Source organism: Brachybacterium sp. SW0106-09 (assembly GCF_001293905.1).
GTDB classification, from domain to species: domain Bacteria; phylum Actinomycetota; class Actinomycetes; order Actinomycetales; family Dermabacteraceae; genus Brachybacterium; species Brachybacterium conglomeratum.
This window is the reverse complement of sequence record NZ_BCAK01000005.1, coordinates 114,165-162,909: the sequence shown is the minus strand read 5'-3', so window position 1 is coordinate 162,909 and position 48,745 is coordinate 114,165. Positions and strand designations below refer to the sequence as shown.

General features: G+C 73.4%; 36 protein-coding genes (1 of these 36 running past the window's edge). 13 read left to right on the top strand and 23 right to left on the bottom strand.

What is annotated here, in order from left to right; all coding sequences use genetic code 11:
• Positions 1-282: 282 nt before the first annotated feature.
• On the bottom strand, positions 283-558 hold the full coding sequence (locus Y09_RS04160; protein ID WP_234695623.1) for a GNAT family N-acetyltransferase: 276 nt from the start codon (positions 556-558) through the stop codon (positions 283-285).
• Positions 559-742: 184 nt separating this feature from the next.
• Here Y09_RS04160 and Y09_RS04155 point away from each other — a divergent pair, with 184 nt between their 5' ends.
• The gene (locus Y09_RS04155) at positions 743-2,236 is read left to right on the top strand and encodes an aminotransferase class V-fold PLP-dependent enzyme (protein WP_082358625.1); all 1,494 of its coding nucleotides are present in this window, start codon (positions 743-745) and stop codon (positions 2,234-2,236) included.
• Positions 2,237-2,240: 4 nt separating this feature from the next.
• Here Y09_RS04155 and Y09_RS04150 read toward each other — a convergent pair whose 3' ends face one another.
• Positions 2,241-4,115 (bottom strand): hypothetical protein, encoded by a 1,875-nt coding sequence (locus Y09_RS04150; RefSeq protein WP_053916376.1) that lies wholly within the window; start codon positions 4,113-4,115, stop codon positions 2,241-2,243.
• 296 nt (positions 4,116-4,411) lie between these two features.
• On the opposite strand from Y09_RS04150, the gene Y09_RS04145 reads away from it, so the two are divergent.
• From Y09_RS04145 to Y09_RS04130, 4 genes are all read left to right on the top strand, one after another.
• A complete protein-coding gene (locus Y09_RS04145; protein WP_234695622.1) occupies positions 4,412-5,272 on the top strand; it encodes a hypothetical protein in 861 nt (286 codons plus the stop codon).
• A gap of 1 nt (position 5,273) precedes the next feature.
• Positions 5,274-6,062 (top strand): ferritin-like domain-containing protein, encoded by a 789-nt coding sequence (locus Y09_RS04140; RefSeq protein WP_053916374.1) that lies wholly within the window; start codon positions 5,274-5,276, stop codon positions 6,060-6,062.
• A gap of 132 nt (positions 6,063-6,194) precedes the next feature.
• On the top strand, positions 6,195-7,352 hold the full coding sequence (locus Y09_RS04135; RefSeq protein ID WP_053916373.1) for a malic enzyme protein: 1,158 nt from the start codon (positions 6,195-6,197) through the stop codon (positions 7,350-7,352).
• Positions 7,342-9,069 carry an ABC transporter ATP-binding protein gene (locus tag Y09_RS04130; RefSeq protein ID WP_053916372.1) on the top strand — a complete coding sequence of 576 codons (1,728 nt, stop codon included), beginning with the start codon at positions 7,342-7,344 and terminating at the stop codon, positions 9,067-9,069. The genes Y09_RS04135 and Y09_RS04130 overlap by 11 nt, the downstream gene beginning before the upstream one ends.
• A gap of 134 nt (positions 9,070-9,203) precedes the next feature.
• On the opposite strand, the gene Y09_RS04125 is transcribed toward Y09_RS04130, so the two are convergent.
• The 4 genes from Y09_RS04125 to Y09_RS04110 form a co-directional block, all read right to left on the bottom strand.
• Positions 9,204-9,830: a hypothetical protein gene (locus Y09_RS04125; protein ID WP_053916371.1), complete on the bottom strand. Its 627-nt coding sequence runs from the start codon at positions 9,828-9,830 to the stop codon at positions 9,204-9,206.
• A gap of 251 nt (positions 9,831-10,081) precedes the next feature.
• A complete protein-coding gene (locus Y09_RS04120; RefSeq protein WP_053916370.1) occupies positions 10,082-10,771 on the bottom strand; it encodes a response regulator transcription factor in 690 nt (229 codons plus the stop codon).
• Positions 10,768-12,546: a cell wall metabolism sensor histidine kinase WalK gene (locus tag Y09_RS04115; protein ID WP_053916369.1), complete on the bottom strand. Its 1,779-nt coding sequence runs from the start codon at positions 12,544-12,546 to the stop codon at positions 10,768-10,770. Before Y09_RS04115 ends, Y09_RS04120 begins: the two co-directional genes overlap by 4 nt.
• Before the next feature lie 292 nt (positions 12,547-12,838).
• Positions 12,839-16,483, bottom strand: a complete 3,645-nt coding sequence (locus Y09_RS04110) for an efflux RND transporter permease subunit (protein ID WP_053916368.1) — start codon at positions 16,481-16,483, stop codon at positions 12,839-12,841.
• Between the two features lie 169 nt (positions 16,484-16,652).
• Here Y09_RS04110 and Y09_RS04105 point away from each other — a divergent pair, with 169 nt between their 5' ends.
• Positions 16,653-18,128 (top strand): MATE family efflux transporter, encoded by a 1,476-nt coding sequence (locus Y09_RS04105; RefSeq protein WP_234695621.1) that lies wholly within the window; start codon positions 16,653-16,655, stop codon positions 18,126-18,128.
• A 167-nt stretch (positions 18,129-18,295) separates the two neighbouring features.
• On the opposite strand, the gene Y09_RS04100 is transcribed toward Y09_RS04105, so the two are convergent.
• The 4 genes from Y09_RS04100 to Y09_RS04085 form a co-directional block, all read right to left on the bottom strand.
• The gene (locus Y09_RS04100) at positions 18,296-19,513 is read right to left on the bottom strand and encodes a glycine C-acetyltransferase (RefSeq protein WP_053916367.1); all 1,218 of its coding nucleotides are present in this window, start codon (positions 19,511-19,513) and stop codon (positions 18,296-18,298) included.
• A 198-nt stretch (positions 19,514-19,711) separates the two neighbouring features.
• Complete coding sequence (gene tdh / locus Y09_RS04095) at positions 19,712-20,779, bottom strand: L-threonine 3-dehydrogenase (protein WP_053916366.1); 1,068 nt, start codon at positions 20,777-20,779, stop codon at positions 19,712-19,714.
• A gap of 253 nt (positions 20,780-21,032) precedes the next feature.
• Entirely contained in the window at positions 21,033-21,998 is a 966-nt protein-coding gene (locus Y09_RS04090) for a PHP domain-containing protein (protein WP_053916365.1), read from the bottom strand.
• A gap of 31 nt (positions 21,999-22,029) precedes the next feature.
• Positions 22,030-23,154, bottom strand: coding sequence for an O-antigen ligase (locus Y09_RS04085; RefSeq protein ID WP_053916364.1), 1,125 nt, complete (start codon positions 23,152-23,154; stop codon positions 22,030-22,032).
• Between the two features lie 195 nt (positions 23,155-23,349).
• On the opposite strand from Y09_RS04085, the gene Y09_RS04080 reads away from it, so the two are divergent.
• The 6 genes from Y09_RS04080 to Y09_RS04055 all read left to right on the top strand — a co-directional run bounded on the left by Y09_RS04080 (position 23,350) and on the right by Y09_RS04055 (position 30,529).
• Positions 23,350-24,837, top strand: a complete 1,488-nt coding sequence (locus Y09_RS04080) for a polysaccharide biosynthesis tyrosine autokinase (protein ID WP_053916363.1) — start codon at positions 23,350-23,352, stop codon at positions 24,835-24,837.
• Positions 24,834-25,901 (top strand): polysaccharide pyruvyl transferase family protein, encoded by a 1,068-nt coding sequence (locus Y09_RS04075; protein WP_053916362.1) that lies wholly within the window; start codon positions 24,834-24,836, stop codon positions 25,899-25,901. Before Y09_RS04080 ends, Y09_RS04075 begins: the two co-directional genes overlap by 4 nt.
• Positions 25,894-27,168: a lipopolysaccharide biosynthesis protein gene (locus tag Y09_RS04070; protein ID WP_053916361.1), complete on the top strand. Its 1,275-nt coding sequence runs from the start codon at positions 25,894-25,896 to the stop codon at positions 27,166-27,168. The genes Y09_RS04075 and Y09_RS04070 overlap by 8 nt, the downstream gene beginning before the upstream one ends.
• Entirely contained in the window at positions 27,155-28,045 is an 891-nt protein-coding gene (locus Y09_RS04065) for a glycosyltransferase family 2 protein (RefSeq protein ID WP_053916360.1), read from the top strand. The genes Y09_RS04070 and Y09_RS04065 overlap by 14 nt, the downstream gene beginning before the upstream one ends.
• 151 nt (positions 28,046-28,196) lie before the next feature.
• Positions 28,197-29,957, top strand: coding sequence for a polysaccharide biosynthesis tyrosine autokinase (locus Y09_RS04060; RefSeq protein ID WP_053916359.1), 1,761 nt, complete (start codon positions 28,197-28,199; stop codon positions 29,955-29,957).
• Positions 29,954-30,529, top strand: a complete 576-nt coding sequence (locus Y09_RS04055; RefSeq protein ID WP_053916358.1) for a hypothetical protein — start codon at positions 29,954-29,956, stop codon at positions 30,527-30,529. The genes Y09_RS04060 and Y09_RS04055 overlap by 4 nt, the downstream gene beginning before the upstream one ends.
• 213 nt (positions 30,530-30,742) lie before the next feature.
• On the opposite strand, the gene Y09_RS04050 is transcribed toward Y09_RS04055, so the two are convergent.
• From Y09_RS04050 to Y09_RS18155, 10 genes are all read right to left on the bottom strand, one after another.
• A complete protein-coding gene (locus Y09_RS04050; RefSeq protein ID WP_053916357.1) occupies positions 30,743-32,035 on the bottom strand; it encodes an EpsG family protein in 1,293 nt (430 codons plus the stop codon).
• 55 nt (positions 32,036-32,090) lie between these two features.
• A complete protein-coding gene (locus tag Y09_RS04045; protein WP_053916356.1) occupies positions 32,091-33,209 on the bottom strand; it encodes a glycosyltransferase in 1,119 nt (372 codons plus the stop codon).
• A 133-nt stretch (positions 33,210-33,342) separates the two neighbouring features.
• A complete protein-coding gene (locus Y09_RS04040) occupies positions 33,343-34,599 on the bottom strand; it encodes a peptidoglycan bridge formation glycyltransferase FemA/FemB family protein (protein ID WP_053916355.1) in 1,257 nt (418 codons plus the stop codon).
• Positions 34,596-35,807 carry a peptidoglycan bridge formation glycyltransferase FemA/FemB family protein gene (locus Y09_RS04035; RefSeq protein WP_053916354.1) on the bottom strand — a complete coding sequence of 404 codons (1,212 nt, stop codon included), beginning with the start codon at positions 35,805-35,807 and terminating at the stop codon, positions 34,596-34,598. Before Y09_RS04035 ends, Y09_RS04040 begins: the two co-directional genes overlap by 4 nt.
• Positions 35,804-37,030 (bottom strand): GNAT family N-acetyltransferase, encoded by a 1,227-nt coding sequence (locus tag Y09_RS04030; protein ID WP_053916353.1) that lies wholly within the window; start codon positions 37,028-37,030, stop codon positions 35,804-35,806. Before Y09_RS04030 ends, Y09_RS04035 begins: the two co-directional genes overlap by 4 nt.
• Complete coding sequence (locus tag Y09_RS17630; protein WP_200716753.1) at positions 37,027-38,172, bottom strand: sugar transferase; 1,146 nt, start codon at positions 38,170-38,172, stop codon at positions 37,027-37,029. Before Y09_RS17630 ends, Y09_RS04030 begins: the two co-directional genes overlap by 4 nt.
• On the bottom strand, positions 38,169-39,332 hold the full coding sequence (locus Y09_RS04020; protein ID WP_053916352.1) for a DegT/DnrJ/EryC1/StrS aminotransferase family protein: 1,164 nt from the start codon (positions 39,330-39,332) through the stop codon (positions 38,169-38,171). The genes Y09_RS17630 and Y09_RS04020 overlap by 4 nt, the downstream gene beginning before the upstream one ends.
• Positions 39,333-39,335: 3 nt before the next feature.
• Entirely contained in the window at positions 39,336-41,306 is a 1,971-nt protein-coding gene (locus tag Y09_RS04015; protein ID WP_053916351.1) for a nucleoside-diphosphate sugar epimerase/dehydratase, read from the bottom strand.
• 246 nt (positions 41,307-41,552) lie between these two features.
• On the bottom strand, positions 41,553-42,650 hold the full coding sequence (locus tag Y09_RS04010) for a GNAT family N-acetyltransferase (RefSeq protein ID WP_053916350.1): 1,098 nt from the start codon (positions 42,648-42,650) through the stop codon (positions 41,553-41,555).
• A 316-nt stretch (positions 42,651-42,966) separates the two neighbouring features.
• A complete protein-coding gene (locus Y09_RS18155; protein WP_053916388.1) occupies positions 42,967-43,725 on the bottom strand; it encodes a transglycosylase family protein in 759 nt (252 codons plus the stop codon).
• Between the two features lie 366 nt (positions 43,726-44,091).
• Between Y09_RS18155 and Y09_RS04000 the strand changes: the two genes are divergently transcribed.
• On the top strand, positions 44,092-45,606 hold the full coding sequence (locus Y09_RS04000) for an MDR family MFS transporter (RefSeq protein ID WP_053916349.1): 1,515 nt from the start codon (positions 44,092-44,094) through the stop codon (positions 45,604-45,606).
• Between the two features lie 41 nt (positions 45,607-45,647).
• Here the strand turns inward: Y09_RS04000 and Y09_RS03995 are convergent, their stop codons facing one another.
• The 3 genes from Y09_RS03995 to Y09_RS03985 all read right to left on the bottom strand — a co-directional run.
• Entirely contained in the window at positions 45,648-46,697 is a 1,050-nt protein-coding gene (locus Y09_RS03995; RefSeq protein ID WP_053916348.1) for a hypothetical protein, read from the bottom strand.
• 211 nt (positions 46,698-46,908) lie between these two features.
• Positions 46,909-48,072: a hypothetical protein gene (locus Y09_RS03990; protein ID WP_053916347.1), complete on the bottom strand. Its 1,164-nt coding sequence runs from the start codon at positions 48,070-48,072 to the stop codon at positions 46,909-46,911.
• 99 nt (positions 48,073-48,171) lie between these two features.
• Positions 48,172-48,745 carry the 3' portion of an MFS transporter gene (locus Y09_RS03985; protein ID WP_053916346.1) on the bottom strand. It continues 857 nt past the right edge of the window, so only the last 574 of its 1,431 coding nucleotides appear in the window; its start codon lies off the right edge, out of view — the gene reads right to left on this strand; the stop codon is at positions 48,172-48,174.

Here is a 48,745-nt window from a genome sequence, read left to right as displayed (position 1 = left end):
TCACCACCGATGCAGTGATCATCTGAAACCGCCATATCGGCATACAGGTACGCCATACGCCACTACTTGACCAGGGGCCCCGCGGCGGGGCGAGAGCAGGGCCGGGAGGGGCGGGGTCAGGCGAGAGCCGCGCTGGGCCGGGCGAGCAGGGGCGGGGCCAGGCGAGAGCCGACGGAACAGGTCCTTGCGAAGGCGAGCGGGACAGGTCCGAGCGGGAGCCGAGCGGGCGCAGGAGCCGGGCCGGGAAGGCGCGGCGCAGGTGGGGCGCGGCCCGTGCGGCGTTCAGTCCTCGGCGATGACGCCGACGGCCTGATCGGGGTGGCGCTGCAGCCAGCTCTCGAGGAAGGGGCAGATCACCAGCACAGGGAGGGCGGCGGCCCGCGCCTCGGCGAGCACGGTGCGCACGAGCACGGAGGCGACGCCCTCGCCGCGGTGCTCGGGGTCGGTGACGGTGTGGATCAGCTCGACCCGGCGCCGTGTGCGCTCGTAGATCATGATCCCGACGACCTCACCGCCCCGGACCGCCTCATAGCGTCCGGCCCGGGCGTTGTCCCTCACGGCGATCGTCTCCCCGGGCCCATGCGCGTGCGCCTCGGGGAGGCCGTCGGCTCCGATCGTCGTGGCGGGCCCCCTTTCGGCCGGTGCCTCCACGCTACGCCAGGCGGACGTCCCTGTCAGGACGCGCAGGCGGGTCGCCCCGCCCGGCCCTCCCGTCGGCCGCGCGCGTGCGACGATGCTGGACGTGATCCCGGACCCCGCGCAGCCCCTCACCCCCTCCCCTGCTCCCGACGCACCGGCACCGCAGAGCACGGCCCCGACCGCGGAGGACTCCGCCTTCTCCCGCGCCGCGGACGCGCTGCAGCGCCATCGCGAGCCCTCGGAGGTCTGGGGCGACGAGCGGGAGGCCGTGAGCCTCGCCCTGCGCTGGGCCGCCTCGCACACCACCGTCGCCACAGACCCCAAGACCACCGCCCGCAGCGCCGAGGAGCTGCAGGCCGAGGTGGGCGCGACCATCACCGAGGACGGCATCGGCGCCGCCCGCGCGATGGAGCTGTTCGACGAGGTGCTGCTGCCGGCGACCCGCTCGAGCGAGGACCCGATGAACCTCGCCTACATCCCCGCCGCGCCGACGCGGGCCGCGGTCGCCTTCGACACCGTCGTCTCCGCCGCGAACGTGTTCGGCGGGATCTGGGAGAACGGCGCCGGCGCGATCTTCGCCGAGAACCAGGTGCTGCGCTGGCTCGCGGACCTGCTGGGCTGGCCGGCGGACGCCGCCGGGGTGTTCGTCTCCGGCGGCACCCAGGGGAACCTCTCGGCGCTCGCGACCGCGCGCGACCACGCGCTGCGCGAGCGGGGCCGACGCCCAGGCGGCGGCTGGGCGCTGGCCTGCGCCTCGACCGCCCACTCCTCGGTCGCCTCCGCCGCGCGACTGCTGGACATGGACGTGGTCACGGTCCCGGTCGACGACCGCGGACATCTCACCGGCGCCGCGCTCGAACCGCTGCTGGCGGAGGATCCGCGGATCTGCGCGGTGGTCGCCTCGGGCGGCACCACGAACGCCGGGATCGTCGACGACCTCGCCTCGGTGGTCGAGGTCGCGCACCGCCACGGCGCCTGGGTGCACGTGGACGGCGCCTACGGCGGCGCGGCGCTGGCCTCGCCGAGCGCGCGGGAGCGCTTCGCGGGCATCGAGCAGGCCGACTCCTTCATCGTCGATCCGCACAAGTGGCTGTTCGCGCCCTACGACTGCTGCGCCCTGCTGTACCGGGATGCGCGCCCGGCGGCGGCCGCGCACTCCCAGCACGCCGCCTATCTCGACTCGATCGACCGCGGCGAGTCCAACCCCTCGGACCTCGCCGCCCATCTCTCCCGCCGCACCCGCGGCCTGCCGCTGTGGTACTCGCTGGCCACCCACGGCACCGCCGCCTATGCCGCGGCGGTGGACCGCTGCCTGGACTCCGCCCGCACCGTCGCGGAGGCGATCCGTGCGAGCGAGCACCTCGAGCTGCTCATGGAGCCGGAGCTGTCCGTGGTGGTGTTCCGTCGGCCGGGATGGACGCCTGCCGCCTATCGCCGCTGGTCGCAGCGCCTGTCGAAGGACGGGACGATGCTGTGCGTGCCCACCGCGTTCCGGGGCGAGATCGCGCTGCGGCTCGCCTTCGTGAACCCGGCGACGGATCCGCGGGCCGTGATCGCGGTGCTCGAGGAGACGATGCGGGAGGCCGACGGGAGCTGAGCGCTCAGGCGCTCCCCGCCCGCTCGTCGCCGTCGCCCTCGGAGTCGCGCCCGGCCCGCGCGTCGGCGTCGCCCTCGGCTCCGTGCCCTGCCCCGTGCCCGGCCCGCTCGGCCCCGCCCTCGGCCTCGCGAGCCGCCTCCAGCTCCGTCACGAGCCTCGCGACACGGGCGGCGTCCTCGTCCCGGCCCAGCGCCTCGTAGGCGGAGCGGGCCCGGCGGGCGGCGCGGCGCGCGGCCGCGGTCTCGCCGCGCCGGGCGAGCAGGTCGGCGTGGCGGTCGTCGAGATAGGCCGCCCAGTAGCGGGCGCGCGCGTCGTGCCCCTCGGGCATCCGCCCGATCGCCTCGAGCACCTCGCGGCGGCTGGCCTCGTAGCCGGCCTGGTCGGTCCCCTGCTCGCCGCGGGCGAGCGCATCGCCGGCGACGATCAGCACCCCCATCCGGGCATCGACCAGGTGGTCCCACAGCAGCTCGGGCGGCAGGTCCCAGCCGGAGTCGGGGCGGGTGCGGCGCTCGATCTCGCGGGCGGCGACGTGCACCGCCCCGGGGCACCCCAGGTCCAGCGCCCGCCGCATCGCCAGGGCGTTCGCGCTGAGCTCGGTGCGCAGCCTCTCGGAGCGCTCCTCGCGCGGGGTGTCGAGCTCGTCGACGAGCCAGCGCGCCGCCGCGGCCAGACGCTGCAGCTCACCGAGGGAGGCGGCGTGGTCGCCGGCGCGCTCGTGGAGGCTCGCGGCCAGCCGCGCCGCCTCGAGCAGGGAGCGGTGGTCACGGTGCTCGCGGGCGAGGGCGCGGGCCTGTTCGAGCGGCACCCGCGCCGCGTCCAGCCGCTCGGCCTGGAGGCGCTGGGCGGTGACGGCCAGGAGCGGGGCGATCCGCAGCCGGTCCTGCTCGAGGGTGCGCTGGAGGGAGACCAGGCGCCCTGCGGTGAACCCGGCGAGATCCGTCGCGCCGGCCGCCATCAGCGCCTGCAGCAGCGAGGTGATCAGCCCGATCCGCAGCGGGGGGTCGTCCACGTCGGCGAGCCCGCCGAGCGCCTCGAGGGCGTGGTGCGCGGCGACGACGGGCCGCTCCTGCCGGAGCAGGCGGGCGAGGAGGGCGTGGGCCCCGGTCTCCAGGCGCCACGGGTCCGCGGGGGCCTCGCCGCGCTCCGTCGCCTGCTGCGCGGTCAGCTCGAGCACGTCGAGGGCGAGGCTCACGGCCCCGTCGACGTCGCCGACGGCCTCGAGGGCCTGCGCGAGGCGGAGCCGCAGCTCGCGCTCGGGGTCCTCGAGCAGCGCCTCGCGCACCTCGGGAAGGGCGGCGAGCGCGGCACGGAGCCGGGCCACGGCGCGGCGCGGGTCGACGGTGCCGCCCCGTCCCCCGTCGGTCCCGGGCAGGGAGCTGGCCTCGAGGGCGCGCACGACGGCGAGCATCGGGGCGGAGGCTCGGAGAGCCTCGCCGCGGCGTCGGCCCCGGGTCCCGGTGCCCGTCCGCTCGGGCGCCTCGGCGAGGGGGCCGCGCTCGAGCAGGACCTGCACCACGGCCGCGGCCTGCTCGGTGCGGCCGCTGCGATGCAGGAGGGAGACGAGGTCCGCGGAGTCGCTCTCGGCCTGCTCGGCGTCCTCGCTCCGCAGCGCGCCGCGCAGCGCCGCCCGCAGCAGCGAGGCGCGGTCCGCGGGGCGGGCGGTGCGGCGTCGGAACTCCGCGGCGAGGCGGCGCGCCTCCCGGAGGCGACCGGCCGATATGAGATCGCTCACCCGGGCGGCCGCCTGCGCCACGTCCCGGGGACGGGCGAGCGGCAGCTCGGCGGGATGCAGCGCGATGCGCAGCGCCTCGGGTCCGGGCAGGTCCCGCCCGGCGCGGTCGTCGCCCGGCACCGGCAGCGAGGCGGCACCTGAGGTCATCACACGACGAAACCTACCAAGCCGGGCATCACCCCGCCTGACGTCGCGCTCGGGCATCCTCCAGGGCTTCTCCGTACACTGTTCCCGGTCGCGCCGCCGCGGTGCGGGGCTCCGCGCCGCGCGCCGACCCGATCCTGAGAGAGAGGTGGAAGGTGACCGTCGACCTCACCGCGGACCCGTCGGCTCATGCCGACGACGACAGGGACCGGACCACGAGGGCACGGAGCGCAGAGGCTGCCTCCCCCGAGGCCGCCGCGTCCCCGGGCCCCGTCGGGACCCCGGATCCGCACGCGTCGATGCCGACCACCGGCCGCTACGCCGGCCATCTCCACTTCGACGAGACGATCACCCCCGTGCTGCGCACCGACTTCGACGTCGAGGCGTACACGAAGCGCGGCACCAGCCGGATCGCCGTCGACACCGAGCTCCTCGGCTCCCAGGAGCCGCTGCGCGACCAGGAGCGCCTCGCCCTCGGCGTGCTGCACCGCATGGAGTCCTCCGGGCTCGCCGAGGCGCGGACGATGCTCTCGACCGTCACCGCGAACGAGGCCCGGATCACCGCCTTCCTCGCGACCTGGCTGGTGGACCGCCACTGGCAGGCCCGTGCGCTGCGCGATCTGCTCACCGGCGACCACCCCGTCGAGCGCCCCGCCCCGTCCCGTCGGCCGAGCCGCGTCGCCGCGCTGCGCCGGATCCACGTGGACCGCGTCCAGCCGCTGCTGACCCCGCTGTGGAACGCCGCGGCCGGGGAGCCCGTCGCCGCCGGCCATATGGCCCGCATGGCGATCCAGGAGGCCTCGCTCGTGGCGGGGCTCGACGCGATCGCACGGCGCCTGGGCGGCGAGGCCGAGCGCGTGGTCCGCACCGTGCGCGCCCGCCAGGAGGCGGCGGTCGACTTCTTCACCCAGGAGGCCATCGGCCGCATCACCCGCTCACACAAGGAGGCCGTCGTCGCACGGCTGGTGCTGAGCCTGGGCTCCCCGCTGCACGGCGGCGGGGTGCCCGATCCCGATCTCGACGCAGCGCTGCAGGTGCTGGGCGCGGATCCCCGCGACCGCGCCGGTCTCCACCGCGCCCGACGGGAGATCTCCCGGCTGCTGCCCGGCCCGGACCTCCCCGACGCCCACCTGCTCTCCCTGCCCCGTTCCGGAGCGTGACATGGCCTTCGACATCGATCATTTCGCCGAGACCTCGCTGCCCGTCAAGTACGCGGATCTCGACTTCGACCTCTTCGACGAGCAGCCGCTGGACGCGCAGACGCTGCGGTCCCTGCGCTACATGTGCGACGTCGAGTACCACACCTCCTGCTTCATGCGCGATCTGCTGGTGACCCCCTCGCACCGCGAGGAGGAGGCCGGCGGCTTCATGACCGTGTGGAACCGCGAGGAGTACTGGCACGGCGAAGCCCTCGCCCGGGTGCTCGGCCGGCACGGCATCGTCGTGGACTACGACGAGGTCAAGGCGAAGCGCGTCAAGCTCGGCTGGCGGGCCGCGCTCGGTCCGATGAAGCAGTCCTCGCTGTCGAACCTGGTGGGCAAGGACTTCCTCGCGGTGCACATGACCTGGGGCGCGGCCAACGAGCTCTCCGCCGTGGCCGCCTACCGTCGGCTCTCCGCCATGGTCGACCACCCGGTGATGTCCCCGCTGCTCAAGCGGATCGCGCAGCAGGAGACGCGGCACGTCGCCTACTACACGACCTCGGCGCGGAGGTACCTCGAGGCCTCCGAGCGGGCGCCGAAGCTGGTGCGCCTGGTGATGTCGAAGGTGTGGAAGCCGGTGGGCAGCGGGATGATGGACGAGTCCGAGGTGCGCCACGTGATGAACCACCTCTTCGCCCATCAGGGCGACGAGCTGGACAAGCTCGACAAGCGGGTCCAGAAGATGCACGGCCTGGACGGGCTGACGATCTTCCGCAGCGCCTTCGCGCGCCTCGGCGTGCCCGCCTGACCTTCGGGTTCTTTCCTGAGATCCGTCTCATCATCGATTCATCGACGCTTCATCCGCCGTCGGTTCACTGTTCCTCGTACGGCAGGCCCGCTCCAGGGTCCGCCACGGACCCACCCACCGAGGAGCCCCGAGATGACGATCCTGCACCCCGAGACCACCGCCGCGCCGCTCACCGCCACGAGCCCCGCGAGGGCGCCGCAGGACGTGCGCTCCCGCATCGAGCGCGCCAAGCACGCCTTCTCCACCCGCACCGTCGGCACCCACCTGCGCCGCGCCCGCGAGGTCGAGCTGATCACCGGCGAGCACGTCCCGCAGCCCGGCGAGGTGCTGCTCGCCCGGGTGACGAAGGTCGGCCACCACAAGCGTCTGGAGAGCCCCGTCTCCCGCCGCCAGATCCTCTTCCCCGGCGACGAGATCGTCGTCGCCTACGGCAGCCGCTACGCCGCCGACCAGTTCCTCGCGATGGTCCCCGCGGACCTCGGCCCCGCCCATCTCGCGGCCGCCGGCGGTCTGGCCTCCCGTGTGCTCGAGCAGCACTCCGGCGTCGGCTCCCCCACAGAGATCGAGCCGATCGGCGTGATCCGCGACGAGCACGGCCCCCTCACCCTCGCCCGCACCGCCCCCCACCAGGTGCTGCGCTCGATCACCGCGCGCACCGACCGTCCCGCCCATCACGTCCCCGTGATCGCCGTGCTCGGCACCTCGATGAACTCCGGGAAGTCGACGGTGCTGGCCCATTTCGCGCACGGCCTCGCCGCGGCCGGGCTGCGCGTGGCCGCCGGGAAGGCGACCGGCACCGGCGCGGGCAACGACTACAACCTCTTCCTCGACGCGGGCGCGCACCGCGTCCTGGACTTCACCGACTTCGGCTACTCCTCCACCTTCCAGGTCGACGTCGAGGAGGTGCGCGACCTGTTCCTGTCGATGGCCGACGAGCTCGCCGGCGGCGCCGCCCGTCCCGACGTGGTGCTGCTGGAGATCGCCGACGGCGTCTACCAGGGCGAGACCGCGCGCCTGCTCGCCGACCCCGAGGTCGGAGCGGTCGTGGACCGGGTCGTGTTCGCGGCCGGCGACGCGCTCGGTGCCGTCGGCGGCGTCGCGGCGCTCGCGGAGCTCGGCCGGACCCCGTCGGTCGTCTCCGGCGTGGTGACCAGCTCGCCGCTCGCGACCGCGGAGGCGCGCCGCGCCCTGGACGTGCCCGTGGCCGGCACCTTCGACCTCACCGAGGCGGAGGTGGCGCGCGGTCTGGTCGAGGACCTGCTGGAGGAGCGCCTCGACGATGCGTCGTGACCGCGAGCCGGAGCTGCAGGCGAACGGCCTGCTGAAGAACCCTCCCCCGCTGCCCCCGCTGATGCGGGGACGGCGCCGGCTGTGGCTCGCAGGGCTGGTGCTGCTGGGGTTCGGGCAGGCGGCGCTCGGCGCGCTGTCCGCCTGGGCGCTGGTGACCATGCAGGCCGCCCCGGCGGGCATGTCCCCGATCCTGCTGCGGGCCCTGCTGCTGCTGGTGCTGACCGCGCTGGCGATCGGGGCGCTGACCGTGCATCAGCGCGTGCTCGCCGAGAAGCTCGGCCAGGACTACGTCCACCAGCTGCGCCTGACCCTGCTGGGCGATGCGCTCACTCCCGGGCACTCGACCTCGCTCGGCGTGACCGTCGCCCGCACCACCAACGACCTCTCCGGGGTGCGCAACTGGGTCTCCCAGGGCATCGCCCCGCTGACCGTCGGGGTGCCGCTGATCCTGGGCAGCCTGGGAACCCTCGTCGTGCTGCATCCGCTGCTCGCCGTCGCGATGGCGGTTCCGCTGGTGGTGCTCGGGCTGTGCCTGCTGGTGTGGGCACGGACCGCGCTGATCAAGACCCGACGCATGCGCCGCACCCGCGGCCGCCTCGCCTCCCGCATCGCCGACACCGTCACCGCCTCCGAGGGGATCCTCGCCGCGGGCGGGTCGAAGCGGGAGCTGCGCAACCTGCGCGAGGCCTCCGGGAGCCTGGTGGAGATCGCGGTGGACCGCGCCGAGACCGTCGGCACCCTCCGCGCCGGCGGCGTGGTCGCCTCAACCCTGACCACGCTGCTGGTCGCCGCGGCCGGGATCTACCTGGGCCAGTCCCCGGGCGTGACCATGGCGGCGATGGCCGTCGCCGGGATCGCCTCCTCGCCGGTGCTCGAGATCGGGCGGATCGTCGAGTACCGGCAGACCCATCTCGCGGCCCGGATGGTGCTGGGCCCGGCGCTGGCCGGGGCCGCGCAGCGCCGCCGCCGCGCCGAGGAGCGCCGTCGGCTCTCCGCCGAGGTCGAGGCGCCGCGTCCGGTCGAGACCGGGGACGCGCAGGTGCACCTGCACCTGCCGGGTCTCACCGCGGGCGACTCCCCGCTCGTGGCCGGGCCCCGGGACCGGGTGCGCCTGGTCTCCGAGGATCCGCGCGCCCCGCAGGAGCTGCTGCGCCGGGTGCTGGAGCTCTCCCCCGGCCCCGAGCTCGCCGCGCCGGACTCGGTGTGGGTCGACGGGCAGAACCTGCGCTCGCTCGGCCCGAAGCGGGTGCGGCGCCTGGTAGGCCATGCCGCCTCCGGCACCGTGTTCGAGCGCGGCACCGTGGGCCGGGCGCTGCACTACCGACGCCCCGACCTCGACGCCGCCCACGACCAGGAGATGCTGGACCTGGTGGGGCTGGACATCGACTCCCTCCCCCGCGGGGGTCGCACCCCGCTGCGCCGCGGCGGCGAGCCGCTGGACCGCTCGGACCGGGCCCGCCTCGCGCTCGCCCGCGCGATGTACGGCACCCCGCCGCTGCTGCTGATCGACGGCCTCGAGGGCGACCTCGACGACGACGGCCGGCGCATGCTGGACCGGGTGCTGAGCTCCTATCCGGGCGTGGTGGTGATGGCCGGCTCCGGGCAGCTCGCGCAGCTGCTGGGCGCGCGGGAGCACCCCCTCCACGCCCTGCAGGCCGGGACGATGCCGCAGCACGAGACGGTGGGCGGCCGCCCCGACGGCGAGGACGACGACTGAGGGGACGACGAGAACCCCGAGGCCACCGCAGGAGAGAGCCCGGACGGCGCCATTGCCGTCCGGGCTCGATCTGTGCGGGGACTGCGCCTGTGGGGCGGGCTCAGCCGTCCGCCGTGGGGCGGCGCCGGCCCGGGTCAGTCGTCGACCTCGCCGTCATCGTCATCGTCATCCTCGTCATCATCGTCGCCGCCGCCGCCGTCGCCGTCGCACTTGAGCTCGCCGTCGTCCCACTCGCAGACGCCGGAGGGACGCTGCGGAGGCGCCGGTGCGGGCTTCGCGGGCGCGGGCCTCGAGCCCTCCGAGGAGGACCCGCCCGACGAGGAGCCGCCGGAGGACGAGCCGCCGGAGGACGAGCCGCCGGTCGAGGGGTTCCCGTCGGCCGGGGCGGCGGGCGCGGGGGCCGGAGCGGGCGCCGGGGCGGGTTCGGGCGAGGGCTCGGACTCGATCGCGCCGATGCCGGTGTCGGAGTGGATCCCGCCCACGGGCTGCTCGGTCGCGCTCGGGCGCGGCAGCGCCACGGCGGCGCCGTCGGCCGACCGATCCGCGCCCGCGGCGGCCGGGTCGGTCCCGTCGGCGGAGCGGGGATCCTCCCCGCCGGCGCCACCGCCGGCGCGTGCGTCGCCGCCGGCATCGGAGGCGTCGCCGATCGTGATCCCGGCCCGCTCCTGCGGGCCCTCCTCATCGACCAAGGGCAGCACGGCGAGCGCGGCCGCGGCGAGCGCGACGGACACGATGATCCCGGTGGTGCGAAGAGCCTTCATGTCGGCGAGGCTCCCAGCACGCGATGAGACCCCTGTGAAGGGTCGATGAGAGGACTCTCATGAACCCACTTCGTGGGCCGTGGCCTGCGGCGACGCGCCGTCGAGGGGGGCGGCCGGCGAGAGGCGCGGCCGGACCGCGGACGCGGCCGGAGAGGCGCGGCCGGAGAACGGGTGCGGTCTGTGGGGGCGCGGCCGACGGGGCTTCGACCCGCGAGGGCTCGGCCGGCGGGGCGCTCAGGCGGCGGGGGCGCTCAGGCGGCGGGGTCGACCATCTTGTAGCCCGCTCCGCGCACGGTCACCAGGCGGGGCGCGCCGAGCTTGCCGCGCAGGTAGCCGACGTACACGTCCACCACGTTCGAGGCGCCGTCGTAGTCGTAGCCCCACACCTTCGACAGCAGCAGGTCGCGGGTGAGGACCTGTCCCGGGTTCTCCAGGAACACGCGGGCCATGGTGAACTCGCGCGAGGACAGCTCCACCTCGCGTGAGGCGCCGTCGACGGTGCACTCGGCGATACGGCTGCGCAGGTCCAGGGACAGGTCCCCGAGGGTGAGCACGTCGGCGCTGACGGCGCCGGCGCCGGCGGTCGCCTCCCGGGCGCGCAGCTTCACCCGCGCCAGCAGCTCCTCGAAGCGGAAGGGCTTGGCGATGTAGTCGTTCGCACCGCTCTCGAGCCCCTGCACCGTGTCCTCCACGCCGGTGCGGGCGGTGACCATGAGGATCGGGATCTGCACGTCCATGTCGCGCAGCGCCTTCAGCACCTGGAAGCCGTCCATGCGCGGCAGGCCCACGTCGAGGATCAGCAGGTCGAACTCCCCGCCGGAGGCGAGGTCCAGCGCGGCGATGCCGTCCTCCACCACGGTGGTCGCGTAGCCGTTGGCCTTCAGGCCCCGCTCCATGAAGCGCGCGATCCGCGCCTCGTCCTCGGCGATGAGGATCCTCATACCTGCTCCCTCCGGGGTGGCTCGTCGGTCTCGTCGTCGGGTCGGTGCGTCGCCCGCGTCCCAGTATGACTGCTCCCGGGGTCCGCGCCCTCGCCGACAGCCCTGGGGGCCTCGGCGCTGAACTGCGGGAACACGATCGTGAAGGTCGATCCCCTGCCGAGCCGGGAGAGCAGCCGCACCACCCCGACGTGGCCCTCCGCGATCGCCTGCACGATCGGCAGGCCCAGCCCGGAGCCGGCGCCGCGCGCGCCCTCGGCCCGGGTGAAGCGCTCGAAGACGCGACGCTGGTTCTCCTCGGCGATGCCCACGCCCTCGTCGCGCACGCTGACGTGGATCTCCGGCCCCTCGGGCCCGAGCACCTGGTCCACGCCGAACCAGATCCGGGTCCCCTCGTCGCTGTAGCGCACCGCGTTCGCGGCCAGCTGCACGACCGCCTGGGTGAGGCGCTGCTCGTCGGCCTCGGCGACCACGTCGGCCGTGCGCTCCAGGATCCACTCCCGCTCCCCGATGTGCTCGATGCGGGCGAAGGCGGAGCGGGTGAAGGAGGCGAGGTCCACCGGGCGGAGCTTCACGTAGTCGGGGCGGCTGGAGGCGGCGAGCTCGGAGAGATCCCCGACCACGCGGCCCATCCGGTCCAGCTCCTCCATCGCGATCTGGTGCGACTCGGCGACGTCGTCGGGATCCTGCACGTCGGTGGTCTCCATTGTGCCGCGCACGATGGTCAGCGGGGTGCGCAGCTCGTGCCCGACGTCGCTCATGAAGCGGCGCTGCTCGGCGAAGCCCTCCTGGATCCGCTCGAGCATGCGGTTGAAGTTCTGGGCGAGCGCGGAGATGTCGTCCCCGCCGTCCGGGACCTGCACTCGGTGCTCGAGATCCGTGACCGTGACCTGCTCGGTCGCGCCGCGCAGGTCCACCAGCGGCCGCAGCAGCCGCCCGGTGACGACATAGCCCACCCAGCCGGCCAGCAGCAGCACCAGCACGGACATCCCCGAGAACAGCGCCACGCTCTGCCACAGCTCGCGTCGCTGCGCGCCGATGTCGTTGGCGACCACGAACACGCCCTGCTGCTCGTCGCCGGCCACCGAGACCGACGCGATCAGCACGCGCAGGTCACGGCCGTGGGCCTCCATCGGCACGATCACCGTCCTGTCCGGCACCTGCGCGTCGAGGATCTCGGCGAGGACCATCTCGGACTCGGCCGTGACCGCGGCGGCGTCCGCGTGCGAGGCGTCCTCGGGCGGTTCGGGCAGCAGCGCGAAGTCCTGCTGTCGGGGCTGGTAGCGCGGCTCCCCGTCGATGAGGGCGATCACCGACTCGTGGTCGGAGGGAGCGGCGGAGTCGGTGGCGTTGACCAGAACGCTGTCGACCGTGGTGTGGATCGTCTCGCCGTCCGCGTCGGTGGAGTTGGCGATCAGAGAGAGCTCGCTGTGCTCCTGCCACAGCTCGGCCTCGACCCGCTGGTCCAGGGCCCGGAACTGCGCGGCGAAGGTGAGCACGCCCGTGACGGCGAGGCCCCCGGCGATGAACGCGAGCAGGGTGGAGAGCACGCGGGTGCGGACCGTCCAGCGGCGGGGACTGCGCCGGATGCGGGGACGCGAGGAGCCGCGCGAGGTGCGGGGACGGCGCGTGGTGCCGGAGCGGCGCGAGGAGCGGGGGCGGGCGGAGGCGCCGGACCGGGGTTCAGTGCCGGGCCGAGGTCCCGTGCCGGGGCGAGACTCTGCGTCAGGGCGGGGCGAGGTGCGGGGGCCGCGGGGGCGGGTCTCGTCGGCCACCATGTGCTCCTCCCGCTCGTGCTCCGATTCCCACCCGGTCCCGGAGCGGGACGGCGCAGGGCCATGGTCGACCGATGGCGTATACGGCACCACTATGCCAATAACGGCATAGAGGGACGACATGCGCCATCACCTGACCGTCCCCGGGCCGACGAGGCCGGCGGGACGGTGGGAAGGGACAGGCCGGCAGCGGCCGGACCGCGCCGGGGCGGACCGCGCCGGGCAGAGCGGGCCGGACGGGAAGGGGCCGGGCGACGCGTTGGTCGCCCGGCCCCTCGTGGGTCCGCCCCGTGGATCAGTCGCGGCCGAGGCGCCGCTTCACGATCCCGACGATCCCGCCGCGCTCCTTGATCGACCGACCCCCGCCACCCCGGCCGTCGGCCCCGGTGGCGGAGCTCCCGCGCAGGTCGGGACGCCGCTGAGCGAGGTCCCGCTGCTGCTCGGTGGGCGTCGCGGGCCGGCTCGTCGCACGTCGGCCATGGGCCGCGGAGGTGCCGCCACTCGTCGCGGCTCCGCCGGTCGCCGTGCCACCGAGGGTCGCCCCGTCGGCCGTCGTACCGCCGGCCCCGGCCGCGCCGGTGCTCGTCGCGGCTCCGCCGCCGGCCTCGTTCTCGGCGAGGTGGTCCACCGGCGCGTCGCCCTCGGCCTCGCGCCGCTCGGCCTCCGCACGGCCGGAGCGGCCGCTCCGGCGCTCCGCGGTGCGGGCCTCCTCGCGCAGTCGGCGCCGCTCCCCCGGGCCCTCCGCCATCCGGTACAGCACCGGCACGATCACGAGGGTGAGCAGGGTGGAGGAGATCAGACCGCCGATGACCACCACGGCCAGCGGCTGGGCGATGAACCCGCCGTTGCCGGTGATGCCCAGCGCCATCGGGACGAGCGCGAAGATCGTCGCCGCCGCGGTCATCAGGATCGGGCGCAGACGCTTGGAGGCGCCGAGGTGCAGCGCCTCGTCCAGACCCATCCCGTGGCGTCGGTACTGGTTGACCAGGTCGATCAGCACGATCGCGTTGGTGACCACGATGCCCACCAGCATCAGCAGGCCGATCATCGAGGGCAGCCCAAGCGGCACGCGGGTGATGACCAGCAGGCCCAGCGAGCCGATCGCCGCGAAGGGGATCGAGGCCAGCAGGATCAGCGGCTGGATCAGCGACTTGAAGATCCACACCAGCAGCACGTACACCAGCAGGATCGCGGCGACCATGGCGATGCCGAGCTGTCCGAAGGTCTCGTCGATGTCCGCAGCGGTGCCGCCCACGGTCGCCTCGACGCCCTCGGGCAGGTCCGCCGCGGCGATCGCGTCGTTCGCGGCGCGGGTCGCGATGCCCACGTCCTCACCGGCCGGCGTCACCGAGACGGTGACCGTCTCGAGCCCGTCCTGGGTCGAGATGGAGGGGCGGGAGAGCTCCTCGTCGACCGAGGCGACGTCCGTCAGCGGGATCGAGCCCATCAGCTCGAGGTCCTGCAGCTGCGCGAAGGTGTCCACGCTCTCGCCGCCCTCGACGTAGATATCCAGCTCGTCGTCCTCGAGGGTGATCGTGCCGATCGCGCCGGGGAACATCTGCTGGGCGACCAGGCCGACCACAGCCTCCTCGGTCAGCCCCATCCGCGCCGCGGCCTCACGGTCCACGGTCACCACGGCCGTCGGCTGGTCGCCCTCGAGGTCGGAGGCGACCTCGGAGACGCCGTCCGGCAGCGGGTCGAGCTCGGCCAGGATCGCGTCGTTCGCGGCCTGACGGTCCTCCGCGGTGGGGCCGGTGATCATGATGTCCACCGAGTTCGAGCCGGTGGGCGAGGCGACGTCGGCCGCCTCGACCTCGCCGGGCTCCGGCAGGGCCTCCAGCGCCGCGACCATCTCGTCGCTCAGCGCCTCCTGGTCCGCGTCGGCATCAGTGGTGATGGAGAAGCTGACCTCGTTCTCGCCGCCGCCGCCCATGCCGAACTGGCCGCCGCCGATGGTGGTCTGCACGGTCTCGACCCCGTCGATCTCCAGCAGCGCGTCCTCGGACTCGGCCGCCTTGTCGGAGGCCTGCTGGAGGTTGGTGCCGGCCGGGAGGGTCTGGGTGATCGAGGCGATGTTCTGCCCCGTGTCGCCCAGGAAGCTGACGTTGACCAGCGGGATCAGCAGCACGCTGCCGATCAGCACGATCACAGCGCCGCCGAGGGTCAGCAGACGGCGGGGCAGCGTGTCCAGCGTCGCCCGCAGCACGGGGGCGTAGAGGCGGTGCAGCCAGGTGTGCTCCTCCTTCGCCTCGGCGTCCTCTCGGATCGCGGCGACCTGCGCCGCGTCGTCGGGGTCGATGTCCTCGTGGCCCTTCGGGGGCTTCAGGAACCAGTACGCGAGCACCGGCACGATCGTCAGCGCCACCAGCAGCGAGGACAGCATCGCGATGCCGACGGTGAGGGCGAAGGGCCGGAACAGCTCCCCGGCCATGCCCGAGACCACGGCGATCGGCAGGAACACCACGACCGTGGCGAGGGTGGAGGCGGTGATCGCGCCGGCGACCTCGCCCACCGCGTCGAGGATCGCGCGGCGCTTGGTCTTGCCGTAGGCGAGGTGGCGCATGATGTTCTCGATCACCACGATCGAGTCGTCCACCACGCGGCCGATGGAGATCGTCAGCGCCGCCAGGGTCAGCATGTTCAGCGTGTACCCGGTGACATACATGCCGATGAACGCGATCAGCAGCGAGGTCGGGATCGAGATCGCGGTGACCACGGTGGGCCGCACCCGGCGCAGGAACAGCAGGATCACGCCGACGGCGAAGAGCAGGCCCAGCAGGCCCTCCTCGGCCAGCGCCAGGATCGACTCCTGGATGAAGGGGGCCTGGTCGAAGACGACGTCGGCCTGGGCGTCGCCGCCGACGCCGGCGAGGGTGTCATCCAGGACGCTCTCGACGTCCCCGGAGATGTCCACGACGTTGCCGTCGACGGTCGCGGTCACCATCACCACGAGCGACTCGCGGCCGTTGGTGCGCGAGACGGAGGTGGGGTCCTCGGTGGTCTGCTCGACGGTGGCGACCTCGCCGAGGGTGACCGGCTCGGCGGGCTGCTGCGGGTCGGTGCCGGGCTGGGTCTGCTGCCCGTCGGCCCCCTGCGCGCCCTGCTGGTCGGCGCCCTGCTGGCCGCCCGCGGCCTGTCCGTCGGCGCCCTGCTGGCCGGCGCCCTGCGCGTCGTCGCCGCCGGAGCCGGAGGCGTCGTCGGACGGCATCAGCACGATCCCCTCGAGGCTCTCGAGGCTGTCGATGCTCTGCCCGAGCACGACGTCCAGCGTGCGGTCCCCGTCGGTGACGGAGCCACCGGGCAGGGACAGGCCGCTGGCGTCCAGGGCGGTGGAGATGTCGTCCTCGGTCAGGCCGTTCTCGGCGAGCGCGGCCTCGTCCGGGGTGATGCGCACGATCTGCTCGGGCGCGCCGATCACCGCGACGGAGGAGACCCCGCCGATGCGCTCGAGCTCGGGGGTCACCGAGGCGTCCAGGCGCGAGGCGAGATCGGAGGCGTCGAGGTCCGAGGAGACCGACAGCACCACGGCGGGCAGGTCACTGGTGCCGCCAGAGATGACCTGCGGGTCCGCGTCCGAGGGGAGCTGCTCCTCGATGCGGCTCAGCGCCGCGTCGACCTGGTTCGACGAGCGGGCCACGTCGGTGCCGTAGGTGAGCTCGACGGTGACCATCGACAGCCCCGCCTGGGAAGTCGAGGAGGTGGCCTCGACGTTCTCCAGCCCCTGCAGCGACTGCTCGACGGGGCTCGTGATCCGGTCCCTGACCTGCTCGGACGAGGAGCCGGGAGCGGTGGTCATCACCTGGATCTGCGGCAGGGAGACCGAGGGGATCAGCTCCTGGCGCATCGTGGTCATGATGAACGCGCCGATGATCGACACGGCGATGCACACCAGGGCGATGAAGGACCTGTTGTTCAGGCTCAGGCGGGCAAGGCGGTTCATCCTGCTCCTCGGGAAGGCGGTCCGACGGGGTGGGGTCCCGCCGTGGGGCGGGGCGTGGGCCCCGTCGCCGCGCCGCGGGCGCAGGGCGGAGTGCTCCGCAGGAACTGTCTCACGCGCGCCTGTGACCCCGGCACCGACGATGGTCGGATGCTCGTCGCACAATGGTGGGGTGCCCACCCCCGCCTCTTCTCCCGACGAGCCCGACGAGCTGAGGGACGAGGGACCCTCAGGGCCGACGGGCGGAGACCGCAAGGAGCGGACGGGCGGCGACCGCGAGCAGCCGACGGCCGAGCCGCGGGAAGCGCCGATCGCCGAGCCGCGCGAGGAGCGGGCGCGGCGCACCGTCGACCGCGACATCCTGCGCCTGGCGATCCCGAGCCTCGGCGCGCTCGTGGCCGAGCCGCTGTTCGTCCTGGCCGACTCCGCGTTCATCGCCCGCGTCTCGACGACCTCGCTCGCGGGCCTGGGCCTCGCCTCGACCGTGCTCACCACCGTCGTGGGCCTGGCCGTGTTCCTCGCCTACTCCACCACCGCCGCGGTCGCCCGTTCCTTCGGCGCCGGCCGACGCCGCGAGGCGATCTCGCGCGGGATCGACGCCTGCTGGCTCGCGCTGCTCGTCGGCGTCGCCGCGGCGCTCGTGCTGGTGGTAGCCGGGGAGCCGCTGCTGGCCCTGTTCGGCCCCTCCCCCGAGGTGCTCGCCGAAGCGACGATCTACCTGCGCATCAGCGCCCTCGGCCTGCCCGCGATGCTCGCCGTGCAGGCCGCGACGGGTCTGGTGCGCGGACTGCAGGATGCGACGCTGCCGCTGGTGGTCGCCGTCGGCGGCGCGATCGTGAACATCCCGCTGAACGCGCTGCTGATCTTCGGCGCCGGCCTCGGGATCGCCGGCTCCGCGATCGGCACGGTGATCGCCCAGTGGGGCATGGCACTGGTGCTGCTCGCGGTGATCGTGCAACGGGCACGACGCGAGGGGATCGGGCTCGGGCTGCAGCCGGCGAACCTCGTCGCCGTGGGCCGCGACGCCGTGCCGATGTTCGTTCGCACCCTGTCCCTGCGGGTGGTGGTGATCGCCTCGACGGTGGTCGCCACCGGGCTCGGCGACGTACAGCTGGCCGCGCACCAGCTCACCACCACGGTGTTCACGGTGCTGTCCCTCGCGCTGGACTCCCTCGCGATCGCGGGGCAGGCCCTGACCGGGCGGTATCTCGGCGCCTCCGACCCGCGCACCGTCCACGCCGTGACGCGGCGGCTGATGGTGTGGGGCGTGGGCGGCGGCGCGGTCGTCGCGGTGCTGCTGCTCGCGGCGAGCTACGTGGTGCCCTCGCTGTTCACGCCCGATGTCGCTGTGCAGGAGAGCCTGCGCGGGGCGCTCTGGGTGCTGGTGATCACCCAGCCGATCGCCGGGTACGTGTTCGTGCTCGACGGGGTGCTGATGGGCGCCGGGGACGCGCCCTACCTGGCGAAGGTCGGCTCGCTCATCGCGGTGCTGGTCCTGCCCGGCGCGATCGCGGTGGCGCTGTGGGCGCCGGGAGGCCCGCTGGGTCTTTCGCTGCTGTGGCTGGCCTGCAACTTCTTCTTCATGGTGCTGCGGGCTGTGAGCCTGGGGCTGCGGGTGCGGACCGACGACTGGATGCGGCTGGGGTGACGAGACGCCACACCATCCGGGCCGCGCATGATTCTGCGCTCCCTGCGTGACCTCAACGCCATATAAGGGCTGAGGTCACGAAGGGAGCGCAGTGTCATTCGGCCCACCCGGCCGGACGTCCGCGGCCGAGCGCGAACCGTCGGCTCGGGGCCGCCGTCCTGCCGTCGTCAGCCGGCCTGCACGGCCTCGCGGGCGGCGACGAAGGCGCGCACGGCCGCCTCGATGTCCGCCTCGGTGTGCGCGGCGGAGAGCTGCACGCGGATGCGCGCCTGCCCCTTCGGCACCACTGGGTAAGAGAACGCGGTGACGTACACGCCCTGGTCGAGCATCGCGTCGGCGATCCGGGCGGCGAGCGCGGCGTCGCCGAACATGACCGGCACGATCGCGTGCTCGCCGGGCAGCAAGTCGAAGCCCTCCTCGCCCATCCGCCGACGGAACAGCTCGGCGTTGCGGAACAGGGTCGCGCGCAGCTCGGCGCTGCCCTCGACGAGCTGCAGCGCGGTGAGCGTCGCGGCGGTGATCGAGGGGGCGAGCGAGTTGGAGAACAGGTAGGGGCGGCCCTTCTGGCGCAGCATCGCGACGATCTCGCGCCTGCCGGAGACGTAGCCGCCGCTCGCGCCGCCGAGCGCCTTGCCGAAGGTGCCCGTAAAGATGTCCACGCGGTCGGAGACGCCGAAATGCTCGGGGGTGCCCGCGCCGGACTCGCCCATGAAGCCGACGGCGTGTGAGTCGTCGACCATGACCAGGGCGCCGAACTCCTCGGCGAGGTCGCAGATGCCGGGCAGCGGGGCGAGGTAGCCGTCCATCGAGAACACCCCGTCGGTGACGATGACGGTGCGCCTCGCGCCCCTGCCGTCGTGCAGCGCGGCGGCAGCCTCGAGCTGGGTGCGCAGGTCGTCGAGGTCGGCGTTGGCGTAGCGGAAGCGGGCGGCCTTGGACAGGCGGATCCCGTCGATGAGGGAGGCGTGGTTCAGGGCGTCGGAGATGATCGCGTCCTCCTTGCCGAACAGCGGCTCGAAGACGGCGCCGTTCGCGTCGAAGCAGGAGGAGAACAGGATCGTGTCCTCGGTGCCGAGGAAGGCGGAGACGGCCTGCTCGAGCTGGAGGTGCAGGTCCTGGGTGCCGCAGATGAAGCGCACCGAGGCCATGCCGAAGCCGCGCTCGTCCAGGGCGCGCTTGGCGGAGGCGATCAGCCGCTCGTCGTCGGCCAGGCCCAGGTAGTTGTTCGCGCAGAAGTTCAGCACCTCGGCGCCGTCGCGGCCGACGGGTCCGGCGGTGATGCGGCCGGACTGCGCTGTGGAGATGACGCGCTCGTGCTTGAAGGTGCCGGCCTGCTCGATCTCGTCGAGCTCGGCGGTCAGCTGGTCCTTGAGGTCGGTGTACATGGGTGTGGGTCCTTGGGGTCGGGAGCGGGGCTGGGGTGAGGTCACGGGGGTGGGGGGCGCACAATTCTGCGTCCTGTGCGTGACCTCCGCGCCGTATGGGAGTTGAGGTCACGCAGGGAGCGCCGAACTGTGCGACGGGGTGGGGGCGACGGAGACATGGGCCGGCGCCGGGCCTGCAGGGCCGGCGACCGCCCGAGGTCAGTCGCCGACGTCGCTCCAGTCCAGGAGCACCTTGCCGGCCTTCCCCTCGCGGGCGAGGGCGAAGCCGTCCTCCCACTCCGCAGCGGGCAGCACATGGGTGATGGTGCGCTCGATGGCGGTGCGCAGGGTGCGGGAAGTGGAGAGCATCGCGGACATCGCGTTCCAGGTCTCGTACATCTCGCGACCGTAGATGCCCTGGAGGGTGAGCATGCGGGTGACGACCGCGGTCCAGTCGATCTCGAACTGCCGCGAGGGCAGGCCCAGCAGCGCGATCTTCCCGCCGTGGTTCATGTTCTCGATCATCTCCTGCAGGGCGCGGGCCTGGCCGGTGATCTCCAGGCCCACGTCGAAGCCCTCGCGCATGCCGAGCTGCCGCTGCGCGTCGAGCACGCGGGTGGTGGAGACGTCGAGGACCACGTCGGCGCCGCAGTCCTCCGCCATCGCGAGGCGCTCCGGGGAGATGTCGGTGATGGTGATGTAGCGGGCGCCGGCGTGGCGGGCGACGGCCGCGGCCATCTGCCCGATCGGTCCGGCGCCGGTGATCAGCACGTCCTCGCCCACCAGCGGGAACTTCAGCGCGGTGTGCACGGCGTTGCCCAGCGGGTCGAAGGCCGCGCCGAGCTCGGGGCTGATCAGCTCCTGCCCGCCGTCGTGCTCGTGGACCCACACGTTCTCGTGCGGGACGGTGACGTACTCGGCGAAAGCGCCGTCGCGCTGCACGCCGACGGAGCGGACGCGGTTGCACATCTGGCGCCGTCCGGCGCGGCAGTTGCGGCAGGTCCCGCACACCACGTGCCCCTCGCCGGAGACCCGGTCGCCCACGCGCACGTCGTCGACCTCGGAGCCGACCTCGGCGATCTCGCCGTAGAACTCGTGGCCGGGGGTGAAGGGGACCGAGTCGCACATCGCCTCCGCGGAGGAGTCCCAGGCGAGGATGTGCAGGTCGGTGCCGCAGATCCCGGTGCGCAGCACACGCACCTGCACATCCCAGGGCCCGCAGCCGGGCTCGTCGACCGTCGTCCATTCCAGGCCCGCGCCGGGCGTGACCTTGCGCAGTGCGCGCATCAGACCTCCTCGTCCTGCTCCGCGCGGGAGCGTGCTCGGTCGCGTCGGACGGGCGGGACGGGATGGGGCCCGCGCCGGGACGGACCGCCGGTCCGGGATGTGGACCGACGCGACGAGGATACGGGGCGAGCCGGTAGAGGGCGAAGCCGGCGACGGTCCGCCGTGACGGCGACCGCGACGGGCCGCGGTCGCATCGGGGCCAGCGGCCCTCGAGGTCACGGCGGTCCCAGCGGCCCCGGCGCTGACCCCGGGGTCAGCGACGCCAGAGCTCGCGTGGGTCGCGGCCGGGGCGGAAGCCGGCCCAGTCCGCCAGCGCCGTCGCCTCGGGGAAGTTCGCGGCGAGGGCGAACGGGGTGTGTGAGTCGCTGCCGAAGCTGATCGCCTCCCCGCCCTCCTCCGCCCACCACTGCGGGATCCAGGGGCGCAGGCGGCGGGTGTTGATCTCGAGCGCGCGCCCGCTCGCGGCGATCGCGCGCATCGCGCCACGGAACTCCTCCTCGAGCGGGCGCGGGTCGAAGGGGCCCTCGACCTCCTCGGGCCAGTAGCGCACCGCGTAGTCGAGATGGGTGACGACCTCGTGCGGTCCCTCGCCGGCGACCTGCGCGGGCACCTCGGCGAGGTAGTCGCGGATCACCTCGAGGGCGGGACGCCGACGCAGCAGCGTGTTCGGCTCGGCGCGGTGCTCCGGACGCGGGGACCGCGCCCCGTCGGCGGACTGCTCCTCACCGGCGGGCTCCCCGTCGGCGTCCATGCTGTCCGCGGATCCCCCGTCGGCCGACGGGCGCTCGAGCGGGACCGTGTGGAGCGAGCCGATGATGCGGTCGAAGGCGCTGAGGTCGAGCTGGGCACGAGCGGCGTCGGTGCGCAGGCCGGGCTGGCCGAACTCGAGGCCGGTGCCGATCAGCAGCTGCGGGAAGGCGGCGCGGCAGCGGTCGATCTCCTCGAGATAGCCCTCGACGTCGAAGCGCGGCACCGCGACCACGCCGTCCTCCCCCACCAGGTGCCGCTCGTGGTCGGCGAAGTCCTCGGGATCGGTGAACCAGGAGTCCTCGAGATCGAGGTGCTCGGTGAAGAACAGCGCGGGCAGTCCGATCTCCACGGCCCGCGCGCAGGTCGCGCGCATGGTGCCGCGCGCGGCGGAGTCCGGGCCGCCGGTGTCCCAGGAGAACTCGCTGTGGACGTGGCTGTCGGCGGGGAGGCCGGCGGGAAGGGAGGTCATGGGGCCAGGGTGCCAGAGGCCGCGGGGCTCGTCAGCGGCCGGGCCGAGGTTCGGGACCGGGCGGAGTCCCGGCGCGGCGGACGGGACGCGCCCCCGCCCAGCCGATCACGATCCCGGCCAGAAGCACCACCATCGGGAACTCGTAGAGGTGGTCGATCATCGAGTGGACCGCCAGGGCGCTCCACGCGGCGACGCCGATCAGCGCTCGACCCCGCCCCCGCTGGGCGGCCAGGTTCATACCGGCGGCCAGCATCGCCCCGAAGAGGAACACGCCCACCGCGCCGAGCTCCGAGGCGACCTGGAGGACCGAGGAGTGGGCGGCGTACAGCAGCGGGTTGTACTCCGCGATGTCCGACCAGTCGGAGAACGCGCCGGGCCCGCCCCCGAGGACCGGGTGCTGCGCGAACAGGGTCAGCGCGTCCCGCCACAGCGCATGCCGCGCGCTGCTCAGCGACTGGGGTCCGGTCATCCAGGAGGGCCAGCGGCTGACGACTCCAAGCACCACCACGAGCAGCGCGGCGAGACCGACGGCGCCGAGGCCGAGGCCGACGATCGTGCGGCGGGAGAGGTGCAGGCGCCCCCAGGCGGCGAGCGCGGCGGCCAGCAGGACCACCGCGAGGGTGGCGAGGCCCGCCTTGGCGTTGGTCGCGAGCACGACGCCGAGCACGGCGATGCAGGCCCCGATCACCTGGACGAGCTGTCGGCGCCAGGCGATCTGCGCGCGGTCCCATCCCCCGAGGGCGACGTCGCCGGGGTCCCGGGTCCGCACCATCGGCGCCCCGCGCAGGCCCCGCACCCCGGCGCCCGCGCTGCCCTCGAAGATCAGCGCGCCGAGCGCCGCGAGCTGGACCCCCGCTGCGGCGAGGGCGTTCACGTAGGAGGGCACGCCCAGCAGCAGCACCAGCGCAGGAGCGACTACGAGGAGCGACACCACCAGGGGCAGCACCCCCCGCTTCGCGACATGGCCCAGCACCGCCCCCGCCACGAGCATCGGGGCGAAGGCGAGATACTGCCAGGACGTCGCGAGCACCTCGGCGGCACCGCCCTCGAGCCGGAAGCACGTCAGAGCGACGTACACCGTCCATGCCGCGGCCGCGATGAGGACGAACGTCTCCGCCGGGGGGAGCCGGGAGCTCTTCTCGGCATGCTCCTTCATCACGGTTCTCTGCACAGTGACCTCTCTCGGGCTCGGCGACGCCGGGGCTCGAGGAGCCCCTCCTGCATCAGTGGTCCGCCCGATCTACTCATCCACGGCGGGATGGGCTAGATTGAACGTGACCAGTATGTCCGCTTTGAGCAGTTTGGGCCAGGGGGATCCTCGCCCGACCGCGCACCGGGAGCGGGGAGACCCATGACGATTCAGCGCTGCTTCGCGCTCGTGCAGGAGAGATGGCGCACCGCGCTGCTGACCTCGCTGCTCGTGCTCGCGGCCGCCGCCGCGGCCATCTGGGTCCAGGCCCCTGTCTACCAGGCCTCCTCGAGCGTGTTCGTGCGCACCGGGGCGTCCGGCGACGTGTTCGACCGCACGGAGGCCTCCGACTACGCGGTGCAGCGGATCACCACCTACGCCGATCTCGCCACCTCCCCGCTCGTGCTCGACCCCGTCATCGAGTCCCTCGATCTGCAGACCGACGCGGACTCGCTCGCCTCCGTGCTCACGGTCCAGATCCCCGAGGACTCCCTCCTGCTCACCATCTCGGCGGAGGACACGGACCCGGAGCAGGCGGCGCGCATCGCGAACCTCGTCGCGGCGAGCCTGAGGACCGAGGTGTCCGGGCTCGAGTCCGCCTCGGGGCCCTCCCCGATCCACCTGACGACCGTCGCGCCGGCGCTCCCTCCGGAGCACCCCGCACGCCCCGACCTGCCGCTCCTGCTCGGCCTCGCCCTGCTCGCCGCGATCGCGGCCGGGATCGCGGCGGCGCTCGTACGCGGCACCTTCGACGACCGGGTGCGGGACGCCCAGGACCTCACCGCGCTCACCGAGCGCCCGCTGCTCGCCTCGATCCCCGAGGCCCGCGCCGGGGAGCCGCCGTTCCTGCCGCTGGAGGACGTCGCCCCGCAGGGCCGACGCGCGGAGGCGCTCCGCGGGCTGCGCACGACGCTGCGCCACCTGGGGCTCGGCACCGAGCTGCGCACCCTGCTGGTGACCTCCGCGGTGCGCGGCGAGGGCGCGACCAGCACCGCGCTCGACCTCGCCTCCACCCTCGCCCGCGAGGGGCACCGGACCCTGCTGATCGATGCGGACCTGCGCGGCACGTGGACGGACCACGGCCTCGGGCTCGGCCATCGCGACGGGCTCAGCACCGCGCTGCGGGGCGGGGCGGCCTGGACGGCGCTCGTCCAGCCCACGGCGCTCGAGAGCCTCTCCGTCCTCGCCGGCGGCCCCCGCCCGCAGAACCCCGGCGCGCTCCTGGACAGCTTCCGGATGACGACGCTGCTGCGCGACGCCGCGGACCGCTACGACATCGTGCTGATCGACGCCCCGCCCGTCCTCGCGCTCAGCGACAGCACGACCCTCGCCCAGCAGGTGTCCGGGACGCTCCTGGTCGCCGGCAGCGGCAGGGTTTGCAGCGTCCAGCTCTCGATGGCCCTGCGGAAGCTTCAGCTCGTCGACGCGGACGCTCTGGGGATCGTCCTGAACCGCGTCCAGCGCGGCGACCTGGAGACCTACTACGAGCTGCCCCCGCAGGCGGCCGCCGCCGTCCCCGAACACGCCGTGGCGGCCGGTGCGGGGCCCCGCACCGGGCGGCGCCGACGCACCGTCCCGCTGGGGACCGACCTGCAGGGCACGAGCTCCGGGAGCGCCCGGAATGCCTCCACCACAAGGAGTGAAGCGTGAAGACCATCGCCGTCGTCGGCTATTTCGGCTGGGGGAACTTCGGTGACCAGCTGTTCCTCGACACCGTCCGTCGGCGTCGGGAGGAGCTGTGGCCGGGCTCCTCCGAGATCCTGGCCCTGACCAGCAGGGACCTCGGCCGCCATGCGACCGCGGGCCCCCTGGGCGCGCTCGTCCGCGCCGCACACTCCCTGCGGATCCTGCGCCGCGCGGACGTGCTCGCGTACTGCGGCGGCTCCGTGTTCACCGACGTGTCCGGGGTCGACGCGCTGCGCCGACGGCTCCGCCCCGCCCGTGTGCAGGCGCTCGGCGTCTCGGTGGGCCCGTTCGCCGACGAGCAGGCGCGGCAGGACGTGAGGCAGTACCTCGGCGAGTTCGAGCGGATCGTGGTCCGGGACGACTCCTGGACCCTCCTCCAGGAGGACCTCCCCCTCCTGCCCGAGCCGGTCGCCGGCCCGCCGGCGGGCATCGAGCAGGGCGGGGACCTCGCCGCGCTCAGCCCGCTGATCACCCGGGCGGCCGACGACGAGCGCTCCGGGCTGGTGGTGTGCCCCTCCGCGGCCGCCGACGCCGACGTGGAGCTGCTCGCCGAGCAGGTGCTCCAGGCGCGCCGCGCCATGCGGCTGCGCGGGCTGCCCGCTCCGGTGCGGATCCTGGCGCTGAACGGCCACCCCCGCAACGGGGACGAGCAGCTGGTCCGCGCGCTCGCCGCGGCGCTGCGCGATCAGGGCGTCGAGTGCACGACGAGCAGCTTCCTCGAGATCGGCCTCGAGGGCACCCTGGCGGTGCTCGGCTCGGCCTCCCTGGTGCTGAGCCAGCGCCTGCACGGGGCGATCGTCGCCTATCTCTCCGGCGGGAGGTTCCTGATGCTCGACCACCACGCCAAGTGCCGCGCGTTCGTCGAGGACGTCTCCGGCGATGCGGCCGTCTGCGTCCCGGTGGACGCGCCGGACCTCTCCGAGGCGCTCGAGGCGGCGCTCTCCCCCGAGCGGTCCCCGGTGCGGGCCCCGGAGGAGTACATCCGCCACGCTGAGCGCATCTACCTGGGGCAGATGGCCCATGCCTGAGACGCGCACCGCCCCCGCCGAGGCCCCGCCCGGCCGCTCACCCGGCCTTTTCGCCCGCGCCGGGAGCTTCCTGCTCGTCCTGGGCGGGACGATCGGCAGCGGGGTCTCCCACTGGTTCATCGTCTGGTTGATCGCGGCGACCTACGGCGCCGCGGGCCTCGGCGAGTACTCCGTGGTCCTGGCCGGCGCCACCCCGCTGTTCATCTTCCTGGGGCTGGGGCTGCGCAACGTCTACGTCTCCCTGGCCGGCTCCCCGCGCTGGGGGACGTTCCTGCGCTGGCGGGTGGGCGGGCTCGCCCTCGCCTTCGCGCTCCTGGCGGTGTACTGCCTGATCGCGGCGCCCTACTGGGGGATCTTCCTCGGCATGGCGGTGATGAAGGTGGCGGACGGCCTGTCCGAGCTGGCCCTCGCCCGCCTCCAGCGCCAGGGGCGCTTCACGGCGCTCGGCGCGCTCACCAGCGTCGGCGCGGTCGCCACTGTCGCCGCGATCTCCGTCGCCGCCTGGCTGTCGGCGCCCACCGGGGTGCTGCTGGCGTGCGTGGGCGGCGTCTCGCTGACGATGGGCCTGGTCGCCCTCGCCCTCTCGCGCCCGAGCCGGGCCTCGCTCGAGGCCGAGGAGGAGATCGGGGTGCGCCGCCTGCTGGCCGCCGCTCTGCCCATCACGGCCTCGACCGGGCTGATGAGCCTGGTCGCCTCGATCCCGGTGTGGTTCCTCGGGGCGCACACGAGCGCGCCGGAGGTCGGCCGCTTCACGGCCGCCGCCTATCTGATCGTCGCCGCGAACCTGCTCGGCGCCAGCGCGCAGACGATCCTGATCACCACCTACCGCCGCCGGCTCGCCGACGAGGGGGCCGCCGCGCTGCTGCGCTCGATGGGGCGCCACACCCTGCTCCTGGGCGCGGTCGCCGTCCCCGTAGTCGTGGCCGTCGTGCTCCTCGGCGACCCGTTCCTGCGCCTGGTCTACGGCGACGCCTTCGGGGCGAGCCCGCTGGAGCTGCTCGCCTTCGGGGTGACCGCGGCGCTGTGCATCCTCGGCTACCTCAACTCCACCGTGCTGCTGGTCCTGAACTGGTACCGCAGCCAGCTCCTCACCACGATCGCGACCCTGGTGGGCGCGGCCCTCCCGCTCGCGCTCGCCACGATGATCGGCACCACGCAGTGGGTCCTGGTGGGGATCCTCTCCATGACCGGCGCCTATCTCGTCCGCTTCGTCACGGCGCGACTCCTGCTGACCCCGCGAAGGGTGGTCTCCGATGTCCCTCACTGATCCGCACCCCGAGACCCGGCGACAGGGCGAGGAGCCGCCCGGCCCCGAGCTCTCCGTGAGCGTGGTGATCCCGCACTTCAACAGCACCGACACGATCGGGCGCGCCCTGGAGTCGATCGCGGCGCAGACGCTGCTCCCGCTCGAGGTGGTCGTCGTCGACGACTGCTCGGCACCCGAGGAGCGCGAGATGCTGCGCGGCCTGGAGGAGGAGACGTTCCCGTTCCGGGTGCGGGTGCTGGAGCAGGAGCGGAACCAGGGTCCCGCAGCGGCGCGGAACCGCGGCTGGGAGGAGGCAGAGGGCGACTGGATCGCCTTCCTGGACAGCGACGACTCCTGGCATCCGCGACGCCTCGAGCTGCAGGCGCGCGCGCTCACGCCCGCCACACTGATGGCCAGCACGCATTCCCTGGTGCTCTCCGAGGACGACCCCTCCCCCGCCCCGCTGCCGACGCGCGTGCCGGCGCCGGTGCGTCTGGGCATGGGGCATCACATCGTCAGCAATCCGCACACCACCTCCTCCGTGCTCCTGCGCCGCGACCTCCCGGTGCGCTTCACGCCCGGGCGGTTCTACGCCGAGGACTACGAGCTGTGGATCCGGGTCGCCGCCCTCGGCGACGTCCTCTCGGTGCCCGTTCCGCTGGCGTACTTCCACAAGGACCCCTTCGGCACCAGCGGCCTGTCCAGCAGGATCTGGAAGATGATCGCCGGCGAGCAGCGCACCTTCCTGCTGCTGCGGCGCGACGGCGTGCTCTCCCTGCCGCAGTTCCTCGCCGCGGAGGCGATCATGGTCGCCCGGATCGCGCGGCGCCTGGTGCTCCGCGCCGTGCGGGACCTCCCCGGCCGCGTCGCCGGCCCTCGCCGCCCTCGGTCGTCCTGAATCGGACATTCAGGACGAACCTACCCATACCGGGGCATTCTGGGGTAGATTCGTCTCGAGGCGAGGGGCTCCACCGAGAGGCGAGCCGAGCCGGTTGCGTCAGTGAGCACCCCAGCCACCCGAGCACATCGATTCGGACGAGGGGACTCCCGTGGAGCTGCAGCAGTATCTGACGATCCTGAAGGAGCGGTGGAGCACAGTCGCCATCGCGGCCGTGATCGTGCTGGCGGTCGTCAGCACGCTGACGCTCACGCGCACCCCGACCTACACCGCCACGAACCGGGTGTTCGTGCAGACGGAGGCGGGCGGCTCGGTCTCCGAGCGCAGCAGCGGCGTGAACTTCGCCAGCCAGCAGATCATCACCTACGCCGATCTCGCGAAGACGCCGATCGTGCTCGACCCGGTGATCGAGGAGCTCGGGCTGGACCTCACCGCCGAGCAGCTCGCCGATCGCATCAGCACCCGGATCCCCGAGGACACGCTGATCATCGACATCACGGCCTCCTCGGTGGACCCGCAGGTCGCCTCGGCCATCGCGAACGCCACCTCGGAGAGCCTGCGCACGCAGGTCTCGACCCTCGAGGCGCCGACGCAGGAGGCGGCCGCGACGGGGACCACCGAGGACGGGCTCGAGGCCGTCCCCTCGACCGTCGAGCTCACCGTGATCTCCTCCGCCGCGACGCCGAGCTCCCCCGCGTCGCCGAACATCCCCCGCGATCTCGCGCTCGGCGTGCTGCTCGCGCTGCTCGCCGGACTGGCGGCGGCCGTGGTGCGGGACTTCCTGGACAACCGGGTGCGGCGCCCTGCCGACATCGAGGCCCTGTACGACCTTCCGGTGATCGGATCGATCCCCTCGGTGCACTCCTCGCAGAACGTCGCGCTGATCGCCGCGCAGAAGCCCAGCAGCGTGCAGGCGGAGGCCTATCGCGAGCTGCGCACCAATCTCCACTTCATGCTCATCGCCGACAGGATGAAGACCCTCCTGGTGACCTCCTCGCTCTCCGGCGAGGGGAAGTCGAGCACCGCGATCAACCTCGCCCAGGTGCTCGCCCAGGCCGGGGACCGCGTGCTCCTGGTCGACGCCGACCTGCGCCGCCCCTCCCTCGCCACGGAGCTCGGCCTCGAGCGGACCGTCGGCCTCACCACCGTGCTGATCGGCGATGTCGAGCTCGACGACGTGACCCAGCCGCTGGAGACGGCGGGGCTGGACGTCCTCACCTCGGGCCCCATTCCCCCGAACCCCAGCGAGCTGCTGGGCAGCGAGGCGATGCGCTCGCTGCTGGAGGCGGCGTCCGAGGCGTACGACTACGTGGTGGTCGACACCGCTCCCCTGCTCGCCGTCACCGATGCCGTGGCGCTCTCCCGCTTCGTCGACGGATCGCTGGTCGTCGCGCAGTGCGACCGGGTCAAGAAGCAGCAGTTCGGCGAGGCGCTCGCGAAGATGGACTCCGTCGACGCCCGAGTGCTCGGCGTGGTCGTGAACAACGCGCCGCGGGACGTCCGCGACGTCTACACCTACCTCCCCGACGAGGAGTCCTCCGAGCCCGCGGTGAGCGTGGTGCCCGCCGAGGATCGTCCCGCGGAGGCGTGGCCCGAGGACGCCCGACCCTCGGGGTCGGCATCTTCCGAGCACCGGCACGAGGAGGCGCTGGAGGCCGAGGAGGCCACCGGCGACCGTCCGGAGGCCCTGCCGGCCGCCCGGGCCGCACGCCCGACCGCCATGCACGGCGGCCGCCCCGCCGCGCCGCGGCGCCGTGCGGTGCGCCGTCCCGAGGCCACGCGCCCCGACGACTCCCGGCAGTCCGGCTCCGATCGCTCCTCCGGTGGCACCCACGAGGCCGACGTCCCGGCCGGCGGCCCCGCCCTGACCGTCTCCGGCGGCGCAGGTCGACAGGGGGCCAGGTCCGCATGACGACCGATTCGATCGATTCGATCCTCGTCGTCTGCACGGGGAACATCTGCCGCTCCCCCGTGGGCGAGGGGCTGCTGCGCCATCGCCTGGCTCCTCGGCGCATCGCCGTCAGCAGCGCAGGAACGCACGCCGTGGTGGGGCGCCGTCCGGTCCCGGAGGCGATCAGCACGGTGCTGGAGTCCACCGGCGAGGAGCTGCGCGGCCCGGGCACGCAGCTCACCCTCGAGGCGGTCGAGTCCGCGGATCTCATCCTCACGATGAGCACGAGGCAGCGTGCTTCCGTCACCGCGCTCTCGCCGCGCGCCGTGCGACGCACCTTCACCCTGCTCGAGTTCGCGCGGATCACCGAGCTGCTCGGCGACGACGAGGTCCACGACTCGCTCGCCGATCTGGTGCGCGCCTGCGCCCCTCTCCGACGGCTCGCGAACGCGTCCCGGGCGGAGATGGACATCGCCGATCCCTACGGCGGCCCGCCGGCGGGATACGTGAAGAGCTTCGGCATGATCGCCGCGGCGGTGGACACATCGGCCCGTGCGATCGGTCGAAGCCTCGAGGAGCCCCTGCCGAGCTGAGAGCAGCGTCGCTCTGCGCCCGGTGGGCGAGGGGACGAGGGGGCGTGCGCCGTTCAGGCGCACGCCCCCTCGTCAGTCCGTCGGCACGTGGAGCCGCTGCTCCGTCCCGCCGCCGGCCCGTCAGGCTGCCGCTCGGTCCGTCGGTCCGTCGGCAGCGGCGCCCCGTCGCTGCTCGTCGGCAGCGCCCGTCGCCCCTCTCGGGGCCGGCGCCCGTCACTGCCCGAGGTAGGTGCGGTACGGGATGACCTCGCCGTAGTTCTGGACACCCAGGGCGTAGTAGGCGACCGCGGCCAGGAGGACCAGCAGGGTGATCAGCGTGCGGTCCTGCATCTTCGCGATGCGGTTGGGCACGAGCAGGATCGCGAAGATCCCGAAGTAGCCCGACAGTCGGCTGAGCACGATCGCCTGGGTCCCCACGATCATCAGGGCCACGCCGGCGAGGACCAGCACGGCGAGCTGCGACTCCAGGCGGGTCAGCGGCGCCTTCCGACTGCCGACGAACACGACCAGGATCATCAGCGCCAGGTAGGCGAAGATCGACAGGTACGAGCCGATGCCCGTCTGCCCCGAGTCGAGGTAGTCCCCGTAGCGCGGGTTGAGCACCTCGAGGAAGGAGACGAGGAAGGGCGCGGCCCGCACGCCTGCCGCGGCCACCAGCGCGCCTCCGAGGAAGAACAGCGTGGTCTGGACGGTGGGCCGCCAGCGGCGCACCACCAGCATCACGACGATCGCGAGGATCGCCGTCATGTGGAAGCTGAGGGCGATGATCGCGAGCAACCAGAACACGACGTTCTTCCTGCCCAGGTAGGTCCAGGCGAGGAAGAGGAGCGCGACGGCGATGTACTGGCGCAGCGCGTTGAAGGACGAGGTGTACTCGAAGGCGACGAAGAGCGCGACGGCGAAGCCCGGATCCATGGACAACCGCTTGATCCCGAGATAGACGGGCAGCACGGTCAGGACCGCCGCGACCCAGAACAGCGCCTTCGGGTCCTCCGTGAACGTCTTGATCACCAGCATCAGGAGCGTGTACCCGACCTCCTGCGTGGACTCGGCGAAGTCGCTCGCCCAGTCGTCGGGGTTCATGCTGTTGAAGACCAGCTCGTAGGTCGGGTAGTCGGTGCCCACGTCGTAGCGGAGTCCGGAGAACGCGATGAGCACGGTGACGGCCGCGGCGTCGAAGACCGTCCATCGCCGTGCGGCCCGGGCGGTCTCCTCCTCGGTGACGATCGCGCCGGCGGACCGGGCGCGGTACCTGGTCGAGCTCGCCGTCCTCGTCGCAAGGCCGAGGCCGCCGGAGCGGGGACGGTAGCGGGACGCGGAGAGGCTCTTCGTCCCCGTCGCCCTCGCGCCGGCTGTCCTCATGCCGGGGGTCCTCATGCCGCCCGTCCGGGCCGGGGCGTCGGCCGCCTCCGTCGAGGACGTCTCGCGCGGGTTCTTCAGGGCGACCCGGAAGCTGAGCGCGGCGAGCGCCGTCACGACCACGAGCAGGATGAAGTACGGCGTCATCGGGTCCCTCCCCCGTTCCCGAGGCCCGCGGCTCCCCGTGCGGCGGGCGGATGGCTCACAGCGCGTACCTCGTCCCGTGCGGGTACTCGCCGCTGATCGTCGAGCGCGCGAACTCCAGCAGGGTGTCCGCGGCATGGACGTAGGAGAGGGTGGACGCCTCCGGCAGGGCGGGGCCCTCGCCGCGGGCGGCGCCGAGCACGCGGTCGGCGAGCGCCTCGACGTCGTCCTCGGGGGCGAGCTGCACGGCGGGCAGGTCGCGCACGCCCTTGACGTCGAAGCCGACGACGGGCAGGCCGATCGCGATCGCCTCGAGGCCCACGCGCGGCAGGCCCTCCCAGCGGGAGGTCTGCACGAGCACGTGGGAGCGCTCGAAGTGCGGGACCGGGTCGGCGACGCCGTGGCGGATCACGAGCCCCTCGACGTCGCTGCGGGAGCTCGGGTCGTCGAAGAGCTCGCCCTCGCCGAGCATGTCCAGGACGACGTCCACGCCGCGGTCGCGCAGCACGTGCGCGAGCCGGACGGCGGCGGCGGGGTTCTTCCGCTCCGAGAACTCCCCGCACCACACCAGGCGCAGCGGCTCCTCCCCCTCGCGCCAGGGCATCGGGGCACGGCGCACGAAGCGCTCGGTGTCCAGGCCGACGCCGCCCAGGAGGCGCAGGCGCGGGATGCGGGTCGCGTGCCGGTCGAACCAGTCCTGGTCGGCGGAGTTGATGCAGACGATCCCGTCGGTGCGGTGCACGAGCGCGCGCTCGATCGCTCGGAAGGGCAGGTCGGCGAGGCGGTCGCCGTTCCAGTGCAGGCCGTGGCAGAAGTAGACGACCGGCACACCCACCCCGGCGGCGCGCACGAGCATGGAGGCGGTCGCGGTGTTGGTGATGACCACGTCGATGCCCCTGCCGCGCACCCACTCGCGCAGCTCCGCCCGGGCGCGCCAATTGCGCGGGGAGGGCCTGCGGGTGATCGACGGCAGGACCGTCGCCTCCGCGAAGGTCTCGGCGAGGGACCCGGCGGCGCTCTCGACCACGGCTCCCTGCTCGCGCCACCGCTCGGTGATCTCGAGGAAGAAGGCGTCGAGCGTCCCCCCGATGGACGTCAGCAGCCCGACGACGGGCGCTGCGACGTCCGCACGCCGCTCGGGAGCCGGGGCGGTTCCGAGATCTGCACTTCCCGTCACGACGGGCCTCCTTGTCACGAGGGACGCCGGCGGGGCGCAGGGCGACCGCCTCGGCACCAGGTGCCGCAATGTCCGTTTTGTCCCATTGGGGTGGATCCTACTCTAGGTGATGGCGCCGACAGGCGGAAGCGCCTCACGACCTCGAGCACCGCATCGGACGCCGCAGCCCGGCGTCGGCGAGGTGCCGGATGCGTCCGTAGAGCGGGAGCAGCCGCGTGAAGCCTGCGTGGAGCAGCGGCGAGAGGACCAGCTCCCAGCCGCCGATGCCCTCGCGCACCTCTCCGCCCATGTCCGCCTTGAAGACGAGCAGCCCGGCCTCGGGGCCGTCGGCCTCGAGCGTCTCCGCGACGCCGCCGATGTCGAGCTGGTCGGCGCCCTCCGCGATCGCGCCGTGGATGATCTCGGCGTAGAGCGCGTTCGCCGCCTTGAGCTGTCTCCGCAGGTCGCCGCGCGCGGCGAAGACGCCCTGGGCGTGGCCTCCCGCGCGGGCGGTGCCGTTGGCGGCCAGGACGTCCCCCTCGTGGAGGGCGAGGTGGAGGTGGAAGGTGCCGGGCTGGTCCCCGGCCAGCGCGTCCCACATCGACTCGAAGTACTCCAGCGGCTGCGCCGAGAACCCCTGCCGTGCGGCGGTCTCCGCATAGAGGCGCTGGACCGTGGGGAGGTCCTCGCGCGTCCCGTCGATGACCACCACGCCCTCCCGCTCGGCCTTGCGGATGTTCTTCCGCCAGGCGCGGGTCATCCCGGCCAGCACCTCCTCCTCCGTGCGCCCGCCCAGCGGGATCCAGAAGGTGAACAGCGGCTGGCTGGCGTCGAGCATCCCGTCCTGCGGCAGGCGGTGCCATCCCGCGGCGGCGAGGGCCTGGACGGCCCGATGGCCGACGAGGTCCTCGCGATCGGAGGTCACCTGGGACCACTTCGTCACCTCGGGATCGGCGAGGGCGGCCTTGACCGCGGTCGGCCCCCAGGCCCGCAGGGCCAGGGAGGGCACGACGACGAGCGCGAAGATCCCGCGCCCTCTCGCGTACGCCTCGAGGGCGGCGAGGAGATCCGGCAGGTCGCCGTGCTCCCAGTCGATCACCGGTCCCTGCGCCATCATCGCGAAGCGGCGATGGACCACGGGCAGGGAGCGGCTGCGCAGCAGCGCCACCCCGACCAAGCGGTCGTCGAGGTCGTACCAGCCCACGAGCTCCGGGTCCCAGTCCCCGCTGCGGGCCCTCCCCCACTGCGGGCTCTGCTGGTAGCCGGCGTGGGCGGACGAGCCCAGGTACTCCCAATAGGCGTCCTCGTCGATGCCGCGCACCGTGGTGCGGGGATGCGGGGCGAGGTCGCGCCTGCGTCCGGCCGAGCCGCGCGGGCGCCTGGTCCGGTCCCGCGCGTCGCTCAGCGTCACCGCTCCGACCTCCAGGTGCGCAGCCGGCCGTACAGGGGCAGCAGGGTCGCGAACGCCCGGTACAGCACGGGGTTCAGCGGCAGGTCCCAGGTGCCGAGGTACTCGTAGGTCACGCCGCCGGCCGAGGCCTTGTAGCGCAGCAGACCGGCATCGGCGGTCTCCGCGTCGAGCGAGCCTCCCACCCCGCCGAGGTCGTAGAGCACGGCGCCGTCGGCGTGCGCCCGGTGGAACGCCGCGTCGTAGGCCAGGTTGGAGGCCTTGAGCTGCCGCTTCTCGTCGCTGTTGGCGATCAGCACCGCCTGTGCCCGTCGGCCCGTCTGCACGGTGCCCATCACGGAGAGGACGTCCCCCTCGTGCACGGCGAGCAGGACGTGGAACTTCCCGGGGAACCCGTCCGTGAAGGAGTCCCACATCGACTCGAGGAACTCGAGGGAGAACGTCGCGAAGCCGTGCTTGGCGGAGGTCTCGTCGTAGAGCCGCTTCACCTCGGGCAGGTCCGCCCGGGCGGCCTCGACGATCTCGACGCCCTTGCGCTCGCCGCCGCGGACGTTGCGGCGGAACGAGCCGCTGGCCAGGCCCCGGATCTCCGATTCCTCCACCCCTTCGAGGGGGATCCAGACGTTGTAGACCGACTGGGCGTCCTCGACCTTCTCCTGGTCCTGGCGGATCCAGCCGAGCTGGTCGAGGGTGATCATGGTGCGCCGGCCCGTCTCGTCGATCTCGTCGGGCGGGAGCTGGGACAGCGCCCGGTATGCCTCGTCCTGGATCGCGGCCCGGATGGGCTCGGAGTCCCAGCGGTGGACGGTGAGCGGGGGAACGATCCGGATGGCGAACGCCTTGGCGTCGCGCAGGTGCGCGCTCAGCGCCCCGAGGACCCCGGGGACGTCGCCGTCCTCCCAGTCCATGACGGGACCCTGGTTGATGTAGGCGAGCTTCCACGGCCCCACGGGCAGCCCGCGCAGGCGCACGGCGGCGATCCCGACGAGCTCCCCCTCGCGGTCGAAGACGCCCAGCAGCTCCGAGTCCCAGTCGGCCCCCCGCGCGCGGACCCAGTGCGGGGTCTGCGGGAAATTGCCGGTGGAGGAGCGATGCAGGTGCGCGGAGAAGGTGCGCTCGTCGATCCTCCTGACGGTGTACTCGGTGCGGACGTCATAGCCCGCATGCGTGTCCTCGCGCCGTCCGGTGTCGGCATGCACTGCGCTGCTCATCGTCGGTCGTCCTCTCGATCTCCAGGTGATTCCCCGCTCGGCCCGGGGCCCGCAGGGCCGTCGGTCCGGGGCGGTGCGGAACGGTAGGAGGGGAAGAAGGTGCTCTCGGCGCGGCGCTCCTGGGCGGGGGCGCAGAGCCGCTCGTAGACCTCGGGCAGGAAGACCTGCTCGCCGGTGAAGTAGGCACGGTCGCCGTCGCGGGTGAAACCGCGCTTGAAGTGCAGGAGGCTGTCATCGGCTGTGTTGGCGATCCCGCCGGTCAGGACGTGCTCGCGACTGCCGGCCTCGCGCGCGACGAGCAGCGCGCCGACGGCGGCCAGGGTGGTCGCGTTCCCGCGGAGGGCCTCGGTGAGGGTCCCGGCGATGTACGCGACGCTGGAGTCGTCGCGCAGGATCACCATCTCCGCCGACAGCGGGACCCCGTCCTCGTCGGCGAAGACGTACGCGACCTGGCCGGGGACGGCGCGATGGATCATGCGCAGGAAGTCCTCGCCGACGTGGAACCTCTGCTGGGCCTCGCGGCGGTGCATGGTCTCGGCGTGGATCGGCAGGAAGTCCTCGATGCCGGACTCGTCCCGCACCACGCGCAGGGTCATCCCGCCCTCGAGCGCCTTGCGGTAGCTGCGTCGGACGCTCTTGCGGAGCGCCGCGACGACGTCCTCCTCGCTGAACCCGTCGAGGTCCACGACGATGTGCGGGGCCTGCTCGCGCAGGGTGCCGGGATAGGGCAGGCGGTGGCGCTCGACGGGGGTGAAGCGGATGATCTCGCTGACGATCCGCTGCTCGTGCGCCCATTCGCGCATCGCTGCCCAGAACTCGTCGACCTGCGCCGGGGTGGCGACGGAGAGCGGCCCGCCGTAGACGAGCGGGGTGTACAGGTCGCGCAGTTCCTCGTCCAGCACGTTCCCGGCCGCGTCGTGGGTGATGGGGCGGACGATGAAGGCGTAGTAGATCTCGGTGCCGTCCGGGAAGGCCATCACGGCGCACATCGGCTGCTCGCCGTCCCGCGCCTCGGCCTCGACGAAGTCGGGATGGGTGAACAGGTCCCGCTGGCCGGCGCGCTGCCAGGCCTCCGCCCAGCGGCGGCGCTCCTCGGGGTCGGCGCCGTCGAGCACGGCGAAGGAGACGTCCTGCGGGGCCGGGAGGGTCCCCTGCTGCCGGGATGCGGCGTCGGCGCCGTGGGCGCGGTGCGCACCCGCCGGGCTGATCGACGGGATGCTCATGGAGTCCTCTCCTCAGAATCTCTCACCAGCTGAAGGGGGCGTGCGAAGCCCTCCTCGGGCAGGCCGAGGAAGGCGATCAGGGCGGGCGTGCCGCCCGGGACGGTGGTGGGCGGCAGATCGGCGGTGAGGTGACGGACGGCGGCGCCGGGGGCGGCGTAGCCGCTGCGGGCGAGCGAGGAGGCGAGCTCCGGGCCGGGCTCCTCGCCGGGGGCGAGGACGGCCCATTCGGCCGCGTGCACGACGCGCAGCCGGCTGGCCAGCAGCAGCAGCGCCTCGTCCAGGAGGGTGTCCGCGGCCCCCTCCGCGCCTGGGCCGAGACGGAGCGTCAGCTCGACGAGTCCCGGCTCCACGAGCGTGACGGTGCCCTCGAGGACGATGCGCTCCTCACGGTCACGGCAGACCCAGGTGCCGTCGTCCTCGGGGCCGTGAAGCTCGAGGTCGGTCGTGGACTGGGGGCCGGGGAAGTCCGACATGGACACCCCGCCCTCGTCGGTCACGCCGTCGCGGCGCAGCACCGCGGTGACGGTGTCGATCAGGATCCGCAGGTCCAGGTCGAGGCCGAGGCGTCGCACGTACTCCTGGTCCATGGTGAGCCTGTCGTCCCAGGCCAGGGAGTTGCGGCCGTGCACCTGCGAGTACCCGGTGAGGCCTGCGGGGACGGTGTGCCGGGCGAACTGCTCGGCGCTGAAGCGGCCGATGTAGTCGGTGGTCAGCGGGCGCGGACCGACCAGGCTCATGTCGCCGCGCAGCACGTTCCACAGGCTCGGCAGCTCGTCCAGGCTGGTCTCGCGCAGCAGCCTCCCGAAGGGGACCAGGCGCGCGGCGTCGTCGTCGGAGCCGTCGGGGGCGACGGCGCGCATCGAGCGGAACTTCCGCAGTCGGAAGATCCGCCCGTCCTGGGTGACGCGCTCCTGGGTGAACAGGACCGGCCTGCCCATCGTCGCCATCACGCCGGCGGAGACCGCCAGCATGGGCAGGGCGGTCACCGCGAGCCCGATCCCGGCGAGGACCGCGTCGGCCCGTCGGCGCCGGCGCAGATAGCTCTGCTGGCCCGGGGAGAGACGGATCGGGTCGAGGTGCTGGATCGGGCCCACGATCGCGCGGGCCCGCCGCCCTCGCCCCGGTGCGCCGGGAAGCGTCATGTCGCGGCCTCCGTCAGCGGCGTGGCCACCGCGCGTCGGCCGAGGGCGGCGCGGAGCGTCGCGTCGATGGTCTCGCACTCCGCCTCCGTGAGCGCGGAGCCGCTGGGCAGGGTCAGGCCCGTGCGGAACAGGTGCTCGGAGGCGCCGTTGACCGCGGCGGGGATCCCGGCGAAGACGGGCTGGAGGTGCATCGGCTTCCACAGCGGGCGGCTCTCGATCCCGGCCGCGGTGAGGGCGGCGCTGAGGGAGGCGGCGTCGAAGCCGGCGATCTCCGGGTCGACGACCAGCGCGGTGAGCCAGCAGTTGTCGTGCTCGTCGCCGTCGCGCTGGAAGACCTCCACGCCGGGCACGTCCTGGACGATCCGGGCGTAGGCCTCGCGGCGGGCGCGGCGGCGGGCGATCATCTCGTCCAGCCGGCGCAGCTGGGCGTTGCCCATCGCGGCCAGCAGGTTCGAGAGGCGGTAGTTGTACCCGATGTCGCGGTGCTCGTAGTGGACCGCGGGCTCCCGTGCCTGGGTGGCGAGATGGCGCACGCGGCAGGCGGCGTCCTCGTCATCGGTGAGGTACATGCCGCCGCCGGAGGTGGTCATGATCTTGTTGCCGTTGAAGGAGAAGATCGCGGCGTCGCCGTGCTTGCCGGCGGGCAGCCCGGCGTGGTGGGCGCCGAGCGACTCGGCCGAGTCCACCAGCACCTTCGCGCCGGCGCGGTGGGCGATCTCGACGATGCGGGAGTGATCCGCGCTGCGGCCCAGGAGGTCCACGGGCACGACGGCGGGGACGGAGACGCCCTCCTCGGCCAGCTCCTCGAGGACCTGGGCGAGCAGGCCCGGGTCCATCTGCCCGGTCGCCGGGTCGGAGTCGACGAAGTACGGGGTCGCGCCGGTGTAGCTGATCGCGTTCGCGGTCGCGGCGAAGGTCATCGTCGAGGTGGGGACCACATCGCCGGGGCCGACGCCCCAGGCCAGCAGTCCCAGGTGGAGGGCGCTGGTGCCGGAGGCGAGGGCGACGGCGTGGCGCCTGCCGATCCGCTGCGCGATCGAGGTCTCGAAGGCGTCGACGGCGGGGCCGAGGGGTGCGATCCACCCGGAGTCGAAGGCGTCGGCGACGGCCGCGCGCTCGAGCACGGTGACGTCGGGACCGGACATGATGATGCGTGCCATGGTTCAGAACCCCACTGCGATCGGGGCGCGGGCGGCGGCGGGCCGGGTGGCCTCCATCGCCTCGCACACGGTGGTCAGGACGTCGAGGACCTGGGCGTCGCTGCGCAGCGAGCGGAGCTCGGGCAGCTCGTCGGAGGAGACCGGCACGACCGGCACCCCCCGGATCAGCGAATGGGAGGTGACCACGGAGTCCTCGCCGGGGGCGAAGAGGTCCTCGTGGAGCTTCTCGCCGGGGCGCAGGCCGGAGAAGACGATCTCCACGTCCTTGCGGGAGGCGTCGATGAGCTGCTGGGCGAGCTGCACGATCGGGACGGGCTCTCCCATGTCGAGCACGAGGGCCTTGCCGCTCTCCCCGACCACCGCGGCCTGGAGCACCAGCTGCACGGCCTCGGAGACCGTCATGAAGTAGCGGGTGACATCGGGATCGGTGACGGTGACGGGGCCGCCGCGCTCGATCTGGGCGATGAAGGTGTGGATCACGGAGCCGCGGGTGGCGAGCACGTTGCCGAAGCGGACGCTGAGCCAGGTGCCGTGGCCGGCGGTGCGGCCCTTGTGGGCGGTGAGCCCCTCGGCGATGCGCTTGGAGTAGCCGAGCACGTTGTGCGGGTCGGCCGCCTTGTCGGTGGAGATGTTCACGAAGTGCTCCACGCCGTGGCGGTGCGCGGCCTCGAGCACGTTGTGGGTGCCGAGCACGTTGGTCTTGAAGGCCTCGTCGGGCGACTTCTCGAGCATGTTGACGTGCTTGAGCGCGGCGGCGTGGAAGACGACGTCGGGCTTGTGGCGGCTGAAAACGGCGTCGAGGCGCTCGGCGTCGCGGATGTCGGCGAGCTCCATGTTGTCGTTGCCGAGGTCGGCGGTGACGCTCATGCTCAGCAGCAGCGCGTGCAGGGCCGACTCGTCGCGGTCGAGCATCACCAGCTCGGCGGGGTCGAAGTCGGCGATCTGGCGGCACAGCTCGGAGCCGATGGAGCCGCCGGCCCCGGTGACCAGCACGGTCTTCCCGTGCAGCATCTCGGAGATGGTGGAGAGGTCGGTGGTGACGGGGCGGCGGCCGAGGAGGTCGGCGGGCTGGATCTCGCGCAGGTCGGCGTGGTGGACCCCGTCGATCATCTCGCCGAGCGGCGGGACGATCCTCACCGGCAGCTCGAGCTCGGTGGCGGCGACGGTGAGGGTGCCGATCGTGTCGGCGGAGATGTGGGTGGTCGCGATGACGAGGACGTCCGCGCCGGTGCGCTCGAGGGCGGGTCGCAGCTGGTCGGTGGTGCCGGCGACGCTCACCCCGGCGTGGCGGAGGTGGCGCTTGCGCAGGTCGTCGTCGAGGAAGCCGACGGGCTCCCACGTCGAGGAGGGGTCGCGCATCATCGAGTCGGCCAGTGCGCGGCCGACGTCACCGGCGCCGACGATCAGCGCGCGGGAGGGCTCGGTCTCGCGCCGGGTGCGCAGGGCGCGCAGGGCGGCCAGGCGCACCAGGTAGCGCGCGGCCGCGACGGCGAGGATCACCAGCGGCGCGGCGATGACCGTGGCGGTCCTCGGCAGCAGCTGCGCCGGCCACAGCGCGTTGGCGGCGGTGATCACGAACGCGGTGGCGAGCACGACTCCGGCCAGCGGCGCCATCTCGTCGAAGCTGCCCACGAGGTGGCGGCCCTGGTGCAGGCGCACGGCGCGGGCGAGGAGCGTGTAGACGGTCACGGCGATCGCGGTGAGCACGAGCAGGCCGAGCACCGGCGTGCCGGTCCCGTCGAGGGAGAGGCCGAAGGAGAAGGAGAGAGTCTCCAGCCGCAGGGCGGAGGCGGCCCACAGGCCGACGAACCACATCACCGCGTCCACGCCGATGAGCAGCGGCGGTGCGAGGAGGAGGTCGCGGCCGTAGAGCGAGCCCTGCGCCGCTTCGGCGGAGAGCGCGCCCTCGCCGACGGCGCCGCGTCGGCGGGTCGACGAAGCACGCAGGACGGAGTGCAGAGAGATGATGGACACGGGCCCCCCTCGATCGGCGTTGCGGACCGTGGCCTCGCGACTGAGTCGCGACTGTCCGTTTTGCCCGCCTTAAGACGATTCGCACCATACGTCACTTTTGAGGGGTTGTGAAGTCGCCTCCGCGACGGAGTTCGGTCGCGCCTGCCGAGCCGGGCATAACGAAGGCCCCGGGCGCGACGCCGCGCCCGAGGCCTTCGGGGACGGCTCGCCGACCGGGACGCTGCAGCGATCCCGGTCGGTGAGGGATCAGGAGGTCGCGCCGGCGGCCTCGAGGAGGTCGAGCGGCTCCCCCAGCGGCGCCCGATAGAGGGGGAAGAAGGCGGACTCCTCGTCGAAGGCGCGCCGGGCGTCGGCCGCCTCGGCGCGGCGCTCGGCGACGAGCCGGCCGTACAGGCCGGCGTCCAGGACCCGCTCCGCGGTGCGGAACATCCGCTCACCCTTCGGGGCGAAGCCGCGCTTGTACCTCTCGAGCCCGTCGCCGGAGGTCAGCCCTCCGCCGAGGACGTACCAACGGTAGCCGTGGTCGGAGAGCCATTCCATGACGCTCATCTTGACCAGGTCGTTGGGTCGGTCCCGGGAGGCCTCCATCTCGGTGCCGCCGAGGAAGTAGTAGGCGGTGTCCCTGCCCAGCAGCATGAGGTCGATGGAGATCGGGCGTCCGTCGCGCTCGGCGGCGACATAGAGCAGCCGGTCCGGCACGCCGTCGTGGAGCGCGGAGAAGAAGGGCACGTCGAAGCGGTACCAGGAGGCGCTGTCCAGGCGCTCCATCGTCCCGGTGTAGACGGAGTGGAAGTCCTCGATCATCGAGGCGTCCTCCACGAAGCGCACCGTGAGGTCGGCCCGGAGCGCCCGACGGGCGTTCTGGCGGACCTTCGAGGAGCTCGCGGCCCACAGCGCCTCGCGGTCGGGCTCGATCTCGCGCACGAGGTTCGGGTTCCGCTCCCGGAGGCGCCCGGGGTGCGGCAGGACGTCGTCGAAGAGCGACAGGCGCGCGAACTCGCTGACCACCCGCTGTTCGCGCGCCCAGTCCTCGAAGTAGGCCCAGAACTGCCCGGCGAGCTCGTCCGCCGGCGCGTCGCCGCTGACGAGCGGGCCGCCGTAGCCATAGGGGGAGACGACGTCGCGGAGGCCGCCCGGTGCATCGCGCAGGATCAGCGGGTAGAGGACCGAGGAGTCCTGCCACTGCATCGTCACCGCCAGCAGACGGCCCGCACCCTCCCCCAGGGGGCCGGCGACGCCGGGGTGCGCGAAGGGGAGCTGGTGCGTGCTCTCCTCCCACAGCCGGTGCCAGGTCGCGAGGTCGTCCCGATCGGCCGGGTCGAGGACCCTACCCTCGCCGCTCATCGCGCCCCCGCCTCGCAGCGGGCGGCCATGCGGGCGGCGACGCCGGGGCGCGGCCGCACGGCCATCCCCTCGTCGCTCCTGTTGTCGTTGGCGGAAGTCACGACCGAGGCCCCCATCCCGGGGTGCCATCTCGCGCGCGCCCCCGCTGTCACTACCCTCCGGGCATTTCGCCCATTTCGGACACACCATAGCGCGGCATCGCCGGGGTTCTCAATGACGGGCGGGCGGCGGGCGCCCTCCGCGCTCGGACGCACCGCACGCGGCCGCCCCTCCCCCGGGGCATCGGGGGCGAGGCGGCCGCGCGTCGGGAGCGGGATCAGCCGTTGAGGTGCTGCTGGAGCGCCTTGACGGTGCCGTAACTGGTGCGGAAGTCCCACACGCCGTTGTAGCTCAGGCCCATCGCGGCACGGAGCTTGCCGGTGGTCTCGGAGCCGATCTTGCCGTCGGGGACCGCGCCGACCTTCTTCTGCAGCGCCTTGATGTCGGAGGTGGACAGCGAGCCGTCCTGCGGCACGCCGACCCAGGCCTGCAGTGCGCTGGTGGTCTTGGGGCCGAACTTGCCGTCGACCACGAGCTGCCCCGAGGCGGGGCTGGTGCGGTCCGCGTCGCGGGACGCGGAGGAGTCGCGGGAGGAGGACCCGCCGGGCTGCGCGTTCACGTCGGCGCCGCCGTTGGCACGGGTGAGGCCGGCCTTCTTCCCGCAGGTGGGCCAGGCGCCGGGGCCCTGCGCCTGGAGGGTGCGCTGGGCGACGGCGATCTGCTCGGCCTTGGTGGCCTGGTTCGCGGTCGAGGCGTACTCGCCGCCGCCGAAGGCCTTCCAGGTGGAGCTGGAGAACTGTAGGCCGCCGTAGTAGCCGTTGCCGGTATTGATGGACCAGTTGCCGCCGGACTCGCACTGGGCGACCTCGTCCCAGACGGTGCCATGGGCCGTGGCGGTGCCGGCGCCGGTCAGGCCGAGCCCGGCGACGACCACGGCGCCGCCGGTGGCGGCGGCGACCTTCGGGGCGACGCGCACGCCGCGGAAGGCGACGGCACGGCCGGGGGCGCGGTGGGTGTGGGGGCGGGTCGCGGTCATCGGGGACTCCTCGCGGGGATGGGGAAGGCGGTCGGACGGGATGGCCGCGCGGCGGGCACTGCGGCCGACGGGGAGCCCGCTGACCTGCGCGCCCGCGCCGGGCACCTCTCCACGGTGCCGACAGCGCCCCGGATCGGACAGCGCGATCCCGCGAAGATTCCCCTCCGCAGTGCATTTCTTTGCCGTTCCATGGGGCGACCCGTTACCGATCGGGAATGACACCAATGTGTTTATCGAGGAAATACAGCTCTGTCGTTCTCGACCCGGAGTCCATCGAACGCCGAGCGGGCGGCGGGCGTCGCAGGCCGCTGTGACGCACCAGGAATTCTCTGTCCCGCCCGCACGCCCCGTGCCTACACTCCCTCGGTGACCCGCTCCCCCGCCCCTGCCGCGCCCTCCTCCGCCGCGCTCTCCCCGCGCGATCGCAGCGTCATCGTCCTGCTTCTGATCAGCGCTTTCGTGGTGATCCTGAACGAGACGATCCTGTCGGTCGCGCTGCCGCCGATCATGGACGACCTCGATCTGGCCGAGACCACCGCGCAGTGGCTGACGACGGGGTTCATGCTCACCATGGCCGTGGTCATCCCGATCACGGGCTTCCTCATGGGGCGATTCTCCACCCGGCAGGTGTTCGCGATCGCGATGACGACCTTCACGGCCGGCACCCTGGTCTGCGCCGTCTCCCCGGCGTTCCTGCCGCTGCTGCTGGGTCGGATCGTGCAGGCCTCGGGCACGGCGATCATGATGCCGCTGCTGATGACCACGGTGATGAACCTGGTGCCGCCCTCGCGGCACGGCCAGGTGATGGGCAACATCTCGATCGTCATCTCGGTCGCGCCGGCGCTCGGCCCCACGCTGTCGGGCCTGATCCTCTCGTTCGCGCCGTGGCGGTTCCTGTTCGTGCTGGTGCTGCCGATCGCGGTGGCGGCGCTGGTGATCGGGCTGCGCCGCATCGAGAACGTCTCGGAGGCGGATCCGAAGCCGGCCGATGCGCTCTCGGTGCTGTTGTCCGCGGTGGGCTTCGGGCCGCTGGTGTACGGGCTGACCGGGATCAGCGGCGGCGGTCACGGCGGCGCGGCGGAGGCGCCGTCGGGCCCGCCCGTGGCGGCGCTGGTGGCGCTCGCGGTGGGCGTGGCTGCGCTGGCGCTGTTCGTGCTGCGCCAGCTGCGGCTGCAGCGCCACGAGCGGGCGCTGCTGGACCTGCGCACCTTCGCCAGCCGCAACTTCGCCGTCGCCGTCGGGCTGATGGTGGTGATGATGGGCTCGATGTTCGGAGTGGTGGTGCTGCTGCCGATCTTCCTGCAGCGGGTGCTGGAGCTGTCCACGCTGTCGGTGGGGCTGATGATGCTGCCGGGCGGTCTGGCGATGGGTCTGCTCGCCCCGTTCGTCGGGCGGCTGTTCGACCGGGTCGGCCCGCGGCCGCTGCTGGTGCCGGGCCTCGCCGCCGTGGTGGTGGGCATCGGGATCATGTCCCGCGTGCCGGAGCAGGCGTGGCTGATCGTGGTGGGCCACGTGGTGATGTCGCTGGGCCTGGCGTTCGTGTTCACGCCGCTGATGACCACGGCGATGGGCTCGCTGCCGCGGCGGCTGTACCCGCACGGCTCGGCCATCGTGGGCACGGTGCAGCAGGTCGCGGGCGCGGCCGGTGCCGCGCTGATGGTCTCGGCGATGGCGCGGGTCGCGGCGGGCACCACCGCGGGCGGTGCCACGGAGCTCGCGGGGATCTCCGCGGGCACCTCGGCGGCGTTCACGATCTCGGCGGTGCTGGGGCTGGTCACCGTGGCGATCGCACTGTTCATCCGCCGCAATCCGGCCGATGCCGGGGACCGTCCCGTCGAGGCCGGACCGGCCGAACCCGAGGAGACGGTCACCCCGACCTGAGGAGACGGTCGCCCCGACCTGAGCGGTGGCGGCCGGGCACCTCAGTAGTAGGTGGTCTCCTGGTTCCCGAACCAGGTGCCGTAGAAGCGGCCTTCCCGGTCCATCATCCCGATCGCTGCTTCCTCGATCGGGACGCGTTGCACGGTGGTGCTCCCGTCCTCGGCGGTCACTGTGAACTCGGCCAGACCGCCGTAGCCGTAGGCGTCGTAGTAGCCCGCCGCCCCGCCCGCGACGTGAATCTGCGGCGGGGTGAGGATCTTCCAGGCGCCCTCGCCGGTGACCTCCTCCGAAGCGCCGAAGGGGCAGTTCTCGGGGCGCGGCTGGGTGCTGCGCGCGCACTCGGCGAGCGCCGTGTCGATCAGGTAGGTGCCGAGCTGCTCCTCGCCGGTCTCGGTGAGCTCATAGCCGATCTCGATGAGCGAGTTCAGCCAGGGACCGAGCACGGGCGGGATGGTCGAGCGGACCGTGGTCGGGGTGACCGCCTCCCCGCCCTCGGGGGCGCTGACCTGATACACGCCGGGAAGCACCACCAGGTGCACCTCGACGAGTCCGAAGGCCTGGGTCGCCATGACGTCCTCCGGCAGCGGGACCTCGACCCCGTTGATCAGCACCGCGGGGGCGCTGACGGGCACGGCGACCCGCATCACCGGCAGCTCCACGGGCTCCAGCTCCCACACCGGGCGGCGCAGCGCCCCCTCGCGGTGCCGGGTGAGGTGGAGGGTGGTCTCCTGGGTGCGTCGGCCGAGGCTGAGCGTGGCCGTGACCTGGGCGGTGTCGCCGTCGATCGTCGTGTCCTCGATCGTGAAGCGGTCCACGCGCTCCTCGGCGGCCAGCGTCACCTGGTCGGTGAGGGCGACGTCGAGCACCCCTTCCTCGGGCTCGACCATGTGTTCGCGCACGGTGTCGGTGTCGGCATCGAGGATCGCCTGGAGGAAGCTGCGCGCCTCGGTCTCCGGCGAGCGCTCCCCCACCAGCACCTGCGGAAGCACCAGCACGAGGGCGAGCAGCGCGGCGATCCCGCCGAGCAGCCACCAGCGGCGACAGCGGAGCGGCGCGGGAGAGGGCCCCGCGGCGGCGGGAGTCGGCGGCACTCCGGCCGCCGGGAGTTCGGCCGACGGGCTTGGGCCCGACAGGGGCCGCTCTTCGGCCCCGTCCCATCCCCCGGCGATGACGCGCCCGGTCGCCCGCTGATCCCGTCCGCTCCCCCGCCGGCTGCTGCGCCCCACTGCGCCCCCTGTTCGCGTCGATGCCTCGGGAGAGGGTATCCCGGTGCCGTCTGTCGTGAGGCGCGGCGCTGCCCTCTCACGGGCTCCACGAGGTCACGAGCTCGCCCTCGCGGTCCAGGGCGCCCATGGCCCGGGCATCGAGGAGGACGCGGTGGGTGCGCAGCGCCTGCCCGTGGGCGGCGGGGACGGTGAACTCGGCGACACCGCCGCGGGCGTAGAGGGTGAAGACGCCCATCCAGCCTGGGGAGACGCTGATCTCCGGCTCCGTGATCAGCCGCCAGCTCCCGGAGTGGCCGTGCGCGTCGGGCGCCTCGAGCGGGCATCCGAGCGGCGCCGGGGAGGTGCTGCGCAGACACTCGCGGAGGGAGTCGTGCAGTTCGCCGGCGAGCTGCTCCTCCCCGGTGTCGGTGAGGGCGTAGCCGGCCTGGAGCGGCACGGAGGTCCAGGGGCTCAGCAGCGGCGGCACGTTGATCCGCGCGGGCACCGGGTCCAGGCTCCCGTCGCGGGGCGGGGCCTCGATCTCGTAGAGCCCGGGCAGCATGCGCAGGGTGATGATGCCGAGCCCTTCGGCGCCGCGGGGCCGGCTGGCCGCCGGGACAGTGATCCTCTGCCCGTTCACGCTGAGCTCGGCGGTGCCGACGGGTATCGCGACCATCACGGTGGGCAGGGTGAGCGGCACGAGCGTCCCGGCGGGTCGCGGCCAGGCTCCGTCCTGGCGTCGTTCGAGGCGGAGGGTGGTGGTCAGGGAGCGCGCGCCCACGCGCAGGCGGGTGCGGACCTCGGCGCGGCCGTCCTCGAAGCGGGTGGACAGCAGGGTGAAGCCCTCGATGCGGGCGTCCGTCGCCTCGACCACGGCGGGCACGAGGGCAAGGTCGAGGGCGTCGCCGCGCGGGGTGAGGTGCTCCTGGACGGTGGCCATGTCCCCGTCGACGAGGGCCTGGAGGAAGCGTCGGGCGACGGCCTCGGCGGGGGTGCCGCCGAGGAGCAGCGGCGGCAGCGCGAGGACCAGCACCAGCAGCAGCGCGATCTCGGCGGCGACGCCCCGGCCGGGGCGGTGCGGGTCCCATCGTCCGGGCGAGCGGTCCTCGGATCCCGTCCCGTCGGGCGCCGCGCTCGTCGCGGAGGCCCCGCCGGTCGCTGTCAGCTGGAAGGCGGGTCCTGGCGCATCGGGGTCCTGAACGTCCCCTCCCCATCCGGTCGTGAGAGCGCGCCCTGCTCGTGCCTGCTGCGAGCGGTGCACCGTGACTCCGGTCCCCGGCGCGCCCCGGACCCGGCTGGATCCGTCGGCCGTCGGCGGTGCGGCCCAGGCTACGCCCGCCCGACGGCGACGACCAGGGGCTCACAGCGCCCCGGGCGCCTCCTTCTCGCGGGCGCGGTCGGCAAAGCTGACGCCCATCGCGGCGAGGGTCAGCGCCATGATGATCACCAGCGCGATCGTGAACGCTTCGAGCCAGGCGGTGCCGCCGTCGGTGAGGGAGAAGATGATGCCGGGGATCATCGCGGTGCCGATCGCGGCACCGAGGCGCTGGCCGAGCTGGAGGATGCCGCCGGCGACGCCGCCGAAGCGGGGATCCACCGAGTTCAGGGTGAGGGTCTGGTTCGGGGAGATGGTCATGCCCTGGCTCAGGCCCATCAGCATCAGCGGCGCGGCCAGCCACCAGAACGCGACCGCGCCGGACTCCACGAAGCCGGCCAGCAGCGTGGTTCCCAACAGGCCCAGGAACGCGACGCCGAATCCGGCGATCACCATGCGCCGACCCAGGGTGAGCACGTAGCGGCCGGCGATCTGGGAGCTGATCGCGGCGGCGATCGAGGAGGGCAGCCCCAGCAGGGACGCCTCGAAGGCGGTGTGGTGGAGGTGCATCTGCAGGAACAGCGGCACGATGATCCACACGCTGGTCGCGCCGAGGAAG

What these genes read in the sequence shown, in the direction of transcription:
- Y09_RS04150 (WP_053916376.1), bottom strand. Translation starts at nt 4,115, where the DNA reads ATGACCTCAGGTGCCGCCTCGCTGCCGGTGCCGGGCGACGACCGCGCC.
- Y09_RS04145 (WP_234695622.1), top strand. Translation starts at nt 4,412, where the DNA reads ATGCCGACCACCGGCCGCTACGCCGGCCATCTCCACTTCGACGAGACG.
- Y09_RS04140 (WP_053916374.1), top strand. Translation starts at nt 5,274, where the DNA reads ATGGCCTTCGACATCGATCATTTCGCCGAGACCTCGCTGCCCGTCAAG.
- Y09_RS04135 (WP_053916373.1), top strand. Translation starts at nt 6,195, where the DNA reads ATGACGATCCTGCACCCCGAGACCACCGCCGCGCCGCTCACCGCCACG.
- Y09_RS04130 (WP_053916372.1), top strand. Translation starts at nt 7,342, where the DNA reads ATGCGTCGTGACCGCGAGCCGGAGCTGCAGGCGAACGGCCTGCTGAAG.
- Y09_RS04125 (WP_053916371.1), bottom strand. Translation starts at nt 9,830, where the DNA reads ATGAAGGCTCTTCGCACCACCGGGATCATCGTGTCCGTCGCGCTCGCC.
- Y09_RS04120 (WP_053916370.1), bottom strand. Translation starts at nt 10,771, where the DNA reads ATGAGGATCCTCATCGCCGAGGACGAGGCGCGGATCGCGCGCTTCATG.
- Y09_RS04115 (WP_053916369.1), bottom strand. Translation starts at nt 12,546, where the DNA reads ATGGTGGCCGACGAGACCCGCCCCCGCGGCCCCCGCACCTCGCCCCGC.
- Y09_RS04110 (WP_053916368.1), bottom strand. Translation starts at nt 16,483, where the DNA reads ATGAACCGCCTTGCCCGCCTGAGCCTGAACAACAGGTCCTTCATCGCC.
- Y09_RS04100 (WP_053916367.1), bottom strand. Translation starts at nt 19,513, where the DNA reads ATGTACACCGACCTCAAGGACCAGCTGACCGCCGAGCTCGACGAGATC.
- tdh (WP_053916366.1), bottom strand. Translation starts at nt 20,779, where the DNA reads ATGCGCGCACTGCGCAAGGTCACGCCCGGCGCGGGCCTGGAATGGACG.
- Y09_RS04090 (WP_053916365.1), bottom strand. Translation starts at nt 21,998, where the DNA reads ATGACCTCCCTTCCCGCCGGCCTCCCCGCCGACAGCCACGTCCACAGC.
- Y09_RS04085 (WP_053916364.1), bottom strand. Translation starts at nt 23,154, where the DNA reads ATGAAGGAGCATGCCGAGAAGAGCTCCCGGCTCCCCCCGGCGGAGACG.
- Y09_RS04080 (WP_053916363.1), top strand. Translation starts at nt 23,350, where the DNA reads ATGACGATTCAGCGCTGCTTCGCGCTCGTGCAGGAGAGATGGCGCACC.
- Y09_RS04070 (WP_053916361.1), top strand. Translation starts at nt 25,894, where the DNA reads ATGCCTGAGACGCGCACCGCCCCCGCCGAGGCCCCGCCCGGCCGCTCA.
- Y09_RS04065 (WP_053916360.1), top strand. Translation starts at nt 27,155, where the DNA reads ATGTCCCTCACTGATCCGCACCCCGAGACCCGGCGACAGGGCGAGGAG.
- Y09_RS04055 (WP_053916358.1), top strand. Translation starts at nt 29,954, where the DNA reads ATGACGACCGATTCGATCGATTCGATCCTCGTCGTCTGCACGGGGAAC.
- Y09_RS04050 (WP_053916357.1), bottom strand. Translation starts at nt 32,035, where the DNA reads ATGACGCCGTACTTCATCCTGCTCGTGGTCGTGACGGCGCTCGCCGCG.
- Y09_RS04035 (WP_053916354.1), bottom strand. Translation starts at nt 35,807, where the DNA reads ATGAGCAGCGCAGTGCATGCCGACACCGGACGGCGCGAGGACACGCAT.
- Y09_RS04030 (WP_053916353.1), bottom strand. Translation starts at nt 37,030, where the DNA reads ATGAGCATCCCGTCGATCAGCCCGGCGGGTGCGCACCGCGCCCACGGC.
- Y09_RS17630 (WP_200716753.1), bottom strand. Translation starts at nt 38,172, where the DNA reads ATGACGCTTCCCGGCGCACCGGGGCGAGGGCGGCGGGCCCGCGCGATC.
- Y09_RS04020 (WP_053916352.1), bottom strand. Translation starts at nt 39,332, where the DNA reads ATGGCACGCATCATCATGTCCGGTCCCGACGTCACCGTGCTCGAGCGC.
- Y09_RS04010 (WP_053916350.1), bottom strand. Translation starts at nt 42,650, where the DNA reads ATGAGCGGCGAGGGTAGGGTCCTCGACCCGGCCGATCGGGACGACCTC.
- Y09_RS18155 (WP_053916388.1), bottom strand. Translation starts at nt 43,725, where the DNA reads ATGACCGCGACCCGCCCCCACACCCACCGCGCCCCCGGCCGTGCCGTC.